Origin of the sequence: Nannocystis exedens (genome assembly GCF_002343915.1) — a bacterium.
In the GTDB taxonomy this organism is placed as follows: domain Bacteria; phylum Myxococcota_A; class Polyangia; order Nannocystales; family Nannocystaceae; genus Nannocystis; species Nannocystis exedens.
Genome location: NZ_NETK01000001.1, coordinates 10,364,889 through 10,421,619, shown reverse-complemented (window position 1 = coordinate 10,421,619; position 56,731 = coordinate 10,364,889). Strand labels below are relative to the sequence as shown.

The following is a 56,731-nucleotide window of genomic DNA, read 5'->3' as shown; positions in this document are numbered from 1 at the left end:
GCTGGAGTGTGGTTTTTCACCCCCGACGCCTCGGCTCTGGAGTGCGCCGACCTGTACGACGTGGCGACGGCCGCGCACTCGTCCGGCGCCGTGCTCTACCGCTGCGACTTCCCGATCTATTTTGCCACCCTGGCGACCACCCGGGTGCTGGACGCCTCCGACGCGCAGACCGACCCGCGCACGCGCGAGTTCGGGACCATCTATTTTCGCCGGCACGGCGTGTCGGCGACCCTCGACGCCCCGATCCGCTCGCGCGGCGGCCTGTCGGGCGTGCTCTGCTGCGAGTACATCGGCGACCCGCGCGTGTGGACCGACGACGAGCTGGCGTTCGTCGCCTCGCTCGCCGACGCCGTCACGCTCGTGCTCGAGACCGACCGCCGCCGCACCGCCGAGCGCGACCTGCTGCACAAGATGTCGGTCATCCACGCGCAGCGGCAGGAGATCGCGCGCCTCACCTCGCCGGTGCTCGAGATCTGGGACGGCGTCCTCGCGGTGCCGCTGATCGGCCACCTCGACGGCGATCGTCAGGCGGCCACGATCGGCGGCCTGGCCGAGGCCATCTCGCGCCAGCAGGCCGCGTGGGTGGTGCTCGACCTGCAAGCCCTCGAGACGATCGACGGCGTCAACGCCGAGTCCGTCGCCCAGATCGCCCACGCGGTCCGCCGCCTCGGAGCCGCCTGCGTGCTGTCGGGCGTCTCGTCGGACGCCGTCGCCCAGCTCGTCGCCCTCTGCCCCGAGCTGGCCCGCCTGCCCGCGACCACCAGCCTCAAGTGCGGGCTGCAGCACTGCCTGCAGAACTCCTGTCCCGAAGGCCAGCTCGCCTGAGCGAGCAGATCGGCGCCTTGTGCATACGGCTCGCGTGGCCTGCCGCGGCAGGACCACGCAGCGAGGCTCGCGGTCCTCGCTCCTCACGACGAGCCCACCGGTTCTCGGGTCCTCGTGCGGAACGCGGCGCGATCCTGTGCCTCGCTGCTCACCGGCGAGCTCACGCGGTTCGCCTTCTTGCTCAGGTCGAGGCACGCGGTCTTTTGCCTCGCTCACGTCTCTCGGCCCCTCGCTGGGAGCGAGGCACGCGGTCTCGTGCCTCGCTCCTCATCGACAAGCCCACCGGTTCACAGGTCCTCGCGCGGAGCGAGGCACGCGGTCTCGTGCCCTCGCTCCTCGCCGGCGAGCCCGCGGTCTCGTCGGCTCCACCGCTCGACCTTCGCCGCTGAACATGTCCCGAAGGACAGCCACGTCGGCGAGCCCGGCGCGAGCGCCCGGGGTCGCCGTCGCTAGCGAGCCCGGGCCGTCTTGGCCTTCGCCGCGCCGGCGGGGGTCTTGCGGGGGGTCGACGTCGAGGTCTTGCCGGCGCGACGGCGACGGGTCTCCCAGCCCTTCTTCGCCGCCTCGCTGCGCGACTTCGACGCGGGCGCGGCGGCCTGCTTGCCCGTGCGCGCGGTCGACTTGCTCGTCGCCCGGCTGGTCGCCGCCTTGCCCTTCACCGCGGGGCTCTTCGCCTTCGCCTTCGCCCCGGTCTTGGCCGGAGCCGCCTTGCGTACTTTCGCGCCGGCCCGCGCCGGCCCGCTCTGCTTCGTCCGAGTACTACGCGCCATGCTCTCACTCCTTCTGCGGCGCAAGTCTGGAACACGTTGGCCGGCCTGCAACCACTTCACCGATCACAGGCTGCGCGTAGGCACCTGCCGCGTGGCGCAGGTCCCAAAGGCCACCTCGGCGAAAACCGCTGAATTCACGGGGCAGCGTGCCTCTCTGCGGCATTTCTCGCTGCACCGGCCGCTCGCGATCGCGGCTCGCTCGACGCCACGACCTCGCGGCTGTCCTCGCATGTCGTGCTCCTGCGCTGCTCCCGGCCCGCCGCCCGGAGCCCGCGTCGGTGCGTCGCCGCGCGATCTGGCCCCGCGTCGATGCATCCGCACCGTCGCGTCGATGCATGTCGACCCGTACGACGACCGACCTGCCCCGCGCCGAGGCCACGACCGTGGCGGAGCGCTGCAGGCCCCATGCGATGCCCCACGCCGACCCATGCGAGCGGCCGGGCCCGCGTCCCGCAGCGGGTGACGGCCCGGCACGACATCAGGCCCGAACAACAGGGCACGCCAACGGCCGGTCATGCACGGGCGACGCGACGAGGCGCGCCCCCCCCCGACACATCGAGCCGACCGTGCTCAGGCAGTGCGACGAAGCACGAGGACCCGGGCCCGAGCAGCAGGCACGCCAGCGGCAGGCCACGCTCGGACGAGGCCCACATCCAGCCGCGCGTCCTCGGGTCGCCAGCGACGAAGAACCGCGGGACCCGGCGCCAGCGACAGCGAACCCGGCCCGCCGAGTCGAGCGGGCCCCCGGCGCTCACGCGGCGCGGACGCGGCGGCGGCGGAGCGTCAAGAGCCCCGCGAGCAGCAGGATGGTCGCGCCGGGCGTCGGGTCGGCGACCACGCTGCAGCCCTTCTTGCTCGCCCCCGGCTCGCCACCGACCTCCGGCGGGCCTTCGGCCGAGCCCAGGTACGGCTCGCCGCCCGAGCCGCCGCTGCTGCCGGACGTGCCCGAGCCGTCGTCGCTGCCGGACGACGTATCGCTCGAGCTGCTGCTGCCGCCGCCGCTGCCCTCGCTGGACGACGACCCGCCGTCGGTCTTCCCGTGGCGCTTGTTGTCCTCGTACTCCTTCCACTTCTCGGGGTACGGCGGCAGCTCGGCCGGGCGCGGGCGCGCGTTGGCGACCTTCTTCCACGCCCCCGGCGACGGGAACCACGGCCCGGTCGGCGGCTGGAAGCTGATGACATAGACCGCGCGGCGGTTCTTCTCCTCGTCGAACGAGTCGGGCGTCTGGACCTTGAGGCCCTTCTCGCCCATGCCCGTGTAGTAGATCTCCGACCACACGCCCTTCTCGTGGAAGCGCTCCGCGATCGCGCGCGCACGCCCCTCCGAGAGCTTCTGGTTGTCGCCCGGCTTGCCGACGGTGTCGGTGTAGCCGGCGATGAACAGCTTGGGCACGTAGCCGGCGCCCTCGAGCACGTTGCCGACCGCCTTCTTGGCGTTCTCGACCGCCGCCAGCTTGTGCATCGCCACCGCCGCGGCCTCGTCGATCTTCGGCGCCTGCTCGCCGCGGATGATCGCCTTGCCGCTGTCGAACACGACCTCGGTGTGCGGGATGTCGATCGCCATCGGCGCCAGGATGTGCTCGCCGAACTGGCCCTGCGCGCCCTCGAAGCGGACCTTGACCAGGAACACGTCGTCCGTCGTGTTCCAGCGGAGCTCGATGCGCTCGCCCGCCTTCCAGCCGCCGGTGCCCGCGTCGTTGTGGATCACGTCGCCGTCGGTGTTGTAGACCTTGAACTCGTAGCCGCTGACCTCGAAGCTGGTCGTGTACGCGACCTTGTGGTCGTAGAGGATGTCGGCCGCGGTCGCCATCGCCGTGACCTTGCCGGCCGCCCCGCCGCCGCCACCGCCGCCCCCCGAGGGCTTGCCGGCCCCGCGCGCGACCTCGAAGTTCGCGTTGGCCTCGCCGGCGGACGACACGATCGCCATCTCGTAGGCCGCGGTGTCGCCGTTCTGCGTCCAGACGATCTTGTACTCCTTGCCCGACTTGAGCGCCGGGATCTTCTTGCGGATCGTCTGGCGGTCGCCGGTGATCGTCACCTCCATCGCCTGCAGGTCCTCGTTGGCCCGCAGGATCACGTGGGCCTGACTCTTCTCGTCGGTGACGCGCGAGAACTCGTAGTTGAAGGGACCGTCGAGGAGGAGAGCGATCAGGGCGCCGGCGAGGGTCGAGAACATGGGCATGGCAGCGAGTCCGGGCGGACGTTATCACGCCCGCCCGCCGCTTTCAGCCCGGCAGCGGCGCGCCCACGTGACGGGCTCGCACGACCGTGTGGATCCCGCCGCGGACGAGGAAGTCGCCCTCGACCTCGAGCCACTCGGGGTCCAGGACGGCGACCAGATCGTCGAGGATCTGGTTGGTGACGGCCTCGTGAAACGCCCCGGTGTCCCGGAACGACCACAGGTACAGCTTGAGGCTCTTGAGCTCGACGCAGCGGGCGCGCGGGCGGTAGCGGATCCGGATCGTGGCGAAGTCCGGCTGGCCCGTCATCGGGCACAGGCAGGTGAATTCGGGGCAATCGAAGCGGACCTCGTAGTCGCGCCCCGGGCGCGGATTGGCGAACGTGGCGAGCTCTCGGGAGGGCACCGTGGACACGGCGCGCACGCTGCCATGGTCGGCCGGCCGCGGGCCAGATCTCGGGCCGTGAGCTTGAACCGCACCGCCGCGGCCGGCATCATCCGGGCCCCATGGGTGAGCATCCGCCCGGCGCCCGCCTCGCCCGCCTCGCCGCGCTCGCGCTGGCGGCCTCGTTCGCGTGCGAACCCGCGCCGAAGCCCGATTGCCCGGCCCCCTGCGAGCCCGGGAGCACCTGCGTCGAGGGCCAGTGCGTCGCCGACGCCCCGGTCGCGACCCCCGTCCCCGACGACGGCAAGAAGAAGAAAAAGCGGCGCAAGAAGAAGCGTGTGCGCCGGACCACGGCGGGCTCGACCGCGGCGGGCGGCGCTGCTCCGGCGCCCGCCGCCGATGACGAGATCGGCGAGGTCGAAGAGGCCGAGCCCGCTGCCGACAAGCTGCCCCCGTTCGTCCCCGTCGACGATCGCAAGATCCCCCAGTTCTCCAACGACAAGGCCCAGACCATCGATCTCGAGGCCGGCAGCGAGCGCCCGAGCGAGCGGGTCCTCGACCAGCACTTCGCCAAGATCACGCCGAAGATCACCGACTGCGTGATCACGGCCAGCCGCTACGGCGACGTCGGCAGCGGCCGCCTGGCGATCCAGCTGCGCCTTCAGCCCTCCGGCAAGGTCGAGAGCGTGTCGGTCAAGGCACCCGCGAGCCTGAACGTCTGGGGCATCGTCCCCTGCGCGCGCAAGGCCGTCTACGACCACCGCTTCCCCAGCTACGACGGCCCCAGCGTCGGCGTCGACTTCGCGGTCGACGTCGACTGAGCAGAGACCTGTCTTTTTTGACAGGGTCTTTTGAACAGGTCCTTCCGTACATGCGAAGCGCTCTGGCCGGGTGGCTGCGACCTGTCCCGGGAGCCATGTCCGTGGGAACAGTCGCCAGCCCTGCTCGACGCCGGCGGTCTCGCCCGCCCACGATACGGCCCCAGGTCGGCGATCGCGCGCGAGCTCGGCTGCTTCGGCGTCGTCGAGTCGACGACGCGTCCTCTGTCCTTCGAGCCAGATGGCGACGCCGCCGCCGACGCTCATGCCGGCACGAGCGTCGACCCGCTACAGCCCGTCGGCCTTGGGCTTGGCCGCCTTCACGGCCTTCTTCTTCACCACCTCGGTCTCGCCGCCGAGCCAGCGCTCCACGCCGGCGTCGAGCGAGCGGGCCGCCTCGAAGTAGCGCTCGGCGTCGGCCGTCTTGCCGGCCGCCTCCCGACACAGGCCCAGGCCGGCGAGGGCCCGCGCGCGCTCGGCCGCCGGACCGTTGCTGTTGGCGACCGCCGCGTACTCGGCCTCGGCGAGGTCACAGCGGCCCTTGTTGCGGGCCCGGTCGCCGCTCTCGAGCTGGTCGCGGACGGACTCCTTGTCGGCGTCGACGCGCTGCTCCTCCGGCACGGCGAGGCCGGGCAGCGGCTCCTCGTCGAGCTCCATCGCCTTCTTCTTCGCCGGCGCCCCGCCTCGCGCGGCCTTCATCGCCGGTGACGGCGGCTCCTGCTCGATCGCCCCCGGCACGCTCGCCGCGTCGGCGGCCGCCGACGTCGGCGCGACCTCGGCGGGTGCCTCGGCCTCACGCTCGTCTGGCGGCGGGGACATGTCCTTCAGGCCACCCGGCTCGGGCACCGGCCGCGGCTCGCGGGCCGCCTCGGGGGCCGCGGGCGCCGGCGAGGGCGCAGCTTCTTCGCGGATCGACGGCCCCGCCTCGTCGACCGGCCGCGCCACCCACAAGAGCAACGCCGCGGTGCCGGCCAGCGCCACGCCCGGCAGCAAGAACGAGCGCCGCAGCCGCTCCCACAAGCTCGGACCTTCGGCGGCCGCCGACGCCGGCGGAGGCGCCGCCCGTCGGGCCTCGGCGAGGATGCCGTCGAGCAGCCCGGGCGAGACGTCCTCCTCGGGCATCGCCTCGCGCGTCATCGCCAGGATCGCGGCGTACTCGTCGGCGCGCTGGCGCAGCGGCGCGGGCATCGCCTCCAGATCGCCCCGGCGCGCGGGATCCTCCATCCACTCGAGCGCGTCCTCCAAAAGATCGAGCTCGTCGGGGGTGAAGTCGCTGCCGTGGGCCGGGTCTCGCATGCGTCTGGGGTCCGAGGGCCTGTAGCCTGTCTACTGTGCACCTGGCGGCGCATCGCAGGCAAGCACGGGAAGCAACGGCCCGCACAAGCCCTCGGTCTGCGCCAAATCGTGCAGAATCACACGCGTCCGCCTCCAGGAGCCGGTGGGACCCAGATCCAGCCGTCTTCGAGCCAGCGATCCTCGAGCCCCGCGATCGCGGCGCGCAGGGGATCGGGCGTGACGGTCTCGCTGGCGGTCGCAGGCTGCGCCGGCTGGAGATCGAGCGGACCCTGCCAGCCCTGATGCGCCCACAAGAACGCCGTGAGCCCGGCGATGACCGCGTCGAAGACGTGCGGGCTGCGGACCACAACCTCGGGCCAGACGAAGTCGAACGCGAGCACCGGGTCGAGCGCCGTCAGCATCCGCTTGCGCAGCTCCCACGCCTGCTCGCTGTCGCTGCGCCGGTGCCGACGCTCGACCTCGGCCCCGAACAGCCGGGTCACCGTCGCCGGCGGGTGGACCTCGATCAAGTTCTCGTGCAGCCGCAGCAGCGGCGACAGCACGCGCCGCAGATAGGCGGCCCGCGCCGCCAGCGGCCCCATGCCCTGCCCCAGCGACTCGCGCGGCGACAGCCCCACGTGCGTCAGCAGGACGTCGACCGCCCGCTGCGTGTACGGGGTGACCGCCGGCTTGCCCGGGTCGGAGCGCCGCGCCGCGTGCAAGGCCGGCGCGTGCTTCCGCATCCACGCCACCACCGGCACCGTGCACGCCTGTACTCCGGGACAGGCCAGCGGACAGCGGATGCACGGCGGCAACGTCAGCGGCGCGTCGATCGCGACCACCGTGTCGTCCGCCGTCCAGCGCTGCAGGTACGCGACCAGCACCTCGTCGCGGAACAGCGGATCGCCCCCGCCCTCGCCGCCCTCCTCGCCGCTGCCGCGGTGGCCGTGGCGCAGCCGGGCCTCCGCCAGACGCACGCGCGGCGCGGCGCCCTCCGCCTCGACGCGCTCGAGCCGCGCGACCGCGGTCGTCTTGCCGCGGCCGCCGCCGAGAGCCACGCCGATGAAGCGGTTGAAGCGTCGCGCCGGAGATGTCTCGAGGGACAGCTCGATCGGGCGGATCACGTGGTGGGCTCGTGGTGGACCGAAGGCTGCTTGTCGAGCAGGTACTGCAGATAGGCGATCGCGGCCGGCAGCTCGATCGCGGGCAGGCGATCGATGAGATCGCGCGCGGTCCGGCGCAGCGTCTCCGACGGCCCCGGCGCGCGCTCGCTCGTCGGCTTCTCGAGCGGGATGTTCGGCTCCGGCGGATCCTCCGGCTTGCCCCACGGCGGATACGCGCCGAGCGCGATGTCCTGGTTGGCCAGCCAGCCGTCGATGTAGATGTGCAGCAGGTTCGCCCGGTACGAGAACCACCGGTCGCGCTCGACCGGGTACGACAGCAACACGTCCTTGAAGCGACGGAACGCGCCCTTACCGTCTATCGCCAGCGTCAGTCGCTCGCGCAGCGCGGGATCTTCCACCGAGGCGACGAAGCGCTCCATCCAGCGGTACTGCTCGCGCGACGACGCCGGGTCGAGGTGGATGAAGCGCCCGGTCGAGCGCGCGATCTGCTGCCGCTTCTCCTCGTCCTCGGGCCGGGTGTCGTTGATGGTCACCACCTGCCCGTTCTGCAGATCGAGGTAGGCGTGGTGGTCGGGGGCGTTGTGCTCGAAGGAGGTTTCGAGGGCCGACCAGTCGGGGATCGGCGCTTCCGGGGAAACTCGCATGGCTAAGTCGCTTCCGCTCTAGGGGGGTGATGGTTCGGTGCGCACAGCCGTGACCGGCCCGAAGTCCGCGGTGGTCAAGCGCAGACGTGCTTGCGGCCGCACGGCGAGGCGCGCCAGTCTGGGTCACCAGCGCGCCTCGGCCAGGATAGTCCGGCGCGCCCGGCCCCGGCAACCATGTCGCAGCGCCGCCCGTCGGCGACCCGCGGCCTACGAGGGCTCCGCGACCCCGGTCGGCGGCGGTCCGGCGAGCTCGAGCAGACGGTCGCGGAGGGTCTGCAGCTCGCCCGCCAGCCCCTCGTCCGCTCCGGCTCGCTGCGCCAGCGCTTCCACCGTGGCCGCGCAGGCGTGCAGCGCCCCCAGCCGCGCCTGCGCCGCCGCCAGCGACCGCTCCAGCTCTTCCACCGGCCGCGCCGTGACCCGCCGCAGCTCGCCCTGCAGCTGCTCGAGCTCCCAGCGGGCGCTCTGCAGCGCCGCCGCCGCCGCGTCGATCCGTCGCGGCCCCTCCTCGTCGGGCTCGCTGGCCTTCGCCGGCGCCGGCGCGCGACCCGCCAGCTGGTCCTCGAGCGCGTCGATCCGGCTTTGCGCCGCGTCGAGCTGCTCCACCAGCGACTGGCGGGCGATGCTCGCCAGCTCGATCTGCCGCCGCGCCTGCGCCAGCTGCCCGCGCAGCGACTCGCTCTCCTCGTCCCGGGCCCGCTCCGGCCGGGCCCGCTCGGGTCGCGCCGGCTCCGCTCGCGGCGGCTCCGCGGGCGCCGTCGGCGGCAGCTCGAGCAGCGTCACCCCGCGGGGCACGTCGCGCGCCCCCACCACGGCGATCAGGCACTCGAAGCCCGCGTCCTCGCCGAGGCTGTTGTCGAAGGCCAGCGGCACCGGTCCGCGCTCGTCGGCCTCCTCGTCCTCGACCTCGTCGCTGGTGACCTCGCCGCAGTCGACCACGCTGGCCGCGCGGGTCAGGGCGAGCGCGTAGATCCGCGCCCGCGGGAAGTGCTGCGTCACCAGCTCCTGGAACAGCCCCAGCTCGAGCCCCCCGGCGGCCTCGCCCGGGGCGCTCACCACCACCACGCGGCCGGCCTCGGCGCCCTCGGCCAGGGCGGTCAGCAGGCGGAACGCTCGCGTCTCGAGGCGATTCTCGAGCCGGCCGTGGGCCCGCGCCGCGAACCGCGACAGGCTGGCCGCGTCGACGAAGTGGCGGGCCAGGTCGACGATCGCCACCTGCCACGGCGCCTCTGCCAGCAGCTCTTCGAACGCGTCGAATTCTGCCACCCGCGGGCCGGTACGCCCGCGTCCGGTCCCTGGCCTCGCCTCGTGCGCGAGCAGCCACGCCTGATTCCCGCCGCCCGGGAGCAGCTCGGCGAGCAGCGCCGCGAACGGGGCGGGCAGCGTCTTTGCGCCGCGCAGCGCCGCCTCGAGCGCGGGGTCGGCGAGCACGCGGCTGCGGCCGGCCCACAGCTCGCGGAGAAAGCCGTAGCGGGCGGCCCAGCGGTCGGCGTGGAGCATGGCGCGCACACGGATAGCGCGCGCCCCGGCCGGGAGGCAAGGGCGCTCGTGGCCGGCGTGCCGGCCGGCGCCCGGGCCTCTCCTCGCGTCCGGGTCCGGCGCGTCGACCTCGCCCGCCCCGGACGACGGCTGCGTGGGCTTCGCCGGCCGAGGGTCACCGCGTCTTGCCGGGGCGCCGGTGCGTGGGCGATGCTGCCCCGGCCTCGCGCCAGGCCGGAACGACCGTGCGTGGGCTCGCCGCCAGCCGTGCCTTGCCGCCTCGCGCCGGCCGAGACGGACGGTCCGTGAGCTCGCCGCCGGCCGTGCGTGGCCGCCTCGCCTCGACCCACGCACCCGCCCGTGAGCTCGCCGCCGGCGTGCCTTCCACCTCGCCTCGGCCCACGCACCCGCCCGTGAGCTCGCCGCCGGCCGTGCCTTCTCGGCCCACGCGTCCGCCCGTGAGCTCGCCGCCGGCGTGCCTTTCCCCCTCGCCTCGACCCACGCACCCGCCCGTGAGCTCGCCGCCGGCGTGCCTTTCCCCCTCGCCTCGACCCACGCACCCGCCCGTGAGCTCGCCGCCGGCCGTGCCTTTCCGCCTCGCCTCGGCCGCCCCGACGCTTGAGGTGTGCTCCCCGCCGGCCGGGCTTTGCCGCCTCGCGCCGCGCGGGACGAGGCGCGCGTCGCCGCCGGGCGCTGGTCGCGGCGGCGTGGGCCTTGAGCGCCCCCGGCCCTGGTGCTAGCGTCGCGCGCTCGCCATGGACCCTGCCCTGCGCGCCAAGCTCGAGAGCATCGCCGAGCGTCACGAAGAGCTGGGCGTCATGCTCTGCGCCCCCGAAATCGCGCAGGACAAGACCCGCCTGCTGGCCCTCTCGCGCGAGCACGCCGAGATCGCCCCGATCGCCGCCGCCGTCGCCCGCTACCGCGACCTCGAGGCCCGCACCCGCGACGCCGAGGAGCTGCTCGCCGACCCTGACCTTCGGGACATGGCCGAAAGCGACCTGCGCGATCTCAAGCAGCAGCGGGCCGAGCTCGAGGGCGAGCTGCAGAAGCTGCTCCTGCCCAAGGATCCCAACGACAGCCGCGACGTCGTGCTCGAGATCCGGGCCGGCACCGGCGGCGAGGAGGCCGCGCTGTTCGCCGCCGACCTGTGGCGCATGTACACCCGCTTCGCCGAGCGGCAGCGCTGGACCGTCGAGCCGCTCAACATCAGCGAGGCCGGCGCGGGCGGCTTCCGCGAGATCTCGGCCATGATCCACGGCCGCGACGTCTACGCCCTCCTCAAGTTCGAGAGCGGCGTGCATCGGGTCCAGCGCGTCCCGGCCACCGAGGCGCAGGGCCGGATCCACACCTCCACCGCCACCGTCGCCATCATGCCCGAGGCCGAGGAGGTCGACGTCCAGATCAACCCCAAGGACCTCGAGATCCAGTTCATGCGCGCCTCCGGGGCCGGCGGTCAGAGCGTCAACACCACCGACTCGGCCGTGCGGATCACCCACATCCCGACCGGGCTCGCGGTCCACTGCATGCAGGAGAAGTCGCAGACGAAGAACCGCGAGCTGGCGATGAAGCTCCTGCGCGCGCGCCTGCTCGACCGCGAGATCCAGCGCGTCCAGGCCGAGCGGGCCGCCCACCGCCGCAGCCAGGTCGGCACCGGCGACCGCAGCGAAAAGATCCGCACCTACAACTTCCCCCAGGACCGCGTCAGCGACCACCGGATCGGCCTCACGCGGCACGCGATCGGCGACTTCATGGACGGCGACATCGACGACGTGATCGCCGCGCTGCGCGCCAGCGACGAGGCCGATCGGCTGGCCGAGGCCCAGGGTCAGCCATGAAGCGCTCGGTCCAGGTCGAGATCGCCGGGCAGACCCTCACGATCCGCAGCGACGAGGGCCCCGACTACGTCCAGCAATTGGCCGAGTTCGTCGACGGTCACCTGCAGCTGCTCAGCGGCAACAAGCGGGTCAACAGCGCCGCCAACGCCCAGCGGATCGCCCTCCTCGTCGCCATGCAGATCGCCGACGAGCTGTTCCGCGAGAAGGACCTGCACCAGCGGTTCCGCCGCAAGGTCCACGAGCGCCTGCTCGGCCTGCGGCTCGCCCTCGATCAGCACGAGCAACGGCTGGCGGCCGCCGAGGCCGCCGCCGACAACCTCGACGAACCACCGACCGCGTGAGTCCGCCATGAACGCCACCCCGCCGCAGCCGCCCCGCTCCGCCGCCCTCCAGCGCATGCTCGAGCGCGGCTACTTCGAACAGGCCAGCGACTTCGCCGCCATCGACGCCGCGCTGGACGGCGGCATGGTCACCTTCTACGTCGGCTACGACCCGACCGGCTCCTCGCTGCACGTCGGCCACCTGGTCCAGATCATGGGCATGCGCGCCCTCCAGCGCGCGGGGCACCGGCCGATCGTCATCGTCGGCGGCGGCACCGGCATGATCGGCGACCCCTCGGGCAAGATGGAGACGCGCAAGCTGCTGACGCGCGAGGACGTGGCCGCCAACGCCGCCGGGCTCAAGGCCCAGCTCGGCCGCTTCCTCCACTTCGACAGCGGCCGGCCCAACGACGCGATCATGCTCGACAACGCCGACTGGCTGCTCGAGCTCAAGTACATCGAGTTCCTGCGCGACGTCGGCCGCCACTTCACGGTCAACCGCATGATCGCGGTCAAGACCTACCGCGACCGCCTCGACGCCGAGATCCCGCTCAGCTTCCTCGAGTTCAACTACCAGCTGCTGCAGGCCTACGACTTCCTGCACCTGTTCCGCCACCACGGCTGCACCCTGCAGTTCGGCGGCTCGGACCAGTGGGGCAACATGGTCGCCGGCATCGAGCTGATCCGGCGCATGACCCCCGAGGGCCAGCCCAACGCCGCCTACTGCCTGACCCTGCCGCTGCTGCTGACCGCCGACAACCGCAAGATGGGCAAGACGGAGCGCGGCGCCGTCTGGCTCGACCCGGAGCGGCTGACCCCGTTCGAGTACTACCAGTTCTGGATCGGCTGCGACGACCGCGACGTCGCCCGCCTGCTCCGGACCTTCACCGACGTCCCGCTCGCCGAGATCGAGGCGCTCACCGCCGAAGGCGGCGCGGCCCTCAACGCCGCCAAGGCCCGCCTCGCCTACGAGGCCACCGCCCTGCTGCACGGCCTCGACCACGCGAAGCAGGCCAAGCAGGCCAGCGAGCAGGCGTTCGGCAGCAGCGACGACTGGAGCGCCGTGCCGCTCGTGACCGTCCCCGGCCCCGAGATCCGCCTCGTCGACCTCGTCACCCACCCCGACATCGAGGCCTTCAAGTCCAAGCGCGAGGCTCGCGAGCGGATCGGCGCCGGCGCCGTCAGGCTCAACGGCGAGCCGGTCAACGACCCGGCCCACCTCGTCACCGCCGACCAGCTCGGCGACCAGGGCCTGCGCCTGCAAGCGGGCAAGAAGTGCCGCTTCCGCGTGGTGTTCGGCTGAGCTGACCCGAGGGGCATGCCCGCAGGGGCATGCCCGATCCATCATGCCCGCGAGGACATGTCCTTTCGGACATGCCCCTTCGCCCGGCTCCGCCGCGCGGCGCTGTTCACGCCCGCTTTGAGCGCCCCGTCCGTGTCCTGTCCGATCGGACACACGACATGTCCTTCAGGACAGCTGCCGCTCACCAGTCTTCGCGGAAGCGCAGCACCGTGTCGCGCACGCGCTGGTACACGCTGGCGGTCGCGCGCACGTCGCCGCGGTTGTACGTGGCGATCGCGCCCAGCTCGCCGCGGGCGTAGGCCGGGGCGACGTCGGCCCCGCTCATCCCGTCCTTCGGGCTCTCGACCCCGAGCGCCCAGCAGACCGCGTCGAGCGAGGCCGGGCCGACCGAGCGGCCGGTCGCGACCATGCGGTAGAGGTCGAGGTGCGGCCGCACGCTGTAGGGGCTGCCGAGCAGGTCGACGCGCGCCGGCACCTGGTGGACCAGGCTGCGCCCGAGCAAGAACGGCACGTCGAAGTTGCGCCCGTTGTAGCTGACCACCACCTCGGCCTGCGCCGCCAGCAGCCAGAACGCCTGCAGCAGCTCGCGCTCGCTGACGAGCTGCAGCCACGGCGGCACCTCGCCGACCAGCCGCCGCGGATCGCCGCCGGGGGGCACGCCGAGCGCCCACACCTCGCTGTCGAGGTCCTCGCCGTCCATGAACGCCAGCGACACGATCTGCCCGAACAGCGGCGACAGGCTCATCACCAGCTCCGGCTCGCAGCCCTCGCGCGTCGCGTGGCGGCGGATCGCCTCGACCACGCTGGCCGGCATCGTCGCCGGGTCGTGGGCCGGCGCCGTCTCGAGGTCGAACACCAGCGTACGGCACAGCTTGCCGGCGACCCGCTCGAAGCCCTCGCCGAACACCCGCGCCGGCGCGTAGCCGTCGTCGTCGTCCTGGGCCCCGCGGAGCTTGCGGACGTTGAGCTGCAGCGCGCCCTGGTACTGCTCGACGCGGAACAGCAGCTTGACCGCCTGCCCGCGCCGCGCCGCCTTGACCGCCTCCATCGCCTCGGGCGCGTCGTCCCAGATCTTGGCGGCGATGGTCCGCCCGGCGTCGCTCACCACGAGGTCGAAGTACGGCCGACCCTGGCGCGTGCGGCCCTCCTGCACCTGCATGAGGCTCGCATAGGCCACGCACAGCCGGTTCGGGTCGGGCACCAACGTCGTCAGGTCGGCGAGGAGTTCGGGCCCCTGAGGCCGCGGGACGAGCTCGGACACGGGACTTTGCATGGACGAGTGCCGGGAGGATACTTGCGCGGAAGCGACCCGCCCAGCCGTCCGCCCGCGACACCACGCGCGCCCGGTCCGGGTCCACATCGCCCGGAGGAAACCCCTTGCGCGTCTCGCGAGCCACCACCGTCCTGCTCAGCCTCGCCACCGTGTGCGCCGCCGCCTGCCGCGGCGAGCAAAAATCCGGCCAGTCCCCGCCGCCGGAGGTCACAGACAAGCGGGACGTCGCCCCCGCCTCGGCGCCGCCCGCTCCGGCCGGCCCGCTCGCCAACCTCGGCCCGCTGGGCAGCATGCTCGCCGACAAGCTCGACGCCCCGGGCCCCTACGACCCGCCGCGCCAGTCGCCGGGCTTTGACGCCGGCAAACCGCACTGGCTCACCCTCGATCTCACCGGCGAGATCGGCGAGCTCGCGCCGATGTCCCTGTTCGGCGGCGGCGCCGTGATCGAGCTCCACGCCCTGCTCACGCGCCTCGATCGCCTCGCCGCCGACGCCAACGTCCAGGGCCTCCTCGTCCGCTTCACCGACGTCGGCCTCGACATGGCCACCGCCGAGGAGGTCCGCGGCGCCCTCCTCGCCTTCAAGGCCGACGGCAAGCGCCGGCTCGCCTGCCACGCCGACGCCCCGACCAACGCCGTCTACTATCTCATGAGCGCCTGCGACGCCGTCGGCGTCCAGCCGGTCGGCGAGGTCATGATCCCCGGCCCCATGGCCATGCCGCTGCACCTGCGCGGCCTCCTCGACAAGCTCGGCGTCGTCCCCGACTTCGTCCACGTCGGCGCCTTCAAGGGCGCGGCCGAGCCGCTGACGCGCAGCGAGCCGTCGAAGGAGATGCGCGAGACCCTGACGGCGGTGATCGACCAGGCCTACCTCACCATGCAGGCAGGCATCGCCGCCGGCCGCAACCTGTCCCCTGAGACAGTCGCGGAGCGCATCGACCAGGCGCTGTTCACCAGCGACGGGGCGCTCGCCGCCGGCCTCGTCGACAGCGTCGCCACCTACGAAGACTTCCGCACCCAGCACACCAGCGGCGCCCCGTGGAAGCAGGTCAAGCTCAAGGACAGCCCGAGCGGCGGCGGCTTCGACATGGAGAAGCTGCAGACCTTCCTCGGCCTCGTCCCGCCCAAGCGGCCCAAGGAGCCGCACATCGCCCTCGTCTACGCGCTCGGCAACATCATCGACGGCCGCGGCCAGGGCACGATCGGCGCCCGCCACCAGATCGCCGGCCGCACCCTCGCCGCCGCGATCGACAACCTCGCCGACGACGCCAACGTCGCCGCGATCCTCCTCCGCGTCGACTCGGGCGGCGGCAGCGCGATGGCCTCGGAGCAGATCTGGCGCGCGCTCCAGCGGGCCAAGGAGAAGAAGCCGATCGTCGTCTCGATGGGCGGCGTGGCCGCGTCCGGCGGCTACTACATCTCGTGCGGCGCGACCAAGATCTTCGCCCTCGCCAACACCCTCACCGGCTCGATCGGCGTGGTCGGCGGCAAGATCGCCCTCGAGGGCATGCTCGAGAAGGTCGGCGTCCGCACCTTCCCGATCACGAAGGGAAAGCGCGCCGCGATGTGGTCGGCGATGACCCCGTGGACCGAGAGCGAACGGGCCAGCGTGCTGGCGACGATGGAGGAGATCTACAAGGTCTTCGTCGGCCGCGTCGCCAGCGGCCGCGGCAAGTCGCCCGAGGACGTCCATGCGATCGCCCAGGGCCGCGTGTGGACCGGCGCCGCCGCCAAGGAGCGCGGCCTCGTCGACGAGCTCGGCGGCCTGACCGAGGCGCTCGCCGAGGCCCGCAAGCGGACCGGCATCGGCCCCGAGGTCGCGCTCGAGGTCTACCCGCCCGAGCCGACGATCAAGGACCTCGTCGAGGGCTTCGACATGGGCCCCAGCCTGGTCCGCGCCGCCGCCGACCACGAGCTCGTCCCCGGCCTCGCCGCCGCTCTCGGCGCTGGCGGCGTCGCGGCCGTCTCCGGCGTCCTCGCCCAGCTCGACGCCCTGCGCGACGACCCGATCCAGACCGTCCTCCTCTGGCCGGTCCTGCTGCGCTGACCGCCGCGGCCGGGCGGCTGTCCGGACGGACATGCTCGGCCGGGCATGTCCGCTGTAACATGTTCGTTCGGACATGCCTTCATGGACATGTCCTGTCCTACCCGTCGCCGACGTCGATCACGTCGCCCTCGTCGGTGACCTCGAACAGGCGGTCGCGGCGGCCGCCGTTGGCGCGCACCTTGGCGCCGCCGGCCTCGTGCGTGAAGTCGAGCACGATCGTGTGGTTGAACGGCGTGTCGACGGCGGCCAGGCCCGCGAACGGCATGAACTCGCCCGGCGCGAGCAGGAGCCCGGCGAGGTCGGCCTCCCAGCGGCCCATGAGCGTCTGCCAGCGGCGCCAGCCCTCGACCTTGAGCGCGTCGTCGACGCGGGACAGCAGGCGATCCGCCTGGATCTCGACCTCGCGCTCGGTCGGCGTGTCGACCCGGATCTCCGTGATCAGCCGCTGGCTGCCGTCGGCGGCCCACGTCAGCTGCGAGAAGCCGTCGAGCAGCGTCGCGTCGCCGCGCAGCGGCTCGTAGTAGATCGAGGCCAGCAGGCCCTGGCCGTCCGGCCGCGTGTACACCACCCGCATCGTCCCGCTGAGGCCGATCCCGGCGTAGGGGCACGGCGTGTCCTTGCTGCCGAACCACACCCGCAGCGCCACCGCGCCGGGGCGGCTGACGACCGCGCACGGCGTCAGCGCGGCCACGTCGGCCGCGACCTCGTCGGTGATGTCGGCGAGGCCGTCGTCGGGGTCGATGCTGCCGACCAGCGCGACGACGGCGTTCTCGATCGCCATCGCGCGGCCCTGGTCGACCATTTCGACCACGGTCTGGCGCATCTCGACCGTGCTCGCCGGCTCGGGCGTACACGCGAGCAGCGCGGCCGAGGCGGACAGAGCGAGAGCGGCGAGGCGGCGCACCGGCGGATCTTGCACGGGGTGACGCGGGCCGGCAACCTCGGGCCGCGCCGGCCGTCCGGCGATTGCCTCGTGGGGCCGGCCCTGTAACAGTATCCCCACGCATGGCCCCCCGCGTCCTTCCCGTGCTCGCCGCGCTCGCGCTCCTGTCCGCTTCGGCGAGCGCGGCCGCGGGCGTCCAGGCCCCGCCTTCGCCGCACGTCAGCAGCAGCGGCAGCGCCGAGCTGGCGCCGATGCCCGCCACCCCGCCGATCCAGGGCACTCCGCCCGATCTCACCCAGCCCGCCAGCGTCCCGGCCTGGCAGCCGCCGCCGCCCGACCTCGCCTCCCCGTCCGTGCCCGCGGCCACGGGGCCTGCTCCTGCGACCATGTCCCCGAAGCCAGGTGAAAAGAAGGCCGAGCCGAAGCGCGGACGCCTGTGGACCGAGGGCCAGCCGCTGATCGCCCGCGACTCCAAGGTCGGCGCCTACATCGCCCCCACTTTCAAGCTGACCGGCTTCGGACGCTCGCCCGGACTGATGCTCGGCGCCGACTTCGCCGTCATCGTCAACGAGCGCTTCATGTTCGGCGCGGCCGGCACGGCGCTCGCCACCCCGCTCCCGGCCCAGCGGACCGACGATCGCACCTTCAACATGCGGACCCAGTACGCCGGCGTCACGCTCGCGGTCGCGTTGCTGCAGGTCCGATTCTTTTCGCTCCAAATCGGCGCGCTCATCGGCGGCGGCCGCGTCTGCCTCAACGACGAGCGGCTCGACCGCTGCGTCAACCGGGCCGCGATGTTCGTCGCCGAACCCGAGCTGGGGCTGTCGTTCGCGCTGACTCGCGTGCTGCGGCTGGTGCTCTCGGGCGGCTATCGCTTCGCCGTCGCGCAGCCGTGGAGCGGCCCGAGCGACCGGATCCTCAGCGGCTTGACCGGCACGCTCGGCCTTCGCCTCGGCAAGTTCTGACAGCGGCGACCTTCGTCGATCGCTCCATTCGTTCGAACAACTGCCCGCGGACAGGCGACCGTGGCAGATGGCGATGAAGACGGGCTTGCTGGGCCCGAAGCGGCGAGTATCGTAGAGGCGTGGAGTGGGTCGCTTCGTCTGAGCTCGAGGCCACGCCTGCGGTCGCGCCGGAGCGCGCGGCCGTCGGCTCGGCGCGCGAGCAGGCCTTCGCCGATCTCACGCGCCTGGCTGCCGCGCTGCTCGGCGCCCCGATCGTCCTCCTCGCGCTCGCCGACGAGGGCTCCGCGTGGCTCGAGGCCAGCGTCGGCCTCGACGCCGTCGACGCCTCGCGCTACCTGTCCTTTTGTACCTCCGTGATCCAGCGCGGCGAGCCGCTCGAGCTCGGCGAGCTCGCCGTCGACCCGCGGTTCGCCGCGCACCCACTGGTCGTCGCCGGGCCGCAGCTGCGCGCCCTCGCGGCCGTCCCGCTGCCGGGAGACGGCCGGGCGCTCGGCGCCCTGTGCGTCCTCGACGTCGTCCCGCGCCGCTTCGGCGAGGAGCAGCGGCGCGGCTTGCTGGCGCTGGCGCGTCAGGCCGCCGCGCGGCTCGAGCTCGATCGCCGCGAGCGCGAGCTCGCCGAGCAGCGGGCCGACCTCGCCCGCGCGCGCGCCGAGGCCGTCACCTCGGCCCGCGCCAAGGACGTGTTCCTCGCCAACATGGGCCACGAGCTGCGCACCCCGCTGAACGCGATCCTCGGCTGCGCCGAGCTGCTGCGCGAGGAGGCCACCGCCGCCGGTCTCGGCCAGCTCTTGCCCGACATCCAGACCGTCGACCGCTCGGGCCGCCACCTCGTCGCCGTCCTCGAGGACATCCTCGACCTCGCGCGCCTCGAGGCCGGCGTCCCGCAGCTGCGCCGCGAGCCGGTCGCGGTCGCGCCGCTGGCCGAGGAGATGGAGGCCGCCGTGCGCCCGCAGCTGCGGGGCAAGCCGCTGCGCTGGCGGCTGGCGCTCGAACCTGGCCTCGGGGACATCGTCACCGACCCCACCAAGCTGCGCCAGATCTTGCTCAACTTGCTGAGCAACGCGCTCAAGTTCACCGCCGCCGGCGAGGTCGAGCTGGCGGTGCGGGTGGTCCGCGAGGGCGACCGCGAATTCATCGCCTTCCGGGTCGCCGACACCGGCATCGGCATCGCCGCCGACAAGCTGTCGCTGCTGTTCCGCGAGTTCTCGCAGGTCCACGACGCCCGCCACAACTACGGCGGCACCGGCCTCGGCCTCGCCATCAGCCGCCGCTTCGCCCGCCTGCTCGGCGGCGACATCCTCGTCGACAGCGAGCTCGGCCGCGGCTCCCGCTTCACCCTGCTGCTCCCCCGCGGCGAGCCACCGCCTGGCCCGCGTGACATGTCCTGAATGACATGCTCTTTGCGGCATGCCGTGAAAGACATGTCCTCCGGCGCCCCCGCCCGAACCCGCCCGTCCTGGCCGCCGGCCGCCCTAGAATCGACCCTGCAGCACGAGCCCGCCCATGGTCGGCAGCACGCGCACGCGCGCGCGCTGGCTCGACTCCCACTCGGCGGTGGCCCGCTTGCCCTGGGCGAACGCCACCGCGCCGCCGATGATGAGGCCGAGGCCGACGACGCCCACGGCCATCATCCCGAACGCGACCCCGTTGGCGCGCGCGCCGTCGGCCTTGAGGTCCTGGCGCTCGCCGCGGAGGGCGTCGCAGGTCATCGTGTCGGCCCCGGGCGCGTCCTCGGGCTGCGCGAGGCCGCAGCCGCCCGCCTCGAGCTGGTCGTAGATCCCGCCCGCACCGTTGAGCTGGTCGTGCAGCCTGGCGCCCTTGCTGGCGAACGCGGCGCTGACCGCCACGCCGACCACCGTCAGCGCTCCCCCGCCGCTCATCAGCCCGATGCCGAGCAGCCGCCGCGACTTCCCGGGGTCGACCGGGTCGGGCGCCGGCGGCGGCGGCTCAGGCTCGGGCGCCACCTCGGGCGGACGGATCCGCTCGATCTCGGCGTCGATCTCGGCCAGCACCGGCTTCACCTCCTCCGGGTCGGCGCCGAGCGCCGGGTCCTTCTCGATCGCGTCGACGTACTCGACCAGCGCCTTCTTGGCCGCGTGCAGCAGGTCGGGCTGCTGCTCGGCGTCGTAGAGCCGCTTGTACGCCAGCCCGATGTTGTAGAGGATCAGCGGGTTCTTCGAGCACTTGTGGGCCGCCTCGAACTTCTCGATCGCGGCCTTGGTGAACTTCTGATCGTAGTCCTTGAGGCCCTCTTCGTAGAGGGCGCTCGGGTTGCGGCAGTTGGACGCTGGCTTGTCCTTGGATCCGGCAACGGGACTCACGGCGAAGTTGGCCGCGAACACGAGGTGGAGCGTGAGCCGCAACATCGGGCGCGAGGCAGACCCATACCACGGATCCGTGAGGGACGGCGGGTTTCGACCGGTCGAGCCCGCTCGCGCGCGAAAACCCCTGCGCGCCGCGGCGTCGGGCCCGGTCTCGCGGCCGCCCGCGGCCCGGGTGCTCTGGTCGCCCTCGGGGGTTCGCGTTACTGTTCCACGCGTGTTGCGAGATCTGCTGCGCAAGGCGCAATCGATGGCGGAGAAGCACCTCCCCGAGGGTGTCCGCGAGACCAGCCGCAAGCTCATCGAGCAGGTGCAGGAGCGCGCCGCGGCGCTCGGGGGCCGCAGCGAGCCCCGCCCCGCGCCGCCCGCCGACGGGCCCGCGCCGCAGGATGAACCATTGGACAGGTCCGATCCGATCGTCGTCGTCGTGTTCGGCTACCCGGGCGACGCGGCCACCGATCGCGTGGCCGCCCTGTTCACCGCCGAGGGCATCGCCTTCCGGCGCATGAACCTCCACGACCAGCCGCAGGCGGCCCGCCAGATCGCCGGCGTCACCGGCGTGATGTCCCCGCCCTACGTCTACGTCCGCGGCCGCTTCTGGGGCGGCGAGGGCGAGATCGACGGCCTGCGCGCGCTCGGGGAGCTGCACGCGGTGGTCGCGGGCGACCTCGCCGGGCTCAGCGACGAGGCGCGCAGGATCGGCAAGCTGCGCGAGGAATTCGACGACGCCCTGACCGCCGACAACATCGCCTTCAGGCTCCGTCGCGGACACATCCTCACCCTCGACGACCTCGACTGCTGGTTCGAGCCAGGTCCCGAAGGACAGGGCCGATTGTTCTACGACGGCGCGCCGCGGGCCGCCGACGAGCTCGAGCAGGTCGCGGCCGAGATCGCGGCGCGCAACGCCGACGGGGAGCTGCGCGCGGTCTGGCGCTTCGAGCCCGCCGTGTCGATCTGAGCCCCTCGCGGGCGTCGTCGACGGGGAGCCGCTTCCGTCGCACGCCCTGGCGCCCCTCGCCCCATATGCAGCGCAAAAAAAGAAGGGGCCGCGCGGAGCGGCCCCTTCTTCGTCGCAGCGACCGCCTCGGCTCAGCCGCCGGTGGTCGTCGTCGTCTCGCCGCCGGTCGACATCATCGTGTCGGTGCCGGTCATGCCGACGTCCTCGGACTGGTCACCGCACTGCGAGAGCAGGCGGGGCGCCACGTCGACGGCCCACACGCCGCTGCAGTACTGGCCGAAGTTCGGCCACACCTTGTTGTTGACGTCCTTGTACAGGGTGTTGTCCGGGTCGAAGGCGAACGGGCACAGGTCGCACGAGTCGCCGATCCCGTCGAAGTCCTGGTCGCGCTGCGGCAGCGTGCACATGAACTTGTAAAGCTCGTTGGCGTCGCGGTTGATGCCCGGGCTGTCGAGCGTGAGCGGCTGACCGGCCTCGGCGCAGCCTTCCGGCAGGTTGACGACGCCCCGGGTGCTGAGGACCTTCGGCGGGAGCTGACGGCACTTGTCGGGGCCCTCGCCGCCGCAGTCGGCCTTGAGCGGGACGAACAGCGGGGGCTTGGGCGGCTCGGAGCCGTCCATCGCCATCGACCACGCCTCGCGCGCGGCCTGGTACTCCATCATCAGGCGCTCGACCTCGTCGCGCTCCAGCGGCATGCCGTCGGGCATGAGGCGCGGGGCGTCGAGCGTGTCGGCCTTAAACACCGTGGTGCAGCACATGCCCGAGGGCGCGACCTTGTCGTAGAACGCGATCGGGCGCGCGTCGGGGGTCTCGTAGCACTCGTTGTTGGTCTCGCAGTTGAAGCCGACGAAGTCGCCGTCGGCGTCGTTCTCCTCCGACATGCCCATCTGGACCTGCTGCGGGTTCTGGTCGTACGGGCAGGTGTCGCAGATGTCGCCGACGTCGTCGCCGTCGAAGTCCGAGTGGTTGCTGCAGAACCCGGCGTTGCAGGTCACGTCCTCGCCGCCGCAGTCGGCGTCGACGGTGCAGGCCTTGACGCGCTGACGCGGGCACTTGTCGTCGCCGTTGGGGACGCCGTCCTGGTCGAAGTCGTCCTCGATCCCGAAGCCGACCGGGCCCGCAGCGCCCTGCCCGCCCATCGCGGTCAGGCCGGCCTCGGCGCATGCGTCACCGATGAAAGCGAGACCATCGTTGTCGACCTGGCACTGGCTGTCGTTCTGGAACGGGACCGGGTCGCCGATCTTCGCCGGGGTCAAGCTGGGCCCGTCGCCGAAGTCGCCGCAGTTGGGCACGGTGATGCAGTTGTCGCAGACGTCGCCGATGCCGTCGCGGTCGAAGTCCGACTGATCCGGGATGTTGCGGATCTTCATCTTCTCCGACACCATCCCCGCGTTTTTGTTGTACGTGTCGACCGGGCGGGTGCAGAAGTCGCACTCGTTGCCGATGCCGTCCTTGTCGGTGTCGGCCTGCGTGTTCATGGTCGGCACCGTCGGGCACAGGTCGACGTCGTCGCCGGCCTCGTCGCCGTCGACGTTGTCCTGGTTCGGGTTGAAGACCTCGGGCGCGTTGTCGCAGGAGAACGGGAAGCCGTCGAGGTCTTCGTCCTCCTTGCACTTCGGCGAGTCGATCTCGAAGTCGTACCAGAAGTCGGGCTTGCTGGCCTTGCCGCTCTTGGTCACGTTCCCCTCGGCGTCGACCTTCGGCATGCTGAGCACGAGCGGCATGCCGCACGCGTCCCAGAACGCGGCCGCGTAGTCGGCGGGGCGGTTCTTCATCGCCTCGTACACGTCCTCGCCCTCGGCGAGCATCAGGCCCGGGACCTTGAAGCGGTAGCGGACCGGGTTGTCGCCGGTGTTCGGCTGCAGGATGGCGCCGAACTCCTTGGCGTCGATCTCGACGCGGACCGACCCGATCTCCTGGTCGCGGACGTTGACCGACAGGCACGGGACGCTGCCGTTACCGGCCTCGAGGTCCTCGGCGGTCTTGGCACAACCGGGGCCGCCGGCGATGACCTTGCCCTCGACCGGCTCCTCGTCGGTGCCGCCGAGTTCGACGATCTGGAGCTTCTCCAGGTTCGACGGGCTCATGTCGTACTTGTTCGAGAAGCGCAGCTCGAAGTCGTCGCACGCGCCGATGCGCAGGTTGTTGGTCGGGAAGCCGCTGCCCGGGATCACGTGGAAGTCGGGCGTGTGGATGACGTAGGTCGCCTTGCCGCGCAGCGTGTTGCCGACCTTGTCGCGGATGTACTGGAGAATGTTCCCGTCGTCGTCCTTCGAGGTCTCGTCGTTGAAGACGATCTTGTAGGTCGAGCTCGAGCACATCGCGCGGTCGAAGTTCTCGTAGTTCTCGAAGAACCCGTTGTCGTTGCCGCGCCAGCCGTCCTTGATGTTGAGCGCGCCCGCCCCCTTCGAGCGGCCCGCCGAGCAGGTCTCGGCGAAGCTCCGCGGCACCGCGCCGAGGTCGGCCGGCAGGAACAGCACGCCCTTGATCGCCGGGTCGTAGATCACGCCGCCGTTCTTCGACACGAACTTGAGCGCGTACTGGCCCTCCTTGTCCTTGCGGATCTTGCCTTCCTCGTCGCGGCACAGCGAGTCGACCAGGTCGGCGCAACCGGCCGCCGGCTTGTCCTCGCACACGCAGTTGCGGGCGATGCTCGGCAGCGTCTCCTTGCGGTCGTAGCGCGGCGTCGGCTCCACGCCGGACTGGAAGTACGGGTCGCACACTTCGGGGAGCTCGCCACCGCTGAGCTCGGCGCGGCAGCCCTCGAGCGCCGAGATGGTGTTGCTGAGGTCGGCGTCGGCGAAGGCGAAGCGGCGGCCCTTGGCGTTGGCGGCCGACTCCGACTGCGTCGCGCTGCAGCTCTCGTCGAGGCAGATCGGGTACGGCTTCTGGGTCTCGAAGCAGGCGGCGACGCCGGTGCCGTTCCAGCGCTTGTCGACGCAGTAGCCGTCGGCGCCGGTGGTGGTCGACTCGGCCCGGCACTCGACGAACCACTCGGCGCGGCAGACCTTGTCCTGGCACTCGGGGTCGTTGCCGCTGCACGCGACGCCGCCCTTGGTGCCGACGCAGTTCATGCCCGGCAGGTTCGGATAGGGCTTGGCCGCGCAGTCCTCGTCGGTCTCGCACGGGACGTTGGCCTGCTCGACGCCAGCGGGGCGCAGGTCGGGATGCGTCTCGCGCAGCTTGTCGTGCAGCGGCACGCGGAACGTGCCCTTCTCTTCACCCCACATGTACGAGTACTTGCGCACCTCTTCGCTGCGGTTCACGTACGGGATGAAGTCGCGACACTGGGCGAACTTGTCGCCCATCAGGTCGCACTTGATCGCGCTGCCGGCGTTGGGGCTGGCGAACAGATCGCGGCTCGCCTCCTGCTCCTCGCTGACCTTCTTGGTCAAGCCGTACTTGGCGACGTTGACCGCCAGCTCGTAGTCACACGCGTCGCAGCAGGTGTCGACGCCGTCCTGCGGGGTCGTGCACGACTGCGAGGCGCGGCGGGCGTCGGTCTCGCCGGTGTAGGTCTTGACCTCTTCGCCCGTCCGCATCTTCAGCGGGATGGTCTTCTTCGTCTCCGGGTCGACGAACAGGCCGTCGCAGGTGTTGTCGGCGACGCTGTTGTGGTCGAACTGCTTGCCCTGCTCGTTCAGGTTGTCGATGCACGACAAGTTGACGAGGCGCGTGATCTGGTCGGGCTGGGTCTGCGAACCCGGGCGATAGTCGCCGTTATAGCGGGTGATCGGACCCTCGAGGTGGACGATGCGCGTCTTCCAGTCGTAGACCTCGAACAGCTGCGGGTTGACCGGCGACTTGCGGACGAGCTCGACCGACTGCGGATCCAGCAGGTTGTTGAAGATGAACTGCAGGCCGTCGGTGACGATCAGCGGCGAGACCTTGCACCACTCCTGAGCGCCGCGCGGGGCCTCCATCGCCTCCTCGGTCTCCAGACAGGGGATGACCTTCTCGACGAAGTAGTTGCCCTTCGTGATCTCGGCGGGACACTCGGGACCCTCGCACTCGGGGCCGAGCAGCTTCACGACCTTGCCGGCATAGTTCACGCCCGCGACGGTCTCGAGGATCAGGTTCTCGGGGTCACACACGCCGCAGTCCGGGTCGGACACGCAGCCGCCCAGCGCGGTCGAGGCGCCGAACAGGGCGAGCGCGGCGAGGGCCCACGCGCCGGAGCCGGCGTCGCCGCGGTGAATCGGGCGCGACAAGCGGGGATTGCTTCGGAGGAGGTTGTTACGCATGGCGTCGGTCCTGCTCATCGAGTCGGTTAGGTTTTCTGCCGCAGGGTGTCCGGAGTCGGCTTGTCCTTGTTCTTCATGATGCCCAGCACGTCGGCGCCCGAGTGCTTGGCGATGTCGAGCACCTCGACCGCGAGCCCGTAGACGGCGTCGTCGTCGAAGTTGACGAAGACGACCTTCTTGTCGCGGAACTTGAGCTGGTTCTCCAGCGTGTCCTTGAGGCTCGACTTGTCGACCGGCGTGCGGTTGAGCGTGATCGCCCCGTCCTTCGTCAACCCGAGGACGAGGTTCTCGGTCTCGGCCTGCGGCTTCTGCCGCGTCTTGCTCTCGGGCGGCACCTTGACCGAGAGCTCGGGCACGTTCTTCGGCAGCATCACCATGAAGATGATGAGCAGCACGAGGCAGACGTCGACGAGGGGGGTGACGTTGATATCGCTCTGGGCTCCCTTTTTGGAGCCGCCTGCTGACATGCCCATGACGTGATCCTTCGCGGCCGCCGGGGGCTCGCGCTGGTTGTTAGCCTACCGCCGTTTGCCGCGGAGGTATAGGAAAAACGCAAGCGGCGCGCCTCGGGGAGGGGCGCGCCGCGGGGTTTGGACGGGGTTTGGTTCGGACTGAGTTCGGACGCGGGAGGCCCGGCGATGTGAAGGTCGGTGAGGCGGCCGACAGCGCAGGGTCGGTGGAGCAAGCGCCCGGAAGACCCGCGGGCGGCCCGGCCGCTGGCCCGGCCGCGACATCACGGCTGCTCAGGTCGGGGGTCCGGACTGATTGGCGACCTCGACCACCAGCGCCACGTCCTGCATCTGGGCGTTGGAGGCCGTGATCCACTCCATGACCGTCTTGACCCGGCCCCACTGGGTGTCCTTGTCGCCTTTGACGAACAGGATCGGGCCCTTGTAGTCGTTGGCCAGCGCCTTGCCCGAGGCGATCTTGAGGTCCTCCTCGAGGCGGGCGAGGAACGGCTCCTTCTCCGTGTACATGTCCGTCTCGACCCAGGCCCCGTCGTCGTTGACCGAGACGAACACCTGGTCGCCCTCCTTGTGCATCGTCGCGGTGGTCAACGTCGGCAGCTTGACCGCGACGCCGCGGCCGAGCATCGGCGTCACCACCATGAAGATGATGAGCAGCACCAGGCAGACGTCGACCAGCGGGGTGACGTTGATGTCACTGTTGGCCTGCGCCGGCTGGATGCCGTGGTCGCTCTTGTACGCGACGTGCCGGCGGTGCTTGCCGCCCTTGCCGCCACGGCGCGGGCTCGTCGAGGCCGACATCAGGGGTAGCGCCCTTCCTTGAGGACGAAGTCGATGAGCTCCGACGCCACGTCGTTCATGTCGATCTGGAAGCCCTCGACCCGCGCGTTGAAGGAGTTGAACATGACGACCGCCGGGATGGCGACGAGGAGGCCCACGGCGGTGGCGACGAGGGCCTCGGAGATCCCGCCGGCGACCGACGACAGACCGCCGCCGCCGTCCGACGAGATGCCCTGGAACGAGTTGATGATGCCGACCACGGTGCCGAGGAGGCCGACGAACGGCGCGGTGGTGCCGACCGTCGCCAGCGAGGTCAGGCCGCGCTTGAGGTTGGCCGTCTCACGCTCCTTGGCGCGCTCCAGCTGGCGGTTGACCGCGTCGACGAGGTCGAAGTCGCCGACGTCCTCGGGACCCTCCTCGTTGAGGGCCTCCATGCCCTTGATGTACTCGTTCAGACCGGCGCCCACGACCTTGGCCAGCGGGCTGTCACCGTGGGTCTGCGCCGCCGCGACCGCCTCTTGCAGCTTGCGCTCCTGCAAGAAGTTGCGCAGCAGCATGATGTACTGGATCGAGTGCCGCCGCGACCGCGAGTAGGCCCGCAGGCGCTCGAGCACGATCGCCAGAGACAGCAGGAACATGAGCAGGAGCAACACCAAGATGACCTTGGCGAAGATGCCCATCTGCTCCCACATGCCTGCGAGGGAGAAGTCCGTTCCGCCGGTGTTGGCGAGTAGCGTGGTGATGTCCATGAGCTCCATGTCGGATGCCTGTCTTCTCGTTGGGGTCGGCTGTGGGCCTGAAGGCCGTGCGGTGGATCAGGCCCAAGGGGCCGTGCAGTGGGGGTCTTTTCGAGGCCGGCGGGGTTGAGGCCGCGAGGCCGGAAGTCGTGGGGTTCGAAGCCGAGGGTTGGACGCGGGCCGCCGTGGCAGCGGCCGAAGGGCCCAGGCCCGGATGGGGCCGTGAAGCGATCAGGCCCCGGAGGGGCCGGGTGGCTAGTTGAACTTGATGTTGAAGTCGACCTCGGAGCAAACCTTGGTGGCCTTGCCGCCGACCATGAAGGGCTTGAAGCGCCACTTCTTGACCGTGTCGCGGCAGATTTCGTCGACCTTGGGGTCGTTGTGGGGGAACTTCTTCTTGAGCTTCACGTCGGCGGTCTTGCCGTCGACGTCGACGCAGAAGAAGATCGTGACGGTGCCGGGCCGCTTGTCGAACATGCCGGCCTTGGTCGCCGCCAGCTTGTTGGCCTCGGGGTCGGGCTTGTAGATCGCGTTGCCCATGACGACCGCGATCGGCTTCGGCGCCGTCGCCTGGCCCACGTCGCGCTTGGTCGCCACGCCGCCGAGCTGGCCGCCGAGCTGACCGCCGAGGACGCCGCCCAGCACGCCGCCGGGCACACCGCCCGGCACGCCGCCGGGCACGCCGCCGGGCACCGCATTGGTCTTGGCGCCGCCCGCCGACTTCTTCACGTCGGGCACCTTGTCGGGCGTGTCCTTCGGCTGGACGATCTCCTCCGGGACGTCCTCCTCGGGGATCTCTTCCTTCTCTTCCTCCTCCTGCGTCTCGGCTGCCGCGGGCGGCGGCGGCGGAGGCGGAGGCGGCGCGGCCTCCTCGGCGCTCATCTGCACCATCAAGAACTGGACCGTCGGCGGGTCCACCTTGGTGATGTTCATCTTGTTCGCGGCCCAGACGAAGATGATGCCGGAGAAGGTGAGCGTGCCCGACACGACCGAAGCGATCGCGATCCGGCGCTGACGCTTGGGGTCGGACTTTTGGTACGTGAGATAGTGTTCAAACATGGTGCGGTCTCACTGGCCCCGGACGCCCGCGCCACAGGCGGGCGCTGCGGCTACTTGCTCCCCTGCCCCTTGCCCTTCTTGCCCTTGCCCTTGACCGGCTCCGGTTCGGCGCCGCTCTCGAGCTGCCGGATCTCCTCCTCGATCGCCTTCTTGCGCTCGGCGTCGGCCGCCTCTTCTTCGGGGGAGATCGGGCGCGGCGCCAGCATGCAGCACGGGCCCTCCGGCGGCTTGTCGGTCGGGCACTCGGGCTCGACCTTGATGTCGCAGATCGCCTTCTGCTGCCGCCACGCCGACATGCCGTCCTCGCGCGCGAGGATCATGTTGAGGTTCTCGTAGGCGGTGTTCTGCGCCGGGTCGTCGCCGTACCGCCGCGCCAGCTGCCGCTGGGTGTACGCGATCGACCGGTAGATGTACGCCTCGATGAACTTGTGGTCGATCATCGTCGCCTTGTCGAGGAGGGCGATCGCCTCGTTGGCCAGCGCCAGGCGCTCCTCCTCCGACAAGTTGGTGTTGTACTGCACGCCGCTGTCGGGCTCGGGGTAGAGCCGCTCGAGCTTGCGGATCGCCAGCGAGAGGTACGCGCGCACGCTGGTCGGGAAGTCGACCGTGCGCTTGACGAACCACTCGTCGGCGTCCTTGGTGCGCCCGCAGGTGTCGTACTGCTTGGCGATGCGCGTGTACCAGCCCTCTTCCTTCGGCTCCTGGTTGTGCTTCTCGAGGAAGTACGACAGCAGGTCGTCGCAGCGCTCGTCGGCGTCGAGCAGCGCGAGCCGGTGGTTGAGGTACGCCTCGCGGTCGGCCTCGGTCACGTCGTTGCCGGAGCGATCGAGCCACGTCTTGAAGTCGGACAGCGCGAGGTCGGTGAAGACCTTGCGATCGGCGAGCTGGTTCGGATCCTTGATCTTGAGGACGATGCTCTCGGCCGCGCACGCGCGGTTCCAGAACAGCGTGACCAGGTCGGGCTCCAGCTTCTCGGCCTCGTTGTACTTCTCGATCGCCTCGCGATACTGACCGTTGGCGTAGAGGGTGTTTCCTTCGCGGATGAAGTCGCGCGCGGCGATCTTGGTGCAGCCGGGCGCCAGGAACAGGGCACACGCGGCAACTGCGGCGAGAATCGGACGCATGGAGAGCGCCAGTGTACAGAGATGTGAGGGGAGTTCAAGACGCCCCGCGGATCCGAGCGCGGCCGTGCCGGCGATCTTTTGTGCTGGCGGCGGGGCCGCAAGCCCACGGCCCACGTGCGAGGCGGTTTGCGCGGTGGGGCGTCCGAACTCGGTCCGATCCGCCGATCTTCGTTCGCCCTAGTCATCCGTCCAGCGCGCGCCCCACCCCTCGCGCCGCATCCCCGCCCGAGGCCCGCGACGACGTTCTCGCCGCCGGCACGTCGCCGCCGGCGCCCTCCCCTGTCCGCACGCACCGGCGGTGCGGGCCGTGGATCGCCCGAGCCCCTTCTGCATCGGGTCTTCTCACCCGCCGGCGAGGGCGAGCGAGACGTCGGCGAGGCGCGTGCGGCAGGCTGCGAGGGCGATCAGGCGGTCGAGGCCGAGAGCGATCCCGGCGCACGGCGGCAGCCCGGGCAGCTCCGCCAGGAAGTCCTCGTCGATCGGCAGCGCCGGCGACCGGTGGACCCGCCGCAGCTCGTTGACCGTGGCGAACCGGCGCCGCTGCTCGTCGGCGTCGCGCAGCTCGACGTAGCCGTTGGCGATCTCCAGCCCGCCGACGTGGCACTCGGCCCGCCGCGCCAGCCACGGCCGGGCCGGGTCGGTCACCGCCAGCGCGGCGAGCGGCGCCGGGAAGTCGATCAGGTGCGTTCCTTCATGTCCCTTCAGCCATGGCTCGAGGAACATGTCCGACCAGGCAGTGAAGAAGGCGGTCCAGGCCAGCAGCGTCCGCGCCGGCGAGTCGGGCTCGCCGGTCGCCGCGAGCGCGCGGGCGGCCTCGGCGGCCAGCGCCGGCGGCAGCGCGGCGATCAGCCGCTCAGGGCCCTCGTCGCCGCGCAGTCGCGCGCCGCAGGTCGCCGTCACCGCCTCGAGGAAGCGGGCGCGCTGCCAGGTCTTCGGGACATGTCCGTTCGAACCTGTCGCTGCAAACACGCGGGAGACCAGCGCCTCGACGTCGGCGAGCAGCGGATCGAGGTCGGCGCCGAGGCGGTACCACTCGACGAGGTGGAACTCCTCGCTGTGACGCTCGCCGACCTCGGCGCGGCGGAACACGTGGGCGATCTGGAAGATCGGCCCGCTGCCGCGCACGAGCAGCCGCTTCATCGCCAGCTCGGGGCTGGTCGCCAACAGGCCCGGCGGCGCGGCGATCGGGTCGATGAACGGCTCGACCGCGACCGCCGGGACGCGCACCGGGGTGCTCACTTCCCGCAGGCCCTGGTCGCGAAAATAGCCGCGCACGGCGGCCAGCGCGGCGTCCCAGATCTGCACGCGGGCCGGCCAGGCCAGCCCGCCGAGCTCCGCCGCCATGAGCTAGGTGTTGATGCGCTCGACGTAGGCGCCGGTGCGGGTGTCGATCTTGACCTTGTCACCCTCGCGGATGAACAGCGGGACCTGGATCTTGTGGCCGGTCTCGACGACCGCGTTCTTGGTCGCGTTGGTGGCGGTGTCGCCCTTCACGCCCGGCTCGCACTCGGTGATGGTCATGACGATGTGGCTGGGCAGCGTCACGCCGACCGGGCGGTCGTTGTAGAAGAGGACGTCGACCGAGATTTGGTCGAGCAGGAAGGCGGCGTCGTCGCCGACGATCTCGTCGGCGAGCGCGACCTGCTCGTAGCTCTCGTTGTCCATGAAGGTGAACCCGTTCTGATCCTTGAACAGGTACTGCATCTTGCGCGACTCGACGTTGGCCGGGTCGAACTTCTCGCCCGAGCGCCAGGTCCGGTCGAGGACCGCGCCGGTGATCATGTTCTTGAGCTTACACTTGTAGAGCCCCTGCCCCTTGCCCGGCTTGACGAACAAGAATTCGACCACGACGTAGGGTTGGCCGTCGAGCTGGACTTTTGCGTTCTTGCGGAGTTCGGAGACATCCATGGGCGTGCGGGTGGGTAGTACCTCGGCGGCCTCGCTGTCAACGGCGAACACCGCCGGGCCCGCTCGAGAGAAGTCTCGTGCGCAGCCGTCGCGCGCTCTGCGCATTCGTGCGGCGTTCGCGCAAGGCGGATCCCGGTCGAGCCCCGCGGATCTCCCCGAGCGGGTCGAGCGTTTTCGCTCATTTGCCCATGGGACCAGCGCAGACCCATTCTGCGCGCGGACGCCCGCAGATTCCCCGAATTTTAAACGGTGAAAGGGCGTGCGACCGGGGTCCCTGCACCACTGTTTTCCCGCGAGAATTCGGTAACGGACGCGGCGAAGTTGTGGCAAAGTCCGGGGCCAGATTTTTCATCGAGGCCCACCGGAAAATGCAGCTTACGACCAAAGCTCGATACGGCCTGCGTGCCCTTTGCCATGTCGCTCACCGGGGATACGCCTCGGCCCACGTCATCGCGGAGCAACAGGCGATTCCCTCGCGGTATTTGGAGGAAATCATCGGCGAGCTGCGCAAGGCCGGCTTCGTGGTGGGCAAGCGCGGCCCGCGCGGTGGCTACAAGTTGGCCCGTCCCGCCGCCGACATCTCGATCGCCGAGGTGCTGCAGGCGCTGTCGACCCCGACCAGCAGCGGCCCCGTCACCGGCGACCCGCAGGACGAGATCACGCGGATCGTCGAGCGCTCGGTCGACGCTCGCTTCGAGGCCGCGGTCGGCCAGCTCAGCCTCGAGCAGCTGCTCGGCGAGGCACGCGACAGCTTCCGCCGCCGCTCGACGGACTTCATCATTTGATCGCATCCTGACCCGCATGCCGCCGGTCTGTGTCGACGACATCCTGAGCCTGATCGGCAACACGCCGCTGGTCCGGATCCGCAAGCTCCACGCCTCCGAGGCCCACGCCACCGTGTGGGGCAAGTGCGAGATGCTGAACCCGGGCGGCTCGGTCAAGGATCGCATCGCTCTGGCGATGATCGAGGCCGCCGAGGCCCGCGGGCAGCTCCGTCCCGGCGAGAGCGTCCTCGTCGAGCCGACCAGCGGCAACACCGGCATCGGCCTCGCGCTGGTCGCCGCGGTCAAGGGCTATCGGCTGATCCTCACCATGCCCGAGAGCATGAGCCTCGAGCGCCGCAACCTGCTCAAGGCTTACGGCGCCGAGATCGTGCTGACCCCCGAGGTCGAGTGGATGGAGGGGGCCGTCGCGCGTGCGCGCGAGCTGTGCCAAAGGCCAGGTCACGTCATGCTCCACCAGTTCGAGAACCCGGCCAACCCGGAGATGCACCGCCGGACCACCGCGCTCGAGCTGATGGCCCAGCTCGGCGATCGCCGCGTCGACGGCTTCGTCGCCGCCGTCGGCACCGGCGGCACGCTCACCGGCGTCGGCGAGGTCCTGCGCGCGCGCTGGCCCGACGTGGTCATCGTCGCGGTCGAGCCCGATCGCAGCCCGGTGCTCAGCGGCGGCACGCCGGGGCCGCACAAGATCCAGGGCATCGGCGCCGGCTTCGTCCCGCCGGTGCTCAACACCCGCGTGTTCGACCGCGTGGCCCGGATCGGCGACGACGAGGCGTTCCGCATGAAGCAGCGGCTCGCCCGCGAGGAGGGCCTGCTCGTCGGCATCTCGGCCGGCGCCGCCATGGTCGCCGCCCTCGCGCTCGCGGCCGAGCTCGGGCCGGGCAAGGACGTCGTCACGGTCCTGTGCGACACCGGCGAGCGCTATTTCTCGCTCGACGAGCAATTCGCCGCGCCCGCGGGCGCCTGAGGCCCGATGGCCGGCGGTCGCTTCCTCGTGCTCGGCGCCGGCGGCCTCGGCTGCCCTGCCCTGCTCGGCCTCGTCGGTGCTGGCGCGCGTCACGTCGGCGTCGTCGACTGCGACGTCGTCGACGCGACCAACCTGCATCGCCAGGTCCTCTACGACCTCGGCGACGTCGGTGCGCCCAAGGTCGAGGCCGCGGCCCGGCGCTTGCGTGCGACGGACCCGCGGCTGCAGGTCGAGCCGATCCCCCTCCGCCTCGACGAGCGCACGCTCTCATCGCTGCTCGCGGCCCAGTCGCCGGGCACCGTCGTCCTCGAGTGCAGCGACCAGCCCGACCTCAAGTTCCTCGTCCACGACCTGTGCGGCGAGCACCGCCTCGACCTCGTCATCGGCGGCGTCCAGCGCTGGGGCGGCCAGGCGATGGCCGTGCGTCACGGCGCCGGCGCCTGCTTCCGCTGCGTCTTCGAGGCCGCGCCGCCGGCCGAGCTCGCGCCCTCGTGCGCGGCCGTCGGCGTGCTCGGCGCCGCCGCCGGCGCGCTCGGCTTCATGATGGCGCACCTCGCGGTCGCCCTCGACGCCGGCCAGGACATCGCCGGCACGCTCGTCGCGCTCGACCTCCGCGAGCTTCGCCCGCAGCAGATCCGCCCGGCCCGGCGAGCCGGCTGCTCCGGATGCGACCCTCACGCGCCTCCGCCCGCCCGCGGCCCGCTGGGGCCAGCCTGCGCCTCGGCGGCGGGAGCGGCTTGCAGTCGCTGAAACCTCTGTTCATTATACTGAACACACCGTCATGCCCAACGTCCGGATCCCCACTCCCCTGCGCAAGTACACCCAAGGCCGCGAAGAGGTCACGATCGCCGGCCAGACCGTCGGCAGCGTGCTCGACGGCCTGGAGCAGAGCTACCCGGGCATCAAGGAGCGGATCTGCGACGAGGCCGGCAAGGTGCGGCGGTTCGTCAACGTGTTCGTCGGTGAGGACGACATCCGCTTCCTCGACAACCTCGCCACCGCGGTGAAGGACAGCGACGAGATCAGCATCGTCCCCGCGATCGCCGGCGGTTGAGCGGCACGCCACATGCTGCCCACCGGCCGCGAACAACTCCTGACCGACCTGCGTCCGGCGCGAGCTGTCCGAACGGACAGCATCGTCGACCTCGTCGGCAACACCCCGCTGGTGCGGCTGCACCACATCGAGCGCGACGCGCCCGGCGTCGAGATCTGGGCCAAGTGCGAGTTCTGCAACCCGGCCGGCTCGGTCAAGGATCGGGCCGCGCTGCGGATCGTCCGCGACGCGCTGGAGCGCGGGCTCTTGCGCCCGGGCGTGCGCCTCATCGACAGCACCAGCGGCAACACCGGCATCGCCTACGCCATGGTCGGCGCCGCGCTCGGCGTGCCCGTCACCCTGGTGATGCCGGAGAACGTCAGCGCCCCGCGCAAGCAGGTCACCACCGCCTACGGCGTCGAGATCGTCTACAGCAGCCCGATGGAGGGCAGCGACGGCGCGATCCGGCTGGCGCACGAGCTCGTCGAGCGCGAGCCCGATCGCTGGCACTACGCCGACCAGTACAAGAACCCGAACAACCCGCTGGCGCACTACCACACGACCGCGCCCGAGATCTGGCAGCAGACCGGCGGCCGCGTCACTCACTTCGTCACCGGCATCGGCACCAGCGGCACGGTCGTCGGCACCTCGCGGCGGCTGCACGAGCTCGACCCCGCGATCCGCTGCATCGCCATCCAGCCCGACGACGCCATGCACGGCCTCGAGGGCATGAAGCACCTGCCCTCGAGCATCGTGCCGGCGATCTACGACCCGAGCGTGCTCGACGACACGATCTGGATGCCGACCGACGAGGGCTGGGACATGGCCGAGCGGCTGGCCAAGGAGGAGGGCCTGTTCGTCGGCCACTCCTCCGGCGGCAACGTCGCCGGCGCTTTGCGGGTCGCCAAGCAGCTGTCCGCCGAGGGCCGCCGCGGCGTGGTCGTCACCATCCTGTGCGACCGCGGCGACCGCTACTTCGTCCCGCTGCGCTGGGAGAAGCGCTACCTGTGGTGAAGGACATGTCCGAGACGCCAGGTTCCGAATTCGTCATCCCCGCCGCGCTGCTGGCCCGGATCTACGCCCAGTCGCGGGCCGAGTTCCCGAGCGAGTGCTGCGGCTACCTCAGGGGTCGCGGCGCCGACATGCGGCTCTATCCGTGCAAGAACTTCATGGACAAGCTGCACGCGATGGACCCCGAGACCTACCCGCGCACCTCGGCCAACGGCTACAACTTCGGCGGCCGCGAGCTGATGGAGTTCACGCGCGCGTTCGACGGCGACGATCCGCCCACGATCATCTACCACTCGCACCCGCGGGTCGGCGCCTACTTCTCGGCCGAGGACGAGGCCGCGGCGCTGGCTGCCGGCTACCCCGTCGACTACCTGGTCGTCGACGCGCAGGAGCACGAGATCGCCGGCGCCGTGCTGTTCCGCCGCGTGCGCGACGTCGGCCCCGGGGCCTACGTCGAGGTCGCGCGCTTCCCCGGCGAAGCGCGCTAGAGCCGGTCGCCGAAGTCCGTCCGGGCGGCCCGGAGAGCCGCCCGCGCGCTCGAAATGCCCCGGTCGAGGCACTAGACTGTGCGGGTGCTGGTCGCCCTCCTCGTCGCCGCGCTCGTCGGACCCGGCCCCGCCGGCGGTCCGACCGGCGAGCACGAGGGCGACAAGAAGGCCGCCTACCTCGCGGCCAAGCGAGCCGCCCCGCCGGCCCGGCGCGCGTGTTGCCCGAAGGACATGTCCGATGGCACATGTCTCATCGACCCGGCCTGCCGCGACTCCCCGCGCGCCGGCGCCGAGGCCGAGCCCGTGCTGTTCGCCCGGCACCTGCACACGCTCGAGGTCATGCCGCTGCGGGGCCCGCACCCCGAGGGCGCGCTGGCGCGGTTCTTCCGCTGCCGCTTCACCGACGAGCTGGCCAGCCACCCGGCCGAGCTGATCGCCGGCGTCATCGCGGCCGCCGACCACTTCGGCGCCCGCGAGGTCCACATCGTCAGCGGCTTCCGCCACCCCAAGTTCAACCTGATGCTCACCAAGAAGGGCCGCGAGGTCGCGCGCGACAGCCAGCACGCGCGCAGCCAGGCGATCGACTTCTCGCTGCCGGGGGTCAAGGCCGACAAGCTGTACAAGTACGCGCTCAAGCGGTGGAAGGGCGGCGTCGGCTACTACCCGGTCAGCCAGTTCGTCCACCTCGACACCGGCAAGCGCCGGACCTGGAAGGGCCACTGATGGCGCGCGCGGCCCCCGTCGGCTTCGCCCTCGCCCTGGTCCTCGGGTCATGTTTCGAGGGACAGGCGCTGTGGGGCGAGCGCTGCGAGGCGGACGCCGACTGCGGCCCCGGCCTGCCGTGCCAGGACGACGGCGTGTGCGCCCGCGAGCGCCGCTGCAGCGGCATGACGATCGACCTCGCCGACCTGCGGCCGCAGGTCGCCTGGCTGCTCGACCACTCGAAGTCGATGCGCCGCTGCCTCGACGACCCCGAGGAGCGCGAGCGCTGCGCCCAGGCCGACGACCCGCCCGGGCCGTCGCGGTGGGACGGCGTCCACCAGCTCGTCCACGCCGTCGTGCCCGAGTTCGCCGACCGCGTCGACTTCGGCGCCGTCGTCTTTCCGACCCCGACCCTCATCTCCGAGCAGGGCATCTGCAACCTCAACGACAACTCGCGGGTCCCGTTCGACGCCGAGGACGCCGCCGCGGCGATCCTCGCGGCCGTCCCCGAGGACACCTCGTCGCCGCCGATCGGCGAGAACCCGCTGCGCGAGGCCTGGTCCAACCTGTTCGAGCCGAGCGAGGGCGGCCCCGTGCGCGCCCGCGCGATCGTCCTCGTCAGCGACAACCCGCCCAACTGCACCGCCACGCCGCAGATCAGCTCGGACTTCGCCGAGAAGCTCGACGTCGAGGTCTACCCGCTGGTCGAGCAGAGCTTCGCCGGCGGGATCCCCACCATCGTCGTCGGCATCAGCGTCATGGACGTGATGGCCCCGCCCGCCGCCGGCGACAGCATGATCGACGACGTCAACCCGCACGAGTACTTCAACCAGCTCGCGCTGGCCGGCGGCGCGGCGCAGGCGGGCCCCGAGCACTACCTCCACCTGCGCGACAGCGCCGCCCTGCCGCAGGTCATCGCCGGCCTGCGCGAGCGCCTGGCTCCCCTGGCCGACGAGGTCGATGCGTGCCGGATCCGCATCGACGCCGCGCCCGACTACCCCGACCTCGTCGCCCTCGACGTCGACGGCCGCATGCACCGCGCCGACCCCGACTGCACCGACGAGCAGGCGTGGCGCTGGCGCGACGACGACCACCTCGCGCTCGAGCTGTGCCCTGACGCCTGCGCTCGCCTACACGCGGGCGCGATCGCCCGGTTGCGCTTCGGCTGCCCGTAGCGATCGACACGCGACCCGCAATTGATTGCGACGCGGCGGGTACTGCCCTGTCATGCCGCGCTCACTCCTTTCCATGGCTTGGTTTGCGCTCCTCCTCTCCGCGTGTCCCGGCGGCGGTAAGGCCGACAGCGACAGCGACGCCACCTCGGAGGTGGTGACCAGCATCCTCCCGCCGACGACGCTGGACGACAGCACCAGCACCGGCGAGCCCGGGACCGCCACCCTGGACGAGCCCGATCCGACCACCACGAGCAGCAGCACCACCGACGACGGGCCGATCAAGTGCGACGACTTCATCCCGGCGACGCCCGAGCCGATCATCCCGCGGATCGTCCTCGTGCTCGACAAGTCGGGCTCGATGCTGCTCGAGTGGGACCACGACGGCGATCCTGCCACCGAACCCGTGACGCGCTGGTCGAGCCTGCGCGCGGTCGTCGAGTCGATGGTCGGCGGCCTCGACAGCGTCGTCCAGTTCGGCGCCGTGCTGTTCCCGTCGCTCGCCGCGACCTCGAAGCCGAACATCGACGCCTGCGTCGTCGACGCCGAGCCGCTGGTGCCCGTCGGACCGCAGAGCGGCGCGGCGATCCTGGACGCCATCCCGCCGGGCGACACCACCACGATCGCGGGCGGCACCCCGTCGACCGAGGGCATCCTCGCCGCCGTCAGCGAGCTCGACGGCCTCGGGGGCGACGAGCCGAAGTTCATCATCTTCATCACCGACGGCGCCGCCAACTGCGACCCCGACAACGAGGCGCTGTTCGACGACTACGACGGCCGCCTGGCCACCACCGTCGCCGACGCGCGCGCCGCCGGTTATCCGACCCACGTCGTCGGCATCGACATCTCGAACGCGCTCACGCCGGTGCTGCAGGACGGCAACCCGGACGGCATCAACCCCTACGAGAAGCTCAACGAGCTGGCGGAGATCGCCGGCACCGCGCGGCCGGGCGACGAGAAGTTCTACAACGCCACCAACGAGCAGGAGCTGCAGGCCGCGCTGATGGCGATCACCGGCGACGTCGTGTCGTGCGAGATCGGCCTCGGCAAGCCCGTCCCGGACTTCTTCTACATCCAGTTGGTCGAGATCGGCGAGGAGGGCCCCGACGAGCAGGAGTACCCGGGCATGGACACGCAGGTCGGCGATTGCGACAGCGAGAGCGGCTGGAAGTACACGACCCCCGCGCGTGACGCGATCCTGCTGTGCGGCGCGGCCTGCGAGCACTACAAGGCCACCGGGCGCATCGAGATCGAGTACGGCTGCTTCATCCCCTGAAGAGTTCGGCGCCGCGCGGGTCCGGGGCGAGCGAGGGCGCGCATGCTCCGGACCCGCCGCGGTCGCCGTTTTGGCTTGGCTTAGCCTCCTTTTTTCGCCCTCCCAATTGAAAGCGCGGGCGCGGGTACTGCCCCGGCATGCAGCGCCCTCTGTTCGTAACCGTAGCTTCCGTCGCGCTCCTGAGCGCGTGCCCTGGCGAAGACAACGACACCGCGGGAGCCAACTCGACCCCCGGCACGACCGGCGTCGAGCTGCCTCCGCTGACCAGCACCACCGGCACCACCGAGCCGGACGACCCGACCACCGGGGCACCCACCAGCACCGGGCCCGACGTCACCGGGACCACCACCGAGGACGGTCCGCTGGTGTGTGACGAGTTCGTGCCGATGGCGATCGAGCCCGTCATCCCGCGGGTCATGCTCGTGCTCGACAAGTCGGGCTCGATGATCTCGGAGGAGTCCGGCTTCTGGGACCACGACGCTGACCCCAACACCCCCGACATCACCCGCTGGATGAGCCTCCACTCGGTCGTCGAGTCGATCTTCGCCGGCCTCGACAACGTCATCAACTTCGGCGCGGTGCTGTTCCCGTCGCTCACCGCCACCAGCGCCTACGGCCCGGCCGCCTGCCCGGTCGATCCCGACCCGCTGGTGCCGATCGGCCCGCAGAGCGGCGCCGCGATCCTCGCCGCCTTGCCGCCGGCCGACACCATGACGATCGCCGGCGGCACCCCGGCCGCGGCCGGCATCCAGGTCGCCCTGGAAGAGCTCGCCAGCCTCCAGGACGACGAGCCGAAGTTCATCATCCTCGTCACCGACGGCGCCGCCAACTGCAAGGCGGGCACGGTGACGCCCGAGCTGTTCAACGCGTACGACGACAACCTGCCGCTGGTGGTCGCCGAGGCCGCGGCGATGGGCTTCCCGACCTACGTCATCGGCATCGACATCGAGGACGTGTTCTCGCCGACGGTGGTCGACGGCAACCCCGACAACACCAACACCTACGAGAAGCTCAACGAGCTGGCCGAGCTCGGCGGCACCGCGCGGCCCGGCGACGAGAAATTCTACAACGCCCTCAACCAGACCGAGCTGCAAGACGCGCTCAACGCGATCACGCAGCAGGTCGTCTCGTGCGAGATCAAGCTCGGCGAGCCGGTCCCGGAGATGTTCTACATCCAGCGCGTCGAGGTCGGCGGCGACGACGACCCTGCGCAGCAGGTCTACGAGGGCCAGGACACGCAGGTCGCCAACTGCGACGACGAGGCCGGCTGGAAGTACACCACGCCCGACCGCGACGCGATCATCCTCTGCGGGGACGCGTGCGAGCTCTACAAGGAGACCGGCGTGGTGCAGATCGAGTACGGCTGCTTCATCGGCTGAAAGGCCGCGCGGGGGCGAACGCCCTCGCGCTCGCTTTGTCCTCGCTCTCCGGCCGCGGGTGCCGCCAAGATGGCAGCGCCCGCCATGAGTCGCCCTCGCCCGTCCGGGGACCCGCACCGGGCGTCGGCCAGGTGTGCGCACCCCGGTTCACCAACACCGACGCGGGCGTCTGTCCGTTGCCGTAGGCAGCTCGCGTCAATCCGTCGCCGCCGGCAGGTGCAGCCAGAACTTCGAGCCTTGCGGCTCGGCCGGCTCGACCCCGACCTGGCCGTCCATCGCCTCGGCCAGGTGCTTGACGATCGCCAGGCCGAGGCCGGTGCCGCCGACCTCGCGCGAGCGGCCCTTGTCGACCCGGTAGAACCGCTCGAACACCCGCGCGCGGTGGCGGGCCTCGATGCCGGGGCCGTTGTCCTCGACCTCGATGCGGACCATGTCGTCGCGCTTCTTGGCGCGCACCACGATCTTCCCGCCGACCGGGGTGTACTTGACCGCGTTGTCGATCAGGTTGAGCAGCACCTGCTCGAGCGCCTGCTCGTCTGCCCAAACGGTCATGTCCTCGGGGACATCCGACGTGATCTCGATGTGCTTCTCCTGGGCCAGGCGTTCGACCTCGTCGATCGTGTGGGCGACGATCGGCTCGAGCTCGATCTCGTCGGGGCTGATCTCGTAGGTCCCGGCCTCGATGCGGGAGATCTCGAGCAGGTCGGCGACCAGCGCCGCCAGGCGGTCGGCGCTGCGCAGCTGGGCGTCGAGGAACCGGCGCGCGACCTCCGGCTTCTCGATCGCCCCGTCGAGCAGCGTCTCCGCGTTGGCGCGGATGATGCTGACCGGCGTGCGCAGCTCATGCGACACGTTGGCGACGAAGTCGCGGCGGACCCGCTCGAGCCGGCGGATCTCGGTCACGTCGTGCATCACCACCACCGCGCCCTGCTGGTTGCGCAGCGGGCTCGCGTACGCCAGCACCTGCCGCGGCGGCGTCGTGCGGGTCTCGAACTCGCGGCGCTCCGGCTGGCCGGCCAGCGCGCGCTGCACCAATTCATGGAGCGCGGGGATCGGGATCCGCTCGGCCAGCGTCGAGCCGCCGTGCTCGATCGACAGGCTGAGCAACCCGAGCGCCGCGCGGTTGATCAGGGTCAGCTGCTGCGCCTGGTCGACCGCGACCACGCCCTCGTCCATGCTCTCGAGCACCGCCTCGAAGCGGCTGCGCTCGGCCGCCAGCATCCCCACCGTCGTCTCGAGCTCGGCCGCCATGCGGTTGAGCGAGCCGATCATCCCCGGCTCGTCGACCGGCTCGGCGGGCACGCGCGGCTCCTCGCCGTCGACCGCCCGGCGCGCGTCCTCGACCAGCGTGCGCAGCGTGCGGGCCAGGAAGTGCGACGCCAGGCCGCTCAGCACCACCGCGCCGGCGAGGCTGAGCAGGCCGGCGATCCCGAGCGCGATCCGCAGGCGACGCACCGCCGCGTCCATCTCCTCGAGCGGGCGGGCGACGCGGACCGTGCCCGTCACCGCGCCGGCCGTGAACGGCACCGCGATGTACATCATGTCGGTGCCGAGCGTCGCGCTGTAGCGGACCGCCCGGCCCTCGCCCTCGGCGACCGCGGCGACGACCTCGGGGCGGTCGCTGTGCGAGTCGACGGTCGCCAGCTCGCCCTCCGCGATCTCGGAGTCGCCGAGCACCTTGCCCGACGCGTCGATGATCGTCACCCGCGCGCCGCTTGCCGCGCCGAGTTGGTCGGCGACCGCGTCGGCGGGCGCGTCGTCGTAGGCCAGCGCGACCCGGGCGACCCGCGCCTGGGCCAGCAGTTCGGCCTCGGCGCGGCCGTGGGCCCACTCGCGGATCTGGCCCTCGAGGTAGCCGCCGGCCACCAGCACGACCGACAACACCAGCAGGACCGAGACGAGGAACAGCTTGCCGCGGACGTCGAGCCTCACGGTTCGTCGTCCTCGGCCGCGCGCAGGTCGGTCGTGAAGCGGTAGCCGACCCCGCGCAGCGTCTGCACGTAGTCGGCGATGTCGCCGAGCTTCTTGCGCAGGCGGCGGACGTGCGTGTCGACCGTGCGCGTCGTCAGCCCCGGCTGCACGCCCCACACGTCGGCGAGCAGCGCGTCGCGGGTCTGGACCCGGCCGCGGCGGGCGATCAGCGTCGTCAGCAGGCGGAACTCGAGCGCCGTCAGCGTGACCTCGCCCTCGTCGACCCACACGCGGTGGCCGTCCATGTCGACGCGGAGCCGGCCGTACGGCGTCGGCGCCAGAGTCGTCTCGGCCGGGGCCTTGCGCCGCAGCACCGCCCGGATCCGCAGCATCAGCTCGCGCAGGCTGAACGGCTTGACCACGTAGTCGTCGGCGCCGACCTCGAAGCCGACCACGCGATCGACCTCCTCGGCCTTGGCCGTCATCATGATCACCGGCATCGCCCGCGTGCGCTCGCCGGCGCGGAGCTGCTGGCAGACCTGCGTGCCGGACATGTCGGGCAGCATCAGGTCGAGCAGCACGAGGTCGGGCGCCGGCTCGGTGACCGCGATCTCGAGCGCTTGCCGACCGGTGTAGGCCGACCGGGTGCGGAAGCCCTCGCGCTCGAGCGCGTACTCGAGGGTCGCCACCAGATCGCGTTCGTCTTCGACGATGAGAATCAGCCCGCTCATGTTCGCCCCGAACCCCGGCGCGGGCGCATCATACACCCTTGGCCTGCGGCGCGGCGGCGGGCGCCAGGACCGCGGCCAGCAGGTTCAGGGCGTCGACCGTGGTGAAGATCCCGGCCACGCGGCCCTCGTGCATCACCACCGCCGAGCCGTACTTGTGCGCGGCCATCGTCCGTACCACTTCGCCCACCGTCACGTCGGGGCCGACGCGGTACGGGTCCTGCGTCATCGCCTCCTCGACCTTGACCGCGTCGGGGTCGACGTCCCGCAGGCTCTCGATGAGGTCGATGTCTCGCTCGCTGAGGATCCCGAACAGGTACCCGCCCTCGAGCACGGGCAGGTGACGGATGTGGTGCTCGTGCATCCGCCGGGCCGCGTCGGACAGCGTCTGAGCGCGTCCGATGGTGATCGGGGCCGGCGTCATCACGTCGCGGACCGGGGTGGAATGGTCGACCATGGCCGGGAGGCTACGCTCTCCCGCGCGCACGGAAAAGGTGAACAACCTCGCGCCGACGATCTAAAATTCGCCGCGCATGTACACCCGCATCCTCGCCGCCCTCGACGGGTCCCCGCGGACCGACCTCGTCCTCCGCCAGGCCGCGGAGCTCGCCGCCAGCCATGGCGCCGCCCTCGATCTCTGCCGGGCCGTCAACGTCCCGCTCGGCATGCCCGTCGAGGCCTGGTCGCTCAGCGGCGAGGAGCTCGGCTCGCGCCTGGTGGAGCTCGCGCACCACGACCTGCGGAGCTTGCGAGGCTCCCTCACGGTCGCGTTCCCCGGCGAGATCCACGTCCGCCTCGGCCGACCCGCCCAGGTGATCTGCGACATCGCCGACGCCATCGGCGCCGACCTCATCGTCCTCGGCAGCCACGGCTTCGACACCCTCGATCGCCTGCTCGGCACCACCGCCGCGCGCGTCGTCAACCACGCGCCCTGCAGCGTCCTCGTCGTCCGCCCGCCGCGCGACGCCGCCGCCTGATCCGGCCAGCTGTCCGGGCGCGCACGCCCTGCGGACCGTCCCCGACGCGATCGCTGCGACAGCCGGCGACTGCGCTCGATCGACGGCTCAGGTCCCGCGCGCCGGACGCTTGCGGGCCGAGAACCACTCCCGGTAGCGCTCCATCTTCGTCTGCTGCTCGGCCGGCGCCCGCCGCGAGCAGGTCTTCGCCTCCTCGCTGCCGGCCGGCGCGCCCCAGCGGTGCTCCGGGCAGTCGTTGGGGTTGTAGGCGACCTCGAGCGCGCGCGCGCGCGCCACCAGCTCGCCGAGCCCGAGCGGCCACTTCGATCCGTCGCTGCGCACGTACTCGAAGCGGAACTTCGGATCGGCGAGCAGCTTGTCGCGCGCCTCTTCGAGCCGGCGGACGACGCCCTCGAGGTCCTTCTCCGCCGCGAACACCGCCGGCTGGCGCCGCACCTTGTCGGCGAAGCCGCGGACCACGTCGATGGCGATGAGCAGCCGCAGGTCGCGCGCCGGCGTCGAGTACGACTCCCACGAGCCCGTCGTCTCGAACACCGCGAAGCCGTCCGGCATCGCGATCGTCGCCCCCGGGCTCTGCTTGAAGAACGCGTCGCCGTTGCCGACCGACGTCACGCGCACGCGCGCCTGCTCGTACAGCGCCGCCACCGCCTCCTCGAGCGCGAGGAACGGGTCGCGCGTGCCCGGGGAGATGATCGCCTCCATGCGGTCGTAGAACGCCGGCGCCGTCAGCGAACCCTGCTCTTGGGACAGATCGCCGTAGTCGGCGTGCGCCGCGATCTCGGCGTCGCCGAGCGGCGTGGCCGCGCCGTCGCGGATCGTGATCGGGCGGAAATTCTTGAACCCCGAGCCGCCGAGCAGCGGGTCCGGGTTCCACAAGAAGTTGCCCTCCCAGAACCGCTTGCGGGTGATGCTGCCGTCGGGCTGGCCGTCGACCGCGTACAGCACCCCCGGGCGCCCGCCCTCGCCGGCGAACAGCTCGACCAGCACCAGGATGTGCCCGTATGGATCGGCGTAGACCGTGCCCGGCCGCAGCGAGCGGCGATCGAGGCGCACGGGATACAGGTCGCTGCGCTCGTCGCCCAGCGCCACGCGCCCGTTGCCGGTGTGCACACCCCACGCCAGCGTGCGGCGCATGAAGTGCTGCACCGCCCCGAGCTGCCCCGGCTGCGGCCCCGAGCCGGCCGGGGCCGCCAGGTTCGACGTCGCCTCGCCGCAGCGCGGCGGCTTGCCCGGCCCGCCGCGCGAGCAGCCGCGGAACGCGAACGGCAGCGCCCGCTTCCAGCTGTAGTACGCGCGCAGGAAGTACGGCGTGTCGGCGCAGTCGGGCCGCATGTGCAGCCCGCCCTGCTGCGGCGCCGCGTCCTCGCCCCACCCGTACGCGTCGTGGAGGAGGTTGCGCGCCGGGTCGCGCGTCACCTGGTCGAGCGCCGTGTACGCCAGATCGACCCCCGGCTCGGCGTGGAACAGCGCCCGCACCCACGCCGAGTACAGCGCCTCTTCGCCGCTGTCCCACGCGCGCTGGCTCGACCACACCGCCGTGCCCGCCGGCGGCGGCGCGTCACGCCCCGCCCGCTCGCGCACCTTCACCTTGAGGCAGGCCTTGCCGACCCCGCCGCGGCCCGCGACGATCACCAGCTCGCCCGCCTTGTCCGGCGTCACCGTCGCCAGCGCCGCCGCCGGGGCGCCTGTCCAAAAGCGCATGTCCGAAGGAGCAGGCCCGCCCTCGACCCGCAGCGCCAGCGCCTCCTCGCCCGCCAGCGTCGCCGCCAGCACCCGCATCGGTTGCCCGACCGCCGGCCGCTGCGGCGACACCAGGATCCCGTAGGCCCGATCGTCGGCCGCCGGGCACTCGCCCGCGTCCGCCGCGGTCGGCAACGGCCGCGGCGCGGCCGGGACGGCTGCCGCGACCGGCGGCGCCGACGGCTCGGCGCTCGTCGGCTCGCTCGCGGTCACCGGCGGCGCCGGGCTTGCCGTCGCCGGCCGACCCGCGGAGGTGTCGGCCGTCGGCGTCGCCCCACACGCCGTCAGCGAGGCGATCGCGATCCACTCGAGGCGCATGCGAGACATCGGCGACCCATAGCGAGATCTCGCAACCACCGCCAGTCTCTCGCACCACCGCGTTCGCGCCGCCACCGCGACAGCTCGCGGACCCCCGCCGACCGCCTCGACTCGACCTCTCCTTTTACTTCACCTTTTTTCGCTCAAGAGACTTCAACTTCTCGAAAAATTCCACTCACCAGGAGCCTCGCTCTCGACCCGCACGCGCGCGCGAGTTCGCGACGGAGCGCGCGCCGGGCGTGGTATGGATCGCCGCCATGCTGGTGCTGATCGCCGACAAGTTTCCTGCGAGTGGTCGTGAAGTCTTGGGTCGCCTCGGCGAGGTCGTGTACCGGCCGGAGCTCTCCGCCGAGCAGCTGCCGGCCGCGCTGGCCGAGACGAAGGCCGACATTTTGGTCGTCCGCTCGACGGTCGTCAGCGAGACCGCCCTTGCCGCCTCGCCGCCGCTGTCGCTGGTCGTGCGTGCCGGAGCCGGCACCAACACGATCGACACCGCGGCCGCCAGCCGGCGCGGGATCTTCGTCGCCAACTGTCCCGGCAAGAACGCGATCGCCGTGGCCGAGCTGACCATGGGCCTGATCCTCGCGCTCGACCGGCGGATCGTCGACGCCACCCTCGAGCTGCGCCACGGCACCTGGAACAAGAGCAAGTACGGCAAGGCGCGCGGCCTCAAGGGTCAGACCCTCGGCCTCGTCGGCTTCGGCATGATCGCCCGCGAGGTCGCCGTGCGCGCCCGCGCCTTCGGCCTCAAGCTCCTCACCTGCGCCCATCACCCGATCGCGCCCGAGCTGCTCGAGGCGCACGGTGTGGTCCAGGTCGCCGACCTCGGCGCCCTCCTCGACGCCAGCGACATCGTCAGCGTCCACGTCCCCTACTCCAAGGCCAACCACCACCTGATCGGCGCCGACCAGATCGCGCGCATGCGGCCGGGCGCCACCCTGATCCACACCTCGCGCGGCGGCGTCGTCGACGACAAGGCCCTCGCCGAGGCCGTGCGGTCCGGTCGGCTGCGCGCCGGCCTCGACGTCTTCGAGGGCGAGCCGGCCGGCGGCCAGGCCGACTTCAAGAACATCGCCGGCGACGTCGGCGACATCTACGCCACCCCGCACATCGGCGCCTCCACCGAGCAGGCCGAGTCGGCGATCAGCGACGAGGTGGTGCGGATCATCGAGAGCTTCGTCGCCCGCGGCATCGTCCACCACGCCGTCAACCTCAACGAGCGCGTCGCTCGCTACAGCCTGGTCGTCCGCCACCTCGACCGCGTCGGCGTGCTCGCCGGCATCCTCATGGCCCTGCGGGAGGAGCGGGTCAACGTCCAGGGCATGAGCAACACCATCTTCGCCGGCGGCGAGGCGGCCTGCGCCACCATCACCTTCGAGCAGGCGCCGAGCGACGAGTGCCTGCAGCGGCTCCGCGATCACGAGGCCATCCTCGCCGTCGAGCTGCGCGCCGCCCGGACATGAGCGCCTCGGCCCCCGCGCAGGCGCTGGCGCTCCTCGCCCACGGCAGCCCCGATCCCGACTGGCTGAGGCCGGTCGAGCAGATCGCCGCGCGCCTGCGCGTCCTCGCTCCGGCGCTGACGGTCGCGATCGCCACGCTCGAGCACGGCCCCGCGCTCGGCGACGTGATCGCGCGGCTCGGCGAGAGCGGCGTGCGCCGCGTCGTCGTCGTGCCGGTGTTCCTGTCCGGCGGCGGGCGCCACTTGAAGCGCGACGTCCCGGAGCTGGTCGCCCGGATCCAGCGCGACCACGCGAGCCTCGAGATCGCGCTCTCCGGCGACGCGCTCGCCACCGACCCCGACGTGCTCGACGCCCTCGCCGCGGCAGCGCTGCGGCGAGTGGCGCTATCCTCCCCGGCATGAGCGCGTACGACGTCGTGTTCTCCAACCCCTCGCTCGACCCCAACCACCCGGTCGAGGGCCCCGTGTTCGTCAATGCCTCGCCGCGGAGCTTCGTGGTCGTCCTCGCGGTCGAGCTGACCCGCGACCCGCAGCAGCCCGACGCCCGCGCGATCCTCCACGGCATCGACAGCACCGAGAAGGGCCAGCAGCACGTGATCGGCTTCGCCGCCCCGGCCACCGTCCACCGCACCACCGTCGCCGTCCGCCTCGCCGCGATGGAGGACGGCAAGCCCCGCCCGCTCGGCGTCGAGGTCGCCACCCCCGGCGCCGTCTGCACCGTGCGCGTGCTGTCGGCCTCGCCGCTCTGAAAGACATGTCCATCGGGACATGTTTTTTAAAACATGTCCCGACGGATCTCCCGACACGGACGGCGAAGACCAGCCTCACGCCGGCAGCGGTCGGCGCAGCGTCCCGGTGTCCGGGTCGAGGTTGAACAGCGTCGCCAGCGCCTCGTACAGCTGCGGGTCCTGCTTGCGCAGGCGCAGCGGCTGCTCGAAGAACACCTCGACCGCCACCGCGAACAGCTCGGCCGAGTTGGTGCCGGCGTACGCGCGCAGCGGCCCGCCATTTTTTCGGCGTACCGCCTTCAGCCGGCTGCGGACCAGCTCCTCCCAGCCGGGCACCGCCGTCCACGCGAAGCGGTCGGGCGCCCCGTCGGCCGCGCCGTCGGCCATGTCGAGCACGTGGGCCAGCTCGTGCAGCACCACGTTCTCGCCGTCGGGCTTGCGGAAGCCGAACCGGATCTGCTTGCGCGAGAACAGCACCGGCCCCTGCAGGTGGACCTGGCCCGCGATCCCGTGGTGGTCGCCGGGCTCGCCGTCCTCGTTCCACTGCGTCGGGTGGACGACGATGTCGCGCACGTGCGGCCACTCCCAGTCGGGTCGCCCGTGGATCAGCATCGCCGCCCCGGCGCCGATCATCACCTTGACCTCCTCCGGCACCACCGCGCCCTGCGGCCCGTAGATCCGGTGCTCGGCCAGGAACACCGCCACGTCGCCCTCGAACCGCTTCTGCGCCGGCGGCGTCAGCCGCCCGTAGAACGGCACCCGCTTGCTCAACAGCAAGCGCCAGCTCTCGGGCACGGGCGCCAGCGCCAGCCGCTCGCGCCGCGTGATCGGTCGCAGCGCCGCCGCGCGATAGCCGAGCCCGACCAGCGGCCCCAACACCACCATCCACCACGGCGCCACCGCCAGCACGAGCACCGCCGTCACCACCGCGATCGCCGCTGCGATCGCCGACTGCAACCGCACTGCCGCCCGCGCCAGCACGACGACCGATCTACCGCGACCCGCCGCGCTCGCCTACCCCGCCGTCCTGCGGCGCCCGGCCGTCCGCGTCTGCGCCGAACTCGCTGACCTCCGCCGGCCGGCCTCGCTCGTCACCGGCGCGCGCGCCTACCCGCGCACGCCTGCCTCGGCTACCCTGCCGGTGCGCGTGCCGATCGACGCCCTCGCCCTCCCGCTGCTGGTCGTCACCGCGATCGGCCTGTTCGGCTACGCCCTCTACTTGCGCCGGCTCGGCCTGCCTGACGCGCGCACCGGCTGGGCGATCGTCGCCTTCATCGTCCTCGCCGCTGCGCTCGCTTGGCGGCTCGCGCCGAGCAGCCCCGGCTTCGTCGCCTTCGGCCTCTACCTCCTCCTCGTCATCGCCCCCGTCTCGCTGCAGACGCGGCTGCACCGGGCGATCGGCGCCGGCGACGAGGAGCGAGCGCGGCGGCTCGCCTGGTTGCTCGCGCGGATCCACCCCACCCGGGCCGTGCGCGACGAGCTGGCTGCCCTGCCGATCATCCTCGCCTTGCGGGCCGGCGACGAAGTCCCGGACGCCGAGCTCGATCGCGTCTCGCACGGCCTGCCGCAGGTGCGGCGCGCCTTCGACATCGTCCTCCTGCACAACCGCCGCGACGTCGACGCCGTGCGGGCCGCCTTCGCCGATCCCGAGGAGCGGGCCGGCCTGTTCGCCCAGGGTCTGGGCTCGATCTACGTCCAGGCCGTCGCCTGCACCGACCCGGACGGCGACGCCCTCGCCGAGGCCCTCGCGCGGGCGATCGCCGGCGACCCCACCTTCCAGCAGCCCGAGCGAGCCGCGCGCCTCATCATTCAGGCCCACGCGCTCGCCGGCGACGTCGCGCGCACCAGCGCCCTCGCCGAGGGCCTCGGCATGTACCTCGCGCGCGGCGATCGCGAGCTGTGCATCGCCCTCGCCGAGTGGTGCGCCGGGAGGCCCGACGCCGCCCGCCGCACCCTCGCGCGCGCGCTCGAGCACCACGGCGAGCACCGGATCGCCCGCTCCACCCTCGTCTCGCTCGACGCCATGATCGTGCGCCGACCGCCGCGGCCCGCGACCACCCGCACGCCCGCGCTCGACCATCGCCTGGCCGCCCTGCGCCGCGGCGCCCCGGCCCTGCGCGCCGTCTCGACCTTCCTCGGCCGCCACGCCGTGCGCCCGCGCCTGACCTGGGCGTGGATGGCCGTCCTCGTCGGCTTCTACGCCGTCTTCGCCGCCGCCGGCGATCCTTACGACCCCGACCACGCCTACGCCTGGGGCGCCCTCTTTACCGGCGACTTCGGCCCGTCCGAGGCCTGGCGGCTGGGCACCCTCACCCTCCTGCACGTCGGCGGCCTGCACCTCACCCTCAACGTCCTGATGCTGTGGCGCTTCGGCACCTTCGTCGAGGCGCTCTACGGTCGGGCCCGCCTGGCCGCGATCTACGTCCTCAGCGCCGCGCTGAGCGGCCTCGCCGTGGTCTTCCTGCGCGACCCGGCCAGCCCCTTGCTGCTGATCGGCGCCTCCGGGGCGATCATGGCGCTGGGCGGGGCCGTGATCGCCGCCCTGCTGCTGCGGCGCGACCTCCGGAGCACCCGGATCGGCCGCGCCGAGCTGGTCGCGCTCGCCATCCTGTTCGGCCTCCAGGTCGTGTTCGACAGCGTCACCCCCGAGGTCAGCGGCACCGCCCACGCCGCCGGGATCGCCGCCGGCGCGGTCCTCGGGGCGCTGTTCCTGCCGCGGCGTTCGCGTGGCTTCGCGGACATGCTCGAACAGACAGGGTGATTCAAACATGTCCTCCGCGACATGCCCTTGAAGCCACCCGTGCGCGCCAGCGCGCGCCGCCCGTATGGCCGGGCGCGTGACTTCGACCGCGTGAGCTTGGCCGTGCCCCGACGAGCCCTGGCACACGCACGAGCCCGGCGCGCCGGCGAGGCCCGGCATCGGGTAAGCTGCCGCCGTTTATGGTCACCGAAGCGGTCACCGGCGGCGGGGCCGGCCCTGGCGAGCCGGACGCGAACGCCCTCCGCTTCGGCCGCTACGTCGTCCTCAGCCGCATCGGCGAGGGCGCGATGGGCGTCGTCTACAGCGCCTACGACGAGATCCTCGACCGCCGCGTCGCCGTCAAGCTGGTCCGCCGCAAGCTCAGCGGCGACGTCCCCGGCCGCGCCCGCCTGCTGCGCGAGGCCCAGGCGCTGGCCCAGCTGTCGCACCCCAACGTCATCCAGGTGCACGACGTCGGCGAGTGGCAGAGCCAGATCTTCATCGCCCTCGAGTTCGTCCACGGCCGCACCCTCACCGAGTGGCTCGAGGAGAGGCCGCGCTCGTGGTCCGAGATCGTCGAGGTGTTCGTCCAGGCCGGGCGCGGCCTGGCCGCGGCCCACGGCGCCGGCATCATCCACCGCGACGTCAAGCCCGACAACTTCATGATCGACAGCGACGGCCGCGTCCGCGTCATGGACTTCGGCCTCGCCCTCCCGGTCGGCCTCGGCGGCGAAGGCGACGCCGCCCCCGCGCTGTCGCAGTCGGGCCGCGCGGTGCTGCGCATGACCGCCGCCGGCTCGCTGATCGGCACCCCGGCCTACATGGCGCCCGAACAGTTCCTGCGCGAGCCGAGCGACGGCCGCACCGATCAGTTCGGCTTCTGCACCGCGCTGTTCGAGGCGCTGTTCGGCTACCGCCCGTTCCCCGGCAGCACGATCGAGGAGGTCAGCCGCAACGTCCTGCTCGGCGAGCGCGCCCCGATCCCCGCGCGCACGCCCGTGCCGGTGCGGATCCAGCGAGCCGTGCTGCGCGGGCTCGAGAGCGATCCGAACCAGCGCTTTCCGACCATGCACGACCTCCTGGCCGAGCTGGCCCCGGCGCCCGAGCGCGGCCGCAAGCGCGTGCGCTGGGCCCTCGCCCTCGTCGGCATCGCCGCCGCCTCGTTCGCCTTCGTCCAGGCCGGCACCGGCGGCACCTGCCGCGACGCCGCCGAGCACCTCGTCGGCGTGTGGGACGAGGCCCGCAGCGCCACCGTCGAGCGCGCCATGCTGGCGACCGGCCTCGACTTCGCAGCCGACACCGCCGCGCGCACGCGTCAGGCCCTCGACGCCCACGCCGCCGCGTGGACCGACGTGCACGTGCGCACCTGCGAGGCCCACCGCGCCGGCGAGCGCTCGAGCGCCGCGCTCGACCTGCAGATGCACTGCCTGCAGCGGCGCAAGGCCGAGCTCGACGCGCTGGTCGACGTCCTCGCCGAGGGCGACCGCAGCACCGTCATGAACGCCGCCCAGGCGGTCGCCGGGCTGCGCTCGGCCGCCTCGTGCGGCGACCCGGCGGCCCTGATGGACGAGCAGCGCCGCCTCGGCCTGCCTTCCGATCCGGCCGTGGCCGCCCGCGTGCAGCTCTTGCAGCGCGACCTGGCCCAGGTCGAGGCCCTGTTCCTCGCCGGCCAGATCGATCGCGCCGTCGCCCTCGTCGAGCGCACCATTCAAGCCGCCGAGGCCGCCGGCTACGCCCCCACCCTCGCCGAGGCGCTGTTCTGGCACGGACGGATCCACAGCGAGACCGGCGAGCTCGACCAGGCCGCCACCTCGCTGTGGGACGCCTACCTCACCAGCATCCGCGCCGGCCACGACGCCATCGAGCTGCGCGCCCTCGTCACCGACGTCCACGTGCAGGGCTACGGCCTCCACGACTACGCCGCCGCCGAGCGAGCCGCCGCGATCGCCGGCGCCCTGATCGCCCGCCACCCGCCCGAGGTCGGCGTCGAGGCCGAGCTGCTCAACAACCTCGCCAACTCGCGCGCGGCCGAGGGCCGCCTCGGCGAGGCCGAGGCCCTGTACCGCCGCGGCATCGAGCTGCGCCGGCGCACCGAGCCCGACAACCTGCTGCCGCTCGGGATCACCCAGATCGGCCTCGGCGAGGCCATGCGCGTCAGCGGCCGCGTCGAGGAGGCGAGCGCGGTCCTGCACGAGGCCAGCGTCACCCTCGACCGCTACCTCGGCGCGCGGCACCCCTTCACGTGCGTCGCCCGGGCCAACCTCGGGCTCGCGCACCTCGAGCTCGGCCACCTCGACGAGGCCGGCAGGCTGATCGAGCCGGCGCTGCCGCAGATCATCGCCGCCTTCGGCAACGACCGCCTCGACTTCGCCGAGTACTTCGCCGCCACCGGCGCGCTGCACCTCGGCCGCGGCGCGGTCACCCGCGCCCTCGCCGACCTCGAGCGCGCCCGCGACCTCGCCGAGCGCTCGCAGCAGCCGATCATCCGCGCCGTCACCCACTTCGCCCTCGCCCGCGCGCTGTGGGACCACGAGCCGAGCCAGCGCGAGCGCGCCCTCACCCTCGCCCGCCAGGCCGAGCGCGACGCGATCGTCACGCGCAACGCCCGACGCCAGCGCGAGATCGCCGCCTGGCTGGCCACCCACGCCGCCGGGGCGTGAGTCGCAGGCGCTGAAGGACATGTCGCCGAAGACATGGCTTTCTAGAAATGTTCATCAGGACATGCTCCTGAGAACATCCGCTCTCGGCGATGCGCGCCGGCGACGCCGTCGCCTCGCCGTGGCCGCGGCGTCGGCGTCCGCCCTGGCGCCGCCCGGCGAGGTCGCATGTCCTTTCGGACGCCCGGCGACGCTCACCGCTTCGCGTGCCGCTGCAGCCACGCATCCGCCTCCGCCAGCGCCTCCGCGTCGCCGGCCGCCGCGAAGCCGCCGCGGGCCAGCCGGGCCAGCTGCTGCGCGCGCGCCCGGTCGCCTCCGGTCTCGCCCAGCACCTGCGCCAGCGCCAGGCGGGTCGGCGCCAGCTCCTCGTCCGACTGCGCCAGGCGCTCGCCGATCGCCAGCGCGCGCTCGAGGTTCGGCAGCGCCGCGGCGGGGCGCCCGGCGGTCAGCTCGATGTCGGCCAGCGACAGCAGCACCTCGGCGACCGCCGCGTGGCCCGGCCCGCGCGCGCGCTCCTCGATCGCCAGCGCCCGCAGGTACAGCGGCCGCGCCGCCTCCGGCCGGCCCGTGTCCTCCTCGAGCAGCGCCAGGTTGCTCAGCGGCTGGGCCAGGTCGGCGTGTTCGGGCCCGTACGCCGCCTCGAGCACCGCGATCGCCCGCGTGTAGAAGCGCCGCGCCTCCGCGTGTTCGCCGAGCAGGTGGTGCGTCGCCCCGAGGTTGCCGAGCGTCGCCGCCAGGTCGGGGTGCTCCGGCCCGAGCACGCGCTCGTACAGCTCGAGGTTGCGGCGGTGCAGCACCAGCGCCTCCGCCGAGCGACCGTCGCGCTGCGCCAGATCGGCGAGGTTGTTGATCGCCGCCGTCAGCGCCAGCGACTCGTCCCCGTGGGCCGCCGTCAGCAGCTCGAGCGCGCGGCGGGCCAGCCGCTCCGCCTCCGCGACCTCGCCGCGGCGCACCGCCAGCGTCCCCAGGTTGAGCAGGCTCGCGCCGACGTACGGGTGCGACGGACCGAGCGCCGCCTCGCTCAGCGCCAGCGCCTGCCGGTGCAGCGCCTCCGCCCCGTCGAGGTCGCCGCGCAGGCTGCGGATCATCGCCAGCGAGCTCAACGGCACCGCCAGCTCGGGGTGGTCCAGCCCGAGCGTCGCCTGCTGCAGCGCCAGCATGCGCTCGTACTCCGCCTGCGCCGCTTCGAACATCCCCGCGTCGTGGAGCGCCGCCCCGCGGATCCCCGCCAGTCGGGCCGCGCGCGGACCTTCCGCCTCCCCGAGCCGCACCAGCAACATCTCCGCCGTGCGCTCCCACGCGTACGCCTCCGCCGGCCGCGCCAACAGGTGCGCCAGCGACGTCAGCTCGAGCGCCGCGTCGGCCGTGATCGCGTCGAGCCCCGCCGCGCCGGCGATCCGAAAGGCCCGCTCGAGCTCGCGGCGCGCCGGCTCGAGCTGCGTCACGCGCCCCGCCAGCACCCCCGCCTCGATCCGCGCCCCCGCCTCGATCGCCGGCCACGCGGCCGTCCGCGCCGCCTCTGCCACCGCACGCGCCAGCGCCAACCCCTCCGCGTAGCGACCCGCTGCCTGCAGGCCCTGCGCTCGCGCCAGCTTCGACCGCGCCGCCTGCCTCGCCGCCGGATCGCCGCGCTCGTTGACCGGACCGCTCGCGCGCGCCTCGGCGCACGCCGCCGGCGCCGCCAGCGACGTCGCCAGCGACACCGCCCGCTGCACCACCTCCGCGTCCGCCGCCGCGAACAGCTCGAGCGCCAGCTCGAGCCCCGCGCGTCGCTCCGCCAGGCACTCGATCGCCGCCGCGTGATTCGCCGGCGTCAGCGTCTCCTCCACCTCCGCCGCCACGCACAGCTGCTCGCGCGTCTCGTGCCACGCGTCGCGCCAGCGAGCGAGCCGCGGCTCGACCCGCGCCCACGTGTCGGCCCCGTACGGCGCCGCCGCGGCCAGCCCCGCCGCAGCAGCCTCGGCCCGTTGCGACCACATCGCGTCGATCGACCCCGCCGCCGCCGCGCAGCCGCTGCGCGCCCGCTGCTCCGTCAGCGCCGTGAACCCGAACCCGGTCATCCCCGCGATCGCCACCGTCGCCACCGCCGCGAGCCCCCACCGGCTGCGCGACGGATCGCGCCCCAGCGCCGTCAGCAACGCCGCCATCGACGGCCAGCGCTGGTCCGGTTCGCGCGCCACCCCGCGTTCGACCACCCGCCGCACCCACCGCGGCACCGCCGAGTTGCGCGGCGCCGTCGGCGGCGGCCCCTGCGTCAGCGCGTACGTCAGCGTCACCAGCGTGTCGCCCGCGAACGGCCGCACCCCGTACAGCGCCTCCCACAGCATCACGCAGAAGCTGAACTGGTCCGTGCGGGCGTCGGTCGGCAGCCCCAGCAGCTGCTCCGGGGCCATGTACGCCGGCGTCCCCAGCAGATCGCCGGCGCGCGTCAGCTCCAGCGACGGCGCCTGCCTCGGCGCCGGCGTCCCCAGCAGATCGCCGGCGCGCGTCCGCTCCAGCGACGTCGCCTGCCTCGGCGCCGGCGCCGGCTCGGTCTCGGCCTCGGGTTGCGCCTCGGCGATCGATCGCGCCAGCCCGAAGTCCATCACCAGCACGCGGCCGTCGTCGGCCACCATCACGTTGTCGGGCTTCAGATCGCGGTGCACCAGCCCGGCCGCGTGGGCCGCCGCCACCCCGCGGCCGACCTCCATCGCCACCGCCACCACCGCTCGCCACGGTCGCGGCGCCGCCGTCAGCCAGCGGCGCAGCGTCACCCCGCGCACGAACTCCATCGCCACCCACACGTCGTCGCCGAGCGTCCCGACGTCGTGGACCGTCACCACGTTCGGGTGGGTCAGCCGGGCCATCGCCTGCGCCTCGCGGACCAGCCGCGCCCGCGCCGTCGCGCTGCCGCGCTCGCCGGCCGTCCGCAACAGCTTCAGCGCCACCTTGCGATCGAGCTCCGG

The 56,731-nt window shown here is 72.2% G+C and carries 49 protein-coding genes (2 of these 49 only partly in view); 25 read left to right on the top strand and 24 right to left on the bottom strand.

Going from position 1 to position 56,731, the window contains the following annotated elements:
* Window positions 1-825, top strand: the 3' portion of a protein-coding gene (locus tag NAEX_RS40645) for a GAF domain-containing protein (RefSeq protein WP_096332834.1). It extends 252 nt beyond the left edge of the window; only the last 825 of its 1,077 coding nucleotides appear in the window; its start codon lies beyond the left edge, outside the window; its stop codon occupies window positions 823-825.
* Between the two features lie 449 nt (window positions 826-1,274).
* On the opposite strand, the gene NAEX_RS40640 is transcribed toward NAEX_RS40645, so the two are convergent.
* The 3 genes from NAEX_RS40640 to queF all read right to left on the bottom strand — a co-directional run bounded on the left by NAEX_RS40640 (window position 1,275) and on the right by queF (window position 4,189).
* Complete coding sequence (locus tag NAEX_RS40640) at window positions 1,275-1,595, bottom strand: hypothetical protein (RefSeq protein ID WP_143140629.1); 321 nt, start codon at window positions 1,593-1,595, stop codon at window positions 1,275-1,277.
* Window positions 1,596-2,346: 751 nt separating this feature from the next.
* Window positions 2,347-3,777, bottom strand: coding sequence for an OmpA family protein (locus NAEX_RS40635; RefSeq protein ID WP_096332832.1), 1,431 nt, complete (start codon window positions 3,775-3,777; stop codon window positions 2,347-2,349).
* A 43-nt stretch (window positions 3,778-3,820) separates the two neighbouring features.
* Entirely contained in the window at window positions 3,821-4,189 is a 369-nt protein-coding gene (gene queF / locus NAEX_RS40630) for a preQ(1) synthase (RefSeq protein ID WP_096333893.1), read from the bottom strand.
* Between the two features lie 92 nt (window positions 4,190-4,281).
* On the opposite strand from queF, the gene NAEX_RS40625 reads away from it, so the two are divergent.
* Entirely contained in the window at window positions 4,282-4,980 is a 699-nt protein-coding gene (locus NAEX_RS40625) for a hypothetical protein (RefSeq protein WP_096332831.1), read from the top strand.
* Window positions 4,981-5,265: 285 nt separating this feature from the next.
* Here the strand turns inward: NAEX_RS40625 and NAEX_RS40620 are convergent, their stop codons facing one another.
* From NAEX_RS40620 to NAEX_RS40605, 4 genes are all read right to left on the bottom strand, one after another.
* Entirely contained in the window at window positions 5,266-6,273 is a 1,008-nt protein-coding gene (locus tag NAEX_RS40620; protein ID WP_096332830.1) for a hypothetical protein, read from the bottom strand.
* A gap of 116 nt (window positions 6,274-6,389) precedes the next feature.
* Complete coding sequence (locus tag NAEX_RS40615) at window positions 6,390-7,376, bottom strand: DUF429 domain-containing protein (protein WP_096332829.1); 987 nt, start codon at window positions 7,374-7,376, stop codon at window positions 6,390-6,392.
* Entirely contained in the window at window positions 7,373-8,020 is a 648-nt protein-coding gene (locus NAEX_RS40610; protein ID WP_096332828.1) for a UPF0158 family protein, read from the bottom strand. Before NAEX_RS40610 ends, NAEX_RS40615 begins: the two co-directional genes overlap by 4 nt.
* Window positions 8,021-8,227: 207 nt before the next feature.
* The gene (locus NAEX_RS40605; protein WP_143140630.1) at window positions 8,228-9,517 is read right to left on the bottom strand and encodes a hypothetical protein; all 1,290 of its coding nucleotides are present in this window, start codon (window positions 9,515-9,517) and stop codon (window positions 8,228-8,230) included.
* Window positions 9,518-10,251: 734 nt separating this feature from the next.
* Here NAEX_RS40605 and prfA point away from each other — a divergent pair.
* Genes prfA through tyrS form a run of 3 tightly spaced genes read left to right on the top strand, consistent with a single transcriptional unit; the run spans window position 10,252 to window position 12,954 of the window.
* Window positions 10,252-11,331, top strand: a complete 1,080-nt coding sequence (prfA, locus tag NAEX_RS40600) for a peptide chain release factor 1 (protein WP_211302557.1) — start codon at window positions 10,252-10,254, stop codon at window positions 11,329-11,331.
* Window positions 11,328-11,672, top strand: a complete 345-nt coding sequence (locus NAEX_RS40595) for a cell division protein ZapA (protein WP_096332826.1) — start codon at window positions 11,328-11,330, stop codon at window positions 11,670-11,672. The genes prfA and NAEX_RS40595 overlap by 4 nt, the downstream gene beginning before the upstream one ends.
* 7 nt (window positions 11,673-11,679) lie before the next feature.
* Window positions 11,680-12,954: a tyrosine--tRNA ligase gene (tyrS, locus tag NAEX_RS40590; protein WP_096332825.1), complete on the top strand. Its 1,275-nt coding sequence runs from the start codon at window positions 11,680-11,682 to the stop codon at window positions 12,952-12,954.
* A gap of 181 nt (window positions 12,955-13,135) precedes the next feature.
* On the opposite strand, the gene NAEX_RS40585 is transcribed toward tyrS, so the two are convergent.
* Window positions 13,136-14,215 carry a ribonuclease H-like domain-containing protein gene (locus NAEX_RS40585; RefSeq protein ID WP_100793010.1) on the bottom strand — a complete coding sequence of 360 codons (1,080 nt, stop codon included), beginning with the start codon at window positions 14,213-14,215 and terminating at the stop codon, window positions 13,136-13,138.
* A 116-nt stretch (window positions 14,216-14,331) separates the two neighbouring features.
* Between NAEX_RS40585 and sppA the strand changes: the two genes are divergently transcribed.
* Complete coding sequence (gene sppA / locus NAEX_RS40580; protein ID WP_096332823.1) at window positions 14,332-16,272, top strand: signal peptide peptidase SppA; 1,941 nt, start codon at window positions 14,332-14,334, stop codon at window positions 16,270-16,272.
* A 97-nt stretch (window positions 16,273-16,369) separates the two neighbouring features.
* Here the strand turns inward: sppA and NAEX_RS40575 are convergent, their stop codons facing one another.
* Complete coding sequence (locus tag NAEX_RS40575; RefSeq protein WP_143140631.1) at window positions 16,370-17,176, bottom strand: hypothetical protein; 807 nt, start codon at window positions 17,174-17,176, stop codon at window positions 16,370-16,372.
* A gap of 101 nt (window positions 17,177-17,277) precedes the next feature.
* On the opposite strand from NAEX_RS40575, the gene NAEX_RS40570 reads away from it, so the two are divergent.
* Together NAEX_RS40570 and NAEX_RS40565 are read left to right on the top strand one after the other, a co-directional pair.
* Window positions 17,278-18,120: a hypothetical protein gene (locus tag NAEX_RS40570; RefSeq protein ID WP_096332821.1), complete on the top strand. Its 843-nt coding sequence runs from the start codon at window positions 17,278-17,280 to the stop codon at window positions 18,118-18,120.
* A 119-nt stretch (window positions 18,121-18,239) separates the two neighbouring features.
* Window positions 18,240-19,508, top strand: coding sequence for a GAF domain-containing sensor histidine kinase (locus NAEX_RS40565; protein WP_096332820.1), 1,269 nt, complete (start codon window positions 18,240-18,242; stop codon window positions 19,506-19,508).
* An 84-nt stretch (window positions 19,509-19,592) separates the two neighbouring features.
* On the opposite strand, the gene NAEX_RS40560 is transcribed toward NAEX_RS40565, so the two are convergent.
* Window positions 19,593-20,486: a hypothetical protein gene (locus tag NAEX_RS40560; protein ID WP_096332819.1), complete on the bottom strand. Its 894-nt coding sequence runs from the start codon at window positions 20,484-20,486 to the stop codon at window positions 19,593-19,595.
* 172 nt (window positions 20,487-20,658) lie between these two features.
* On the opposite strand from NAEX_RS40560, the gene NAEX_RS40555 reads away from it, so the two are divergent.
* A complete protein-coding gene (locus NAEX_RS40555; RefSeq protein ID WP_096332818.1) occupies window positions 20,659-21,399 on the top strand; it encodes a hypothetical protein in 741 nt (246 codons plus the stop codon).
* 131 nt (window positions 21,400-21,530) lie between these two features.
* Here NAEX_RS40555 and NAEX_RS40550 read toward each other — a convergent pair whose 3' ends face one another.
* The 8 genes from NAEX_RS40550 to efp form a co-directional block, all read right to left on the bottom strand.
* Window positions 21,531-25,610 (bottom strand): thrombospondin type 3 repeat-containing protein, encoded by a 4,080-nt coding sequence (locus NAEX_RS40550; protein WP_143140632.1) that lies wholly within the window; start codon window positions 25,608-25,610, stop codon window positions 21,531-21,533.
* Between the two features lie 59 nt (window positions 25,611-25,669).
* Entirely contained in the window at window positions 25,670-26,116 is a 447-nt protein-coding gene (locus tag NAEX_RS40545) for an ExbD/TolR family protein (protein WP_096332816.1), read from the bottom strand.
* A gap of 270 nt (window positions 26,117-26,386) precedes the next feature.
* Window positions 26,387-26,911, bottom strand: a complete 525-nt coding sequence (locus NAEX_RS40540; protein ID WP_096332815.1) for an ExbD/TolR family protein — start codon at window positions 26,909-26,911, stop codon at window positions 26,387-26,389.
* Complete coding sequence (locus NAEX_RS40535; RefSeq protein WP_096332814.1) at window positions 26,911-27,648, bottom strand: MotA/TolQ/ExbB proton channel family protein; 738 nt, start codon at window positions 27,646-27,648, stop codon at window positions 26,911-26,913. Before NAEX_RS40535 ends, NAEX_RS40540 begins: the two co-directional genes overlap by 1 nt.
* Before the next feature lie 234 nt (window positions 27,649-27,882).
* The gene (locus NAEX_RS52510; RefSeq protein WP_096332813.1) at window positions 27,883-28,686 is read right to left on the bottom strand and encodes an energy transducer TonB; all 804 of its coding nucleotides are present in this window, start codon (window positions 28,684-28,686) and stop codon (window positions 27,883-27,885) included.
* A 50-nt stretch (window positions 28,687-28,736) separates the two neighbouring features.
* A complete protein-coding gene (locus NAEX_RS40525) occupies window positions 28,737-29,810 on the bottom strand; it encodes a tetratricopeptide repeat protein (RefSeq protein WP_096332812.1) in 1,074 nt (357 codons plus the stop codon).
* Between the two features lie 342 nt (window positions 29,811-30,152).
* Entirely contained in the window at window positions 30,153-31,154 is a 1,002-nt protein-coding gene (locus NAEX_RS40520; RefSeq protein WP_096332811.1) for an amino acid--tRNA ligase-related protein, read from the bottom strand.
* A gap of 3 nt (window positions 31,155-31,157) precedes the next feature.
* A complete protein-coding gene (gene efp, locus NAEX_RS40515; protein ID WP_096332810.1) occupies window positions 31,158-31,718 on the bottom strand; it encodes an elongation factor P in 561 nt (186 codons plus the stop codon).
* A 323-nt stretch (window positions 31,719-32,041) separates the two neighbouring features.
* Between efp and NAEX_RS40510 the strand changes: the two genes are divergently transcribed.
* The 10 genes from NAEX_RS40510 (at window position 32,042) to NAEX_RS40465 (ending at window position 40,528) form a co-directional block, all read left to right on the top strand.
* Entirely contained in the window at window positions 32,042-32,503 is a 462-nt protein-coding gene (locus NAEX_RS40510) for an RrF2 family transcriptional regulator (RefSeq protein ID WP_170136424.1), read from the top strand.
* A gap of 16 nt (window positions 32,504-32,519) precedes the next feature.
* Window positions 32,520-33,467, top strand: coding sequence for a cysteine synthase A (gene cysK, locus NAEX_RS40505; RefSeq protein WP_096332808.1), 948 nt, complete (start codon window positions 32,520-32,522; stop codon window positions 33,465-33,467).
* Between the two features lie 6 nt (window positions 33,468-33,473).
* Entirely contained in the window at window positions 33,474-34,217 is a 744-nt protein-coding gene (locus NAEX_RS40500; protein ID WP_096332807.1) for a HesA/MoeB/ThiF family protein, read from the top strand.
* Between the two features lie 31 nt (window positions 34,218-34,248).
* A complete protein-coding gene (locus NAEX_RS40495) occupies window positions 34,249-34,521 on the top strand; it encodes a ubiquitin-like small modifier protein 1 (RefSeq protein WP_096332806.1) in 273 nt (90 codons plus the stop codon).
* A 12-nt stretch (window positions 34,522-34,533) separates the two neighbouring features.
* Window positions 34,534-35,514, top strand: coding sequence for a PLP-dependent cysteine synthase family protein (locus tag NAEX_RS40490; protein WP_096332805.1), 981 nt, complete (start codon window positions 34,534-34,536; stop codon window positions 35,512-35,514).
* A gap of 5 nt (window positions 35,515-35,519) precedes the next feature.
* Complete coding sequence (locus NAEX_RS40485; protein ID WP_143140634.1) at window positions 35,520-35,999, top strand: M67 family metallopeptidase; 480 nt, start codon at window positions 35,520-35,522, stop codon at window positions 35,997-35,999.
* A gap of 84 nt (window positions 36,000-36,083) precedes the next feature.
* Window positions 36,084-36,722 carry a YcbK family protein gene (locus tag NAEX_RS40480; protein WP_100793013.1) on the top strand — a complete coding sequence of 213 codons (639 nt, stop codon included), beginning with the start codon at window positions 36,084-36,086 and terminating at the stop codon, window positions 36,720-36,722.
* A complete protein-coding gene (locus NAEX_RS40475) occupies window positions 36,722-37,876 on the top strand; it encodes a hypothetical protein (RefSeq protein ID WP_096332802.1) in 1,155 nt (384 codons plus the stop codon). The genes NAEX_RS40480 and NAEX_RS40475 overlap by 1 nt, the downstream gene beginning before the upstream one ends.
* Before the next feature lie 73 nt (window positions 37,877-37,949).
* Window positions 37,950-39,149 carry a vWA domain-containing protein gene (locus NAEX_RS40470; protein ID WP_170136423.1) on the top strand — a complete coding sequence of 400 codons (1,200 nt, stop codon included), beginning with the start codon at window positions 37,950-37,952 and terminating at the stop codon, window positions 39,147-39,149.
* A 137-nt stretch (window positions 39,150-39,286) separates the two neighbouring features.
* Window positions 39,287-40,528, top strand: a complete 1,242-nt coding sequence (locus NAEX_RS40465) for a vWA domain-containing protein (RefSeq protein ID WP_096332800.1) — start codon at window positions 39,287-39,289, stop codon at window positions 40,526-40,528.
* A gap of 195 nt (window positions 40,529-40,723) precedes the next feature.
* Here NAEX_RS40465 and NAEX_RS40460 read toward each other — a convergent pair whose 3' ends face one another.
* Genes NAEX_RS40460 through NAEX_RS40450 form a run of 3 tightly spaced genes read right to left on the bottom strand, consistent with a single transcriptional unit; the run spans window position 40,724 to window position 43,624 of the window.
* Window positions 40,724-42,460, bottom strand: coding sequence for a sensor histidine kinase (locus tag NAEX_RS40460; protein WP_096332799.1), 1,737 nt, complete (start codon window positions 42,458-42,460; stop codon window positions 40,724-40,726).
* Window positions 42,457-43,170, bottom strand: coding sequence for a response regulator (locus NAEX_RS40455; RefSeq protein WP_096332798.1), 714 nt, complete (start codon window positions 43,168-43,170; stop codon window positions 42,457-42,459). Before NAEX_RS40455 ends, NAEX_RS40460 begins: the two co-directional genes overlap by 4 nt.
* A gap of 28 nt (window positions 43,171-43,198) precedes the next feature.
* Window positions 43,199-43,624 carry a CBS domain-containing protein gene (locus NAEX_RS40450; protein WP_245913908.1) on the bottom strand — a complete coding sequence of 142 codons (426 nt, stop codon included), beginning with the start codon at window positions 43,622-43,624 and terminating at the stop codon, window positions 43,199-43,201.
* 76 nt (window positions 43,625-43,700) lie between these two features.
* Between NAEX_RS40450 and NAEX_RS40445 the strand changes: the two genes are divergently transcribed.
* On the top strand, window positions 43,701-44,144 hold the full coding sequence (locus NAEX_RS40445; RefSeq protein ID WP_096332797.1) for a universal stress protein: 444 nt from the start codon (window positions 43,701-43,703) through the stop codon (window positions 44,142-44,144).
* A gap of 87 nt (window positions 44,145-44,231) precedes the next feature.
* On the opposite strand, the gene NAEX_RS40440 is transcribed toward NAEX_RS40445, so the two are convergent.
* On the bottom strand, window positions 44,232-46,211 hold the full coding sequence (locus tag NAEX_RS40440) for a hypothetical protein (RefSeq protein ID WP_143140636.1): 1,980 nt from the start codon (window positions 46,209-46,211) through the stop codon (window positions 44,232-44,234).
* Window positions 46,212-46,459: 248 nt separating this feature from the next.
* Here NAEX_RS40440 and NAEX_RS40435 point away from each other — a divergent pair, with 248 nt between their 5' ends.
* Genes NAEX_RS40435 through NAEX_RS40425 form a run of 3 tightly spaced genes read left to right on the top strand, consistent with a single transcriptional unit; the run spans window position 46,460 to window position 48,410 of the window.
* Window positions 46,460-47,665: an NAD(P)-dependent oxidoreductase gene (locus NAEX_RS40435; RefSeq protein ID WP_096332795.1), complete on the top strand. Its 1,206-nt coding sequence runs from the start codon at window positions 46,460-46,462 to the stop codon at window positions 47,663-47,665.
* Entirely contained in the window at window positions 47,662-48,063 is a 402-nt protein-coding gene (locus tag NAEX_RS40430; RefSeq protein ID WP_096332794.1) for a sirohydrochlorin chelatase, read from the top strand. The genes NAEX_RS40435 and NAEX_RS40430 overlap by 4 nt, the downstream gene beginning before the upstream one ends.
* The gene (locus NAEX_RS40425; protein ID WP_096332793.1) at window positions 48,060-48,410 is read left to right on the top strand and encodes a hypothetical protein; all 351 of its coding nucleotides are present in this window, start codon (window positions 48,060-48,062) and stop codon (window positions 48,408-48,410) included. The genes NAEX_RS40430 and NAEX_RS40425 overlap by 4 nt, the downstream gene beginning before the upstream one ends.
* A 75-nt stretch (window positions 48,411-48,485) precedes the next feature.
* On the opposite strand, the gene NAEX_RS40420 is transcribed toward NAEX_RS40425, so the two are convergent.
* Window positions 48,486-49,370, bottom strand: a complete 885-nt coding sequence (locus NAEX_RS40420) for a M90 family metallopeptidase (protein ID WP_143140637.1) — start codon at window positions 49,368-49,370, stop codon at window positions 48,486-48,488.
* 166 nt (window positions 49,371-49,536) lie between these two features.
* Between NAEX_RS40420 and NAEX_RS40415 the strand changes: the two genes are divergently transcribed.
* Window positions 49,537-51,150 (top strand): rhomboid family intramembrane serine protease, encoded by a 1,614-nt coding sequence (locus NAEX_RS40415; RefSeq protein ID WP_143140638.1) that lies wholly within the window; start codon window positions 49,537-49,539, stop codon window positions 51,148-51,150.
* A gap of 179 nt (window positions 51,151-51,329) precedes the next feature.
* Window positions 51,330-53,789: a serine/threonine-protein kinase gene (locus NAEX_RS40410; RefSeq protein WP_096332790.1), complete on the top strand. Its 2,460-nt coding sequence runs from the start codon at window positions 51,330-51,332 to the stop codon at window positions 53,787-53,789.
* A gap of 191 nt (window positions 53,790-53,980) precedes the next feature.
* Here the strand turns inward: NAEX_RS40410 and NAEX_RS54110 are convergent, their stop codons facing one another.
* Window positions 53,981-56,731 carry the 3' portion of a serine/threonine-protein kinase gene (locus NAEX_RS54110; RefSeq protein WP_096332789.1) on the bottom strand. 321 nt of this gene lie beyond the right edge of the window, so only the last 2,751 of its 3,072 coding nucleotides appear in the window; its start codon lies beyond the right edge, outside the window — the gene reads right to left on this strand; its stop codon occupies window positions 53,981-53,983.

What these genes read in the sequence shown, in the direction of transcription:
- NAEX_RS40640 (WP_143140629.1), bottom strand. Translation starts at nt 1,595, where the DNA reads ATGGCGCGTAGTACTCGGACGAAGCAGAGCGGGCCGGCGCGGGCCGGC.
- NAEX_RS40635 (WP_096332832.1), bottom strand. Translation starts at nt 3,777, where the DNA reads ATGCCCATGTTCTCGACCCTCGCCGGCGCCCTGATCGCTCTCCTCCTC.
- NAEX_RS40625 (WP_096332831.1), top strand. Translation starts at nt 4,282, where the DNA reads ATGGGTGAGCATCCGCCCGGCGCCCGCCTCGCCCGCCTCGCCGCGCTC.
- NAEX_RS40620 (WP_096332830.1), bottom strand. Translation starts at nt 6,273, where the DNA reads ATGCGAGACCCGGCCCACGGCAGCGACTTCACCCCCGACGAGCTCGAT.
- NAEX_RS40610 (WP_096332828.1), bottom strand. Translation starts at nt 8,020, where the DNA reads ATGCGAGTTTCCCCGGAAGCGCCGATCCCCGACTGGTCGGCCCTCGAA.
- NAEX_RS40605 (WP_143140630.1), bottom strand. Translation starts at nt 9,517, where the DNA reads ATGCTCCACGCCGACCGCTGGGCCGCCCGCTACGGCTTTCTCCGCGAG.
- prfA (WP_211302557.1), top strand. Translation starts at nt 10,252, where the DNA reads ATGGACCCTGCCCTGCGCGCCAAGCTCGAGAGCATCGCCGAGCGTCAC.
- NAEX_RS40595 (WP_096332826.1), top strand. Translation starts at nt 11,328, where the DNA reads ATGAAGCGCTCGGTCCAGGTCGAGATCGCCGGGCAGACCCTCACGATC.
- tyrS (WP_096332825.1), top strand. Translation starts at nt 11,680, where the DNA reads ATGAACGCCACCCCGCCGCAGCCGCCCCGCTCCGCCGCCCTCCAGCGC.
- NAEX_RS40570 (WP_096332821.1), top strand. Translation starts at nt 17,278, where the DNA reads ATGGCCCCCCGCGTCCTTCCCGTGCTCGCCGCGCTCGCGCTCCTGTCC.
- NAEX_RS40560 (WP_096332819.1), bottom strand. Translation starts at nt 20,486, where the DNA reads ATGTTGCGGCTCACGCTCCACCTCGTGTTCGCGGCCAACTTCGCCGTG.
- NAEX_RS40545 (WP_096332816.1), bottom strand. Translation starts at nt 26,116, where the DNA reads ATGGGCATGTCAGCAGGCGGCTCCAAAAAGGGAGCCCAGAGCGATATC.
- NAEX_RS40540 (WP_096332815.1), bottom strand. Translation starts at nt 26,911, where the DNA reads ATGTCGGCCTCGACGAGCCCGCGCCGTGGCGGCAAGGGCGGCAAGCAC.
- NAEX_RS40535 (WP_096332814.1), bottom strand. Translation starts at nt 27,648, where the DNA reads ATGGAGCTCATGGACATCACCACGCTACTCGCCAACACCGGCGGAACG.
- NAEX_RS52510 (WP_096332813.1), bottom strand. Translation starts at nt 28,686, where the DNA reads ATGTTTGAACACTATCTCACGTACCAAAAGTCCGACCCCAAGCGTCAG.
- NAEX_RS40525 (WP_096332812.1), bottom strand. Translation starts at nt 29,810, where the DNA reads ATGCGTCCGATTCTCGCCGCAGTTGCCGCGTGTGCCCTGTTCCTGGCG.
- NAEX_RS40520 (WP_096332811.1), bottom strand. Translation starts at nt 31,154, where the DNA reads ATGGCGGCGGAGCTCGGCGGGCTGGCCTGGCCGGCCCGCGTGCAGATC.
- efp (WP_096332810.1), bottom strand. Translation starts at nt 31,718, where the DNA reads ATGGATGTCTCCGAACTCCGCAAGAACGCAAAAGTCCAGCTCGACGGC.
- cysK (WP_096332808.1), top strand. Translation starts at nt 32,520, where the DNA reads ATGCCGCCGGTCTGTGTCGACGACATCCTGAGCCTGATCGGCAACACG.
- NAEX_RS40500 (WP_096332807.1), top strand. Translation starts at nt 33,474, where the DNA reads ATGGCCGGCGGTCGCTTCCTCGTGCTCGGCGCCGGCGGCCTCGGCTGC.
- NAEX_RS40495 (WP_096332806.1), top strand. Translation starts at nt 34,249, where the DNA reads ATGCCCAACGTCCGGATCCCCACTCCCCTGCGCAAGTACACCCAAGGC.
- NAEX_RS40490 (WP_096332805.1), top strand. Translation starts at nt 34,534, where the DNA reads ATGCTGCCCACCGGCCGCGAACAACTCCTGACCGACCTGCGTCCGGCG.
- NAEX_RS40485 (WP_143140634.1), top strand. Translation starts at nt 35,520, where the DNA reads ATGTCCGAGACGCCAGGTTCCGAATTCGTCATCCCCGCCGCGCTGCTG.
- NAEX_RS40475 (WP_096332802.1), top strand. Translation starts at nt 36,722, where the DNA reads ATGGCGCGCGCGGCCCCCGTCGGCTTCGCCCTCGCCCTGGTCCTCGGG.
- NAEX_RS40470 (WP_170136423.1), top strand. Translation starts at nt 37,950, where the DNA reads ATGGCTTGGTTTGCGCTCCTCCTCTCCGCGTGTCCCGGCGGCGGTAAG.
- NAEX_RS40465 (WP_096332800.1), top strand. Translation starts at nt 39,287, where the DNA reads ATGCAGCGCCCTCTGTTCGTAACCGTAGCTTCCGTCGCGCTCCTGAGC.
- NAEX_RS40455 (WP_096332798.1), bottom strand. Translation starts at nt 43,170, where the DNA reads ATGAGCGGGCTGATTCTCATCGTCGAAGACGAACGCGATCTGGTGGCG.
- NAEX_RS40450 (WP_245913908.1), bottom strand. Translation starts at nt 43,624, where the DNA reads ATGGTCGACCATTCCACCCCGGTCCGCGACGTGATGACGCCGGCCCCG.
- NAEX_RS40445 (WP_096332797.1), top strand. Translation starts at nt 43,701, where the DNA reads ATGTACACCCGCATCCTCGCCGCCCTCGACGGGTCCCCGCGGACCGAC.
- NAEX_RS40440 (WP_143140636.1), bottom strand. Translation starts at nt 46,211, where the DNA reads ATGTCTCGCATGCGCCTCGAGTGGATCGCGATCGCCTCGCTGACGGCG.
- NAEX_RS40435 (WP_096332795.1), top strand. Translation starts at nt 46,460, where the DNA reads ATGCTGGTGCTGATCGCCGACAAGTTTCCTGCGAGTGGTCGTGAAGTC.
- NAEX_RS40430 (WP_096332794.1), top strand. Translation starts at nt 47,662, where the DNA reads ATGAGCGCCTCGGCCCCCGCGCAGGCGCTGGCGCTCCTCGCCCACGGC.
- NAEX_RS40425 (WP_096332793.1), top strand. Translation starts at nt 48,060, where the DNA reads ATGAGCGCGTACGACGTCGTGTTCTCCAACCCCTCGCTCGACCCCAAC.
- NAEX_RS40410 (WP_096332790.1), top strand. Translation starts at nt 51,330, where the DNA reads ATGGTCACCGAAGCGGTCACCGGCGGCGGGGCCGGCCCTGGCGAGCCG.